Raw genomic sequence first — 55,937 nt, 5'->3', positions numbered from 1 at the left:
AGGTGCCGGCGGTGACCATGTCGTAGATCGGAATGCCGAGCTTCTCATGGGTGCGGATCGCCGCGTAGTTCTCGCCGCGCCGCCACCACTGGGCCATGGCGGTGATGATGGCGCCGTAGGGCGTCATGACGCTGGAATCGCGCGAATAGACCTGCATCGGCAGCTCCGGCGTCGGCTCGTGCCAGTGGATGTTGACGCCGAAATGCTCATAGGCGGCGGCCAGGTCCTTGTGCTGCGCCTGCGCGATCTGGACGTTGCAAGGCGCCTCGCGCAGATGTTTTCGCGACAGCGAGCTGGTCGAGAGATGGCGCAGGAAATTCGGCGAGCCGAGCAGCACGTCGGTCAGCACATCGGTCTCGTTGGCGAAGCCCCAGGCGGTCAGCGGCTTGGTGCCGCCGGCCGGGTTGCGGCGCTGCAGCGAAAACGGCTCGGCGACGATGCGGTCATGGACGGTCATGGGGTTCTCCTCGTGAAGGGGGCGGCTTGGTTAATCATGCGGCTTGGTTGCTTGGTATCCACCAATCCCGTCCGCGCGGGGTGGTGACATATTCCGGCCAGCGAAAGCCGATCGGCGGCTCGTAGTCGCAGAGCGGCGCGATCCAGTTCGAGCCGCCGATACCACCGCCGGTGCGGGCGACGAATTCGTCCATCGCCGCGTCGCGCGCGGCCTCGTCTTCCAACAGGCGAAGTGCCGCGAGCGCGATGGTCTTTGCGGCGCAGATGACCATCGGGTCGATGGTCGCGGAAATGCCGCCCAGCGCATTCATCGCCCAGGCCGGATAGGCGTGACCATTCTCCGAGCGCAGTGCCGGGCGGGCGACATAGACCCTTGCCGTCGGCGTATGCCACGACATGTCGGTGTAGTCGTCTGAAGTCGAATTGAGCTGAGATGGCGGCAGATCGAGGCGAAGCAGCGCCTCGGCCGCCTGCGGCGCAATCAGCTGCTCCAGCTCGGCGATGAACGGCTCGACGGTTGCCTCGCCGCCGGCATTGACCTGGATTTCTCGGGCGATCGCCTTGGCCGTCTCGTCCCAGCGCGGCGGCCCGACAGCCGCCAGCGCGTCGAAGGCAATGCCGGCCATGACATGATTGGCCAGCCCCGGCCGCGACTTCGACACCCAGTGCCGCTCATGGCGGCAGCCGCTCATCCTGGCGGCGGCCTCCGCATTGCGGTCGAGCATGGCGGTCACCTGCTCGGCCATCGCAACCGTCGGCACGCGGATCATATACTGGATCTCGGCCAGCCCGGCCGGCAGATTGTCGGCGGTCGCCTGCCCGGCGGTCAGGATCGCCTCGCTGATCGACCAGCCGCCCTGATGCGGCAGCATGGAATCGCGCAGCGCCTTGGACGCCATGTACATCATCATGAGCGCGTCATTGGCGCCGGGCGCCCTGACCGCCGAATGCGCCTGCGGGATGGGCGCTGCGTTGCCTGCCGCCCTCGCCCAGTGTTCCGGCTCGTCGCAGATGAAGCGGTAGATCATCGCATAGGCCGCCCCGCAATGCGTGTCCCAGCGCGCCGTGTTGCACAGCGGCAGCATGTAGAAGGGATGGAAGGAGATCATGCCCGCCTGCCCATCGTAATAGCCCTTCGCGGCATGGATCGGCTTCGATCCCCTCACCTTCTCCGCCGGCTCGCCGGTGAAGCGCAGCGTGCCTGATATGCCGTGGCGCTGCATTGCCGCCTTGGTCGCCAGCAGCCCGCCGAGGCTGGCAATGCCGAGGCCGGAATGCGGATCGGTGTGGCCGCCGGCCTGTTCGCCGAGGCCCGGACGCGGTCGCTTCACCGTCGCCGCATCCTGGCAATTGCCTGGCACCGCGTCGTACTCGGCATACATGCCGATCGTCGGGCCGGTCCCATTGGTCCAGTGGGCGCAGAAGGCGGTCGGCATGCCGCCCGAGCCTTCCTCGACCGAAAAGCCTTCGTGCTTCAACTGCTCCACATACCAGGCCGCCGACTGGTATTCGCGCCAGGCGGTCTCGCCGAAGTCGAAGATGGTCCGCGTCCACGCCGACAGCGACGGCTGGATGTCGTCCAGACAGGCAAGCGCGGTCGCTTGCGCCGAGGTCACCGGTTTCTCCATGGCGGAAAGAAAGCAGTGAAGCGCCCCGCCAAAAAGTGATATGTTTTCCCGGCTCATGCAAATTCGGTTCACCTCTTGCGAATTCCCTCCACTCAAGCGCTGCGCGCCCTCGACAGTTTTGCCCGCCATGGCAGCGTCTGGCGCGCCGCCGACGAACTGCATCTGACCCGCAGCGCAGTCAGCCATCAGCTTCGCCTGCTCGAACGCGATCTCGGCTTCGACCTGCTCGAGCGCATCGGCAAGGGCGTAGCGCTCACCCCGCGCGGCCAGCGCTATGCCAGCGATGTGCGCAAGGCGCTGACGGTGTTGGGTGACGCGGTGACGCGCCATGCCGGCACCGGCGTCGGCGGCTCGTTCAGTGTCAGTTGCACCCCTGGCTTCGCCTCGCTTTTCCTGTGCACTCACATAGGCGAATTCCGGCAGATGTATCCCGACGTCGCGCTGCGCATCCTGACGCCGCGCCGCCTCGATGACGTCAGCAATGCCGAGGCCGACGCTTTCATCGCCTTTGGCGTCGGCAACTGGCCGAACCGCGCGGTCGAGCTGTTGTGCGAAATCTCGTTCACGCCGCTGTGCAGCCCCACCCTGCTCAACAAGATCGGCGGCTTCTCCAAGCCGGCAGACGTGTTGCGCGCAAATCTCCTGCATCTCGGTGACACCGAGGACTGGGCGCGCTGGCTGGCGCTGTCCAAGGTCGAGAACCCCGACCCGGAAGGCGGCATCTTCTTTTCCGATATGAACCTGGTCTTTTCGGCGGCGATCGCCGGCCAGGGCATCGCCATGGGCGACGAGCTGACCAGCGGCCGGGCACTGAGCGAAGGCCGGCTGGTCCGCCCCTTCGACATAGCGATCAACTCCCCGCGCTCGTATTTTCTGGTTTCCGAGCACGCCAAGGCGGCGCATCCGGTGCTGGAGGCGTTTGGGAGATGGCTGAGGTCGAAGCTGTCCGAGAACCAGCGTTAATCTCCCCCCTCAGGGGGGAGATGGCCGCGAAGCGGCCAGAGGGGGTGGGTCCAACTGGGCTCGGCCTGCTGCTGCAGAGGAGGTTGGCACTTCAAGCGAAGCGACCCCCTCTGTCGCCTTCGGCGACATCTCCCCCTTGAGGGGGGAGATTGGCGCATAGATGAATCAAATTTGCCGATCAGGCGAAAACTATTCGGTTGCGGTGAGCCGCCGCCCTGCCTACGATTTCGCCTACGCTAAGGAAAGGGCAGGATGCAGCAACCCGGCCGGGCCGCAGAGATCAAGGCAATCGGGATCGGCAAGAGCTTCGGCTCGTTCCGTGCGCTGGACGATCTGACGCTCGATATCGGCCGTGGCGAGTTCCTCACCCTGCTCGGCCCCTCCGGTTCCGGCAAGACCACTTTCCTGATGATCCTTGCCGGCTTCATTCAGCCGACCGACGGTCGCCTTTACAGCGACGGCGTCGACATCACCGAGCGGCCGGCCGAGCAGCGCGCCGCCGGCATGGTGTTCCAGGGCTACGCGCTGTTCCCGCATATGTCGGTCGAGGCCAACATTGCCTTCCCACTCAAGGTGCGCAAGAAATCGGCGGCCGAGATCAAGCGCCGCGTCGGCGAAATGATCGAGCGCGTCGGGCTCAAGGGCCACGAGAAGAAACTGCCGTCGCAATTGTCCGGTGGCCAGCAGCAGCGGGTCGCGCTGGCGCGGGCGCTGGTGTTCGAGCCTGGTGTGCTTTTGCTCGACGAGCCGTTTTCGGCGCTCGACAAGGGCCTGCGCGGGCAGATGCAGGCCGAGATGAAGCGGCTGCACCAGGAGACCGGCACCACCTTCGTCTTCGTCACCCATGACCAGAGCGAGGCGCTGGCGTTGTCGTCGCGCGTCGCCATCTTCAACCATGGCAAATTGCTGCAGGTCGGCGCACCGGACGAGGTCTACGACCGGCCGGACAACCGCTTCGTCGCCGAGTTCCTGGGCGAGATCAACATGCTGCCGCTGAAGGGCGTGCGCCCGGCCGACAATGGCTCGACGGGCGTCTGCGAAGACCGCGCCATCAGCATGCGCTGCAAGGCCGAGAAGGTCCGTGGCGACGCCATCCTGGCGATCCGGCCCGAATACATGTCGATCGCGCCGGAAGCGGCAGCGGGCGAGAACGGCATTGCCGCGACCGCCGTCGCCTCGACTTATCTCGGTGCTGCAACGCGGCTCGATCTGACGACGCGCCAGGGCGCCAAGGTGACGGTGTCGGTGCCGAACGAGGTCGCCGCCTCCGCACTCAGCAAGGGCAATTCCGTCTGGCTGACATGGCCGGCGGAAAAGGGTTTCCTCCTTCCGGACGGAGGACAATGACGATCAGCGTGGCGAATTCGCCACGCTGACTTTCGGGAAATATCAACGACAAAAAAGGGGAACTGACATGACAAACCAAACCAAGAAAAATTCCATCGAGGCGCTATCCGCCAGGGCAGTGCGCGGCGAGATCTCGCGCCGGCAGTTCACGCAGCTGGCAGGGCTGGTGCTGGCCGGCACGCCGATGCTGCTGCGCTCGACCGGCGCCTTTGCCGCGGCGAAGGAACTGGTGCTGGTCAACTGGGGCGGCGACGCCATCACCGCCTATGATGCCGCTTACGGCCAGGCCTTCACCAAAGAGACCGGCATTGTCGTCAAGATGGATGGCTCCGGCCCGACCGAAGGCGCGATCGCGGCGCAGTTCAAGAGCGGCGCCCCGACCTGGGACCTGGTCGACGTCGACCCGTTCTCGGCGATCACGCTCGGCGCCCAAGGCATGCTCGAGCCGATCGACTATGCGATCGTCGACAAGAAGAAGATGCGAGAGGGCTTCGGCTGGGAATACGCCGCCTCGACCTATTTCTTCTCCTACGTCATCGCCTACGATGCCGAGAAATACGGCAGCCAGGCACCGACCGGCATGGCCGATTTCTTCGACGTGGCAAAATTCCCCGGCAAGCGCTCGCTCTACAAATGGGGCGTGTCGAGCTGGGAAGCGGCACTGCTTGCCGACGGCATCGCGCCGGCCTCGCTCTACCCGCTCGACCTCAAGCGCGCGCATGACAAGATCGCCGCCTTCAAGGAGAACGTCGTCGCCTATTGGGGTGGCGGCGCCGAAAGCCAGAGTGTGCTGCTCAATGGCGAGGCCTCGATGGCCATCGTCTGGTCGACCCGGGCTTCGCTGATCGAGCAGGATTCCGGCGGCAAGATCAAGTTCATCTGGGACCAGGGCCTGATCTCGCCCGGCGCGCTCGCCGTGCTCAAGGGCAATCCCGGCGGCAAGGACGCGGCGATGAAGTTCATCGCCAGCACCCAGGACCCGGAGAAGGAACTCATCATGTTCGAAAAGCTCGGCCAGGGTCCGGCCAACCCGGCCGCCGACGCGCTGATCCCCGCCGACAAGAAGCGCATCAACCCCGTCGATCCCGAGAACATGAAAAAGCAGATCCCGCTCGACATGGATTGGTACGCCAAGAACTACGGGGCGGCACTCGACGAATACACGAAGATCATCTCCGCCTGACGAGCCGGGATAACCGGATGAGAGCATACCTCTCCGACAGGATGGGCGCGGCGCTGTTGATGGCGCCGCTGCTCATCTTTCTTGTGCTGGCCTACGCCTGGCCATTCCTTGGCGTGGTTAAATGGAGCTTCACCCTGCCCACGCCGGGGCTGGGGCAGTACAATGCGCTGCTCACGGATCAGTTGGTGCAGTCGGTCTTCATCCGCACGCTGCGCATCGCGGCGATCGTGACGATCGTTTCGGTTGCCGCCGCCTACGCCATCACCGTTGTCTGGGTGCGCGGCACGCCGGTGCAGCGCGTCGTGGCCGAGTTCTGCATCCTGGTGCCGTTCTGGATCTCGGTGCTGACGCGCGCCTTCGGCTGGGTGGCGCTTTTGTCCAATCGCGGCCTGATCAACACCTGGCTGCAGGCGGTCGGCTTCATCTCGGAGCCGCTGGCGCTGGTGCGCAACGAGTTCGGCGTCATCGTCGGCATGACGCATTTCCTCATCCCCTTCGCCGTGTTTCCGCTGGCCTCATCGATGCGCAGCCTCGACGACCGTGTGCTGCTTGCTGCGCGCGGCCTCGGCTCCAGCCGCATGCGCACCTTCTGGTCGGTGTTCGTGCCGATGACCCGCTCCGGCATCATCGGCTCGGCGCTGATCGTTTTCGTCTTTTCCCTCGGCTTCTTCGTCACGCCGGCGATCCTCGGCGGCGGCCGCAGCGTGATGATCGCCGAGCTGATCTATCTCCGCATCTTCCAAAGCCCGGACTGGGGCCTGGGCGCCGCGATCAGCGTGGTGCTGGTGCTGTTCGTCGGCGCGCTGATGGCGCTGCTGTTCCGCTATATCAGACCAAAGCAATTGGTGTAGCGCGATGCCGACCTATCGCCCCGGTCCCGTCTCGCTGGTCCTCGCCGCTCTGGTCGCGCTGTTTCTGCTGTTGCCGTTGCTCGCCGTCATCCCGGTATCGCTGACGCCGAGCCGGATGCTGGCGATGCCGTCCGGCGAATTGTCGCTGCGCCATTACCGGGCGCTGATCGAGGATCCGCGCTGGATCAATTCGATCTTGCTCTCGATCAGGATCGGCGTCGTCAGCAGCGCCTTTTCCACGGTGCTGGCGCTCTGCTTCAGCCTCGGTGTCTGGATGTTCCAGCCGCGCTTCACCGCCGCTCTCGTCGGCTTCGTGCTGCTGCCGATGGTGGTGCCGCCGGTGGTCTCGGCGATCACGCTCTATTTCCTGCTGACCTCGATCTCGGGTTTCTCGTCGTTCTTCGGCTACGACACCTGGCTCGGTGTCGCCATGGCGCATGCGGTGATGACGGTGCCCTTTGCCACGGTGCTGATACTGGTATCGCTCAGCCAGCTCGACCGCCGCATCGATCTTGCCGCCCGCGGCCTCGGCGCGACCGTGTGGGAGCGCGCCACCCGTATCATCATGCCCAACATCAAGTTCGGCATCGTCACCGCGGCACTGCTCTCCTTCGTGCTGTCCTGGGAAGAGATCGGCGTCACCCTGTTCATCACCTCGGTTAACGCCATCACGCTGCCGCGCTTGATGTGGATGGGCCTGCGCGACAACATCGACCCGGCGATCGCCGCACTCTCGGTGATCCTGATCGTCATCACCGTGCTGGTGCTTGTGGCGCGCAGCGTCGTGGTCAGGCTGCGCGCGGCGCAGTGAGGGCGGCCTCACGCCGCGGTGACTGGCGCGAATGAAACCTTGCGCTACGATTTTCGTTATAGGTAGTTCAACACGTCGAAGGCTTCGCCATGAATCAAGGATGGTTTTCCAAGCCGGTTGCGGTTGCGGTCGGCATCGTGGGAGATATCCGCAACATTTCCAACGCACGGCAGGCTGTCGAATTGCTGGAAGCCCACTGGCGCGACGCCGGCAGCGCCAAACACGGCTTGGCACTGCGCACATGCCGCCGCGCCATGAGCGACGACCGCTGGACCGAAGCCGCCAGGGATGCGTTCGTCGAGGCCGCGCGGGAGGCGCATGTCCTGGTCGAGCGAGCCGTCGAACCCGAGGGCCGATCCCGGCAGCAGGGGCCGTGACCGATTTGTGAGCCTCGGTGGTTCGGCGGATTTTATTGCATCTCAGGCAGCATGGAGCCTTGGAATGGCGCTGACGTCGACCTCGCGCTCCGCGTGCCACGCATCGTAAGCGGCCTGCATCCTGAGCCAGATCGCGGCGCCGTCGCCGAACATCTTTCCAAGACGCGCCGCGACGGCCGGCGACACCGGCTTCTTTTCGCGGATAATATCGTAGAGCTGCTGGCGCGAGATTCCGAGCAGATTGGCGATTTCCACCTTGGTCTTTCCGGTTGCCGGGATAATGTCGTCGAGCAGCGCCCCAGGGTGGGATGGGCAGCGCTCCATCGGACGCATCGGCTCATACACGCTCATAATCGATTTCTCCAATCTAAGCCGTCTCAATGGTACTGTTCGAAATCGACGCGGGCGGCATCATTGGCGTCGAATTCGAATGTGATGCACCACGGCCCGTTGACATGCACCGTGTAGCGGGTCGGGTCGAAGCCCTTCAAAGCGTGGAAGTCGAAGCCGGGCAGGTCCATGTCATCAGGCCTTTCCGAGACTTCCAAACGGTCAAGCCGGACAAGGATGCGCTTATGCATCTTAGCGTCGATCTTCCCGGTCTTTCCGGTTTGAAAGAGGTCCGCCAGCGCCTTGTGCTTGAACGACTTGATCATACGACATGTAAGCATATTGCTTACGCGGGTCAAGCAGGTGTAAGCAAATAATTTACAGAATGGTCCGAGCCCATCGGAGGCAATAGCCACGCCCGCTGGACGCTGGGCCGGGCCAGCCGAATACCTGCGGACCTATGTCACGGCATCATCCGCTATCCCATGGCGTGGCGGATTCTCTTGGACAGGCGGCTCAAAAATGCCGGCCTCGACGATGCATCAAGCTTCCACGACAGGATCGCGGTCGCCATTTTCCGCGGCAACACACCGACCGACAGGAACCAGGCGGCAAGGATGGCGCGCCGCCGCAGGGATGCGGTCATTTCGAGGCTGGCGACGGCGCCGGCCGCCCCGAGCGCCAGCCGGGAATCGTCGGCCACAGGATGTCGGTCTCTGTCCGCGCAAAGCGACGCCAGCCGCTCTTCCAGGTGGACCGGATCGTGGCGGACAGCATCCGACGGCACGATGGTCAGGCCGATCCCGGAGGCCTGGTCCGACAGCGCCTGCATGCGGCGGAAATCGTGAGTTACCCGCCAGCGTGCCCGCTCGGCGAGCTTTTCACCGAAGACCGAATGGTTGGCGCCATGGATCCGGTAGGCGCCGAGGCATTCGTCGATCGATTGGACGTGCCCGTACATTGGCGCCAGCGTTGCCAGATAGCCGTCGGCGCCCTGGCGGAACTCCGGCTCCGGTATCGGCATGATCGATTCCAGGGTTGCGCGGTCGAAGGCCAATCCGCTGGTCACGGTCGTCTGGTAGCGGCCCTTGTGTAGCAGTTTCGGCATCACGTCGCCGCTGTCGAAGGGCAGTTCGGGCGGCGGAAAGACATCCTTGATGCGTTGCCCTTCGTCGACGATATGCAGTCTGGACTGCACCTGGGCGGTTGCCTCGTCCCAGGTTTCCACGATGGTGGAGACGGCGGTCGGATAAAGATAATCGTCGGCGTCGAGGAACAGGATGATCTTGCCCGAGCTCGCCGCAAAGCCGGTGTTGAACGCCGCCGCGTGTCCGCCATTTTGCGCTCGCGGGCATGCGAGGATCTCGTCGCGATACGATTCCATGATTGTAGTGGAATTGTCCTGCGATGCATCGTCGACGACGATGACCTCGACATCCGCGTAGTCCTGCTCGAGGGCGCTGTCGATGCTGCGTTTGAGGAACCGCGCATAGTTGTAGTTCGGGATGATGATGGATACCGGAATCCTGTTTTGGACAGACTGCATCGCGTTTGACCTCGCATCTTGCTTTGGTTCGGCAAAGGCCCTCATGGGCCCGCCCCTCTTCAAGCGCCCCTCTTGGCGCGCGACGAGTTCCCCGGGGAAAAGCTTGCGCTTTCCAAGAGGAGACGGGTCACGTTTCGCTTTGCGACTTCGTATTGAGGCCGCCATTGCCTTCGAGGGCTGCTGCCATGGTCAGGGGGTCGGCGGCAGCAAAAGCTCCGACGGTTCGGCCAAGGTGATGTCGCAACCGAGCCCGACGGAAATGTCTCGCCTCGCGATCAGGTCGGGAGCGAAGCGGACAGGTGCCATGAAGGCATGGCGGATACTGGCCTTCAAATGCGGCTGGAACAAGCCCCGCGTCGAAAACAGGGCCACTTCAGGTTGCGTTCAGGCGGCATGCCGCGACCGCCGGTGCTTTTGCCCCGGAGCCGGCGAACCGGCTCCGGGCTTATAGTCATGTGGCCTAAACAGTCAGGCGGCCTGCAAACCCGGCAGCGACAGGTCGACTTCCTCCGGCAAGTCGCCGGCCATGGCAGCGGCAAACTTCGTCTGGTCGAGTTCTCCCTCCCAGCGCGCTACCACGACCGTCGCCACCGCATTGCCGATGAAGTTGGTCAGCGCCCGGCATTCCGACATGAAGCGGTCGACGCCGAGGATCAGCGCCATGCCGGCGACCGGCACGGTTGGGACGACCGAGAGCGTCGCCGCCAGGGTAATGAAGCCGGCGCCGGTGATGCCGGCGGCACCCTTGGAGCTCAGCATGGCGACGGCGAGCAGCAGGATCTGGTCGCCGTAGGTGAGTGGCGTGTCGGTCGCCTGCGCGATGAACAGCGCCGCCAGCGTCATGTAGATGTTGGTGCCGTCGAGGTTGAAGGAATAGCCGGTCGGGATGACCAGGCCGACCACCGAGCGGTTGCAGCCGGCGCGCTCCATCTTGGCCATCAGGCCCGGCAGTGCCGCTTCCGAGGACGAGGTGCCGAGCACCAGCAGCAGCTCTTCCTTGATGTAGCGGATCAGCGCCAGGATCGAGAAGCCGTTGTAGCGGGCGACGGCGCCGAGCACCACCAGCACGAACAGCAGCGCGGTCAGGTAGAACGTGCCGATCAGCATGGCCAGATTGGCGATCGAGCCGATGCCGTATTTGCCGATGGTGAAGGCCATGGCGCCAAACGCGCCGATCGGCGCGGCCTTCATCAGGATGGCGACGAGGCGGAAGATCGGCGTGGTCAGCGCCTGCAGGAAATCGACGACCGGACGGCCGCGATCGCCGACCAGCGCCAGCGCGACACCGAACAGTACCGAAAAGAACAGCACCTGCAGGATGTCGCCCTGCGCGAAGGCGCCGGTGATGGTGTCGGGGATGATGTTCATCAGGAAGCCGACGATGGTTGTGTCGTGCGCCTTCTCGGCATAGGCCGTCACCTTGGTGGTATCGAGCGTGGCCGGATTGATGTGCATGCCGGCGCCGGGCTGGACGACATTGGAGACGACCAGGCCGGCGACCAGCGCCAGCGTCGAGAACACCAGGAAATAGATCATCGCCTTGCCGGCGACGCGGCCGACCTTCTGCAGGTCGGAAACGCCGGCGATGCCGGTCGCCACCGTCAGGAAGATCACCGGCGCGATCACCATCTTGACCAGCTTGATGAAGGCGTCGCCGAACGGCTTCATCGCCTCACCGGTTTCCGGATAGAAATGGCCGAGCAGCACGCCGGCGGCGATCGCCGCCAGCACCTGCACATAAAGATGCCGGTATAAGGGAAGTTTGCCGCGCGGCTCGGCGGCAGCGATTGCTGTCTGCATGACGTCCTCCATGGCGCCCCGATCGAAAGCTCGACTCCCCGGGGCAGTTGTTTGACCAGCAGCCTCGCGACTGCTGAATTCGTGTTTGCAACAGCCGTGCCAAATACGCACAAGAGTTCTTCGTCATTGATTTTGTTGAACATTCGCAAACGACTGCAGTGCCGGACGCATAGACAAGTGCGAATCTCCGCATAGTCGAATTGTGTTTTGTGCGAGTTCATGCACAAATGGGCGATGCTGCAACGCCCCGCCGGTGCCTTGTCTTCGACGCCCGAGCAACTCGCCAGGCGGGCGCGCCGAGCCTGGCTGCTGTTTGCGGCCGTCGCCCTGCTGATCGTCACGGCAGCGCTCTACGGCGCCGGCCTTTACGGCCGCACCGCCGAGGTCGGCACCCTGGCGGCGCAGGGGCGTACCGACGCCAATCTCAAGGTCGCGCTGCTGCGCGCCGTGCTCGAAAGCCCGCGCGCCCTACCCCTGCTTTTGTCCACAGACCAGCAAGTGCGTGATGCGCTGACGCAGAAAAACGCCGCGGCAATCGATGTGCTGAACCGCAAGCTCGAGGGGCTGGTCTCCGGCACCAAAGCGTCGGTGCTCTATGTTGTCGGCACCGACGGGCTGGCGATCGCCTCCAGCAACTGGCGCGAGCCGATCAGCTTCGTCGGCAATGACTACCGTTTTCGCGATTATTTCTCCGGCGCGATGCAGGCCGGAACCGCCGAATATTTTGCGCTCGGCAATGTCAGCAAGCGCCCCGGCCTCTACATTTCGCGTCGCGTCGGCGATGCAGGCGCACCGCTCGGCGTCGTCGTCGTCAAGATGGAGTTCGACCAGCTCGAAGCCAACTGGCGCGAGGCAAACCGCCCGGCCTATGTCAGCGACGAGAATGGCGTCGTACTGATCACCAGCGTGCCGTCCTGGCGCTTCATGACAACCGCGCCGCTGGCCGCACCTGAGCAAGCCGCGATCCGCGACAGCCAACAGTTCGGCGACGCGCCGCTTGTGCCGTTGCCGATCATGCACCCGCAGGCGCTCAGCCCGGATGTGTCCATCGTCCACGCGGTGACGCCGGGCGGCAGCGACGCAGAGTATCTCAGCCTTTCAACGCCGGTTCCTTCGACCCCATGGCGGCTCGACTATCTCGTCCCGGCTGAAGCGTCGATCGCCGCTGCCGTCCGCGAAATGCGTCTCCTTGCGCTCGGCGTCGTCGTCCCGCTGCTCGGCCTGGCCGCCTATCTGTTGTGGCGCCGGCAGTCGGCGCAGATGCGGATTGCCGCCGAACAGGCGGCGCGCACCGAGCTCGAACGCCGCGTCGTCGAACGCACCGAGGATCTGAGCCAAGCCCGCGACCGGCTGCAGGCCGAGATCACCGGCCACCGCAACACGGAGGCAAAACTCCAGGTGGTGCAGCAGGATCTGGTCCAGGCCAACCGCCTCGCCATCCTCGGCCAGGTCGCCGCCGGCGTCGCCCATGAGATCAACCAGCCGGTCGCCACCATCCGCGCCTATGCCGACAATGCCCGCACTTTCCTCGACCGCAAGCAGACCGGGCCGGCCGAGGAAAACCTCGGCGCCATCGCAGCCCTTACCGAACGCATCGGCTCAATCACCGAGGAGTTGAAGGCATTTGCCCGCAAGGGCCGCACCGCCGCCGAGCCTGTCGAATTACGTGGTGTCATCGAGGGCGCGGTCGTGCTCTTGAGGAGCCGCTTTGCCGGCCGGCTCGACGCATTGGCCATCGACCTGCCGCCGCCGAGCCTCAAGGTCATGGGCAATCGGGTGCGGCTCGAACAGGTGCTGATCAACCTCTTCCAGAACGCGCTGGAGGCGCTCGACGGCCGCGACGACGCTCATGTGCAGGTATCGGTCGAAGAGACCGCCGACGGCGTGACGGTCGCCGTGTCCGACAACGGACCGGGCATTCCGCCAGGGATCCTCAAATCGCTGTTCACGCCGTTCAACACCTCCAAGGAAAAAGGCCTTGGCCTTGGCCTCGTCATCTCGAAGGACATCGTTGCCGATTATGGCGGCCGCATCGAAGTTTCGAGCGACGACAGCGGCACCCGCTTCACCATTCATCTCCAGACAGCAGCGTAAGCCATTATGACGAACGACAATGCCGCGCCGGTGATCCTGATTGACGACGACCGCGATCTCCTCAAGGCCACCGCGCAGACGCTGGAGCTTGCCGGCTTCTCGGTCTCGGCCTTTGCGGTCGCGGCCGAGGCGCTGGCCGGGCTCGACGCCGGTTTTGCCGGCGTCGTGGTGTCCGATATCCGCATGCCTCAGATCGACGGCTTGCAGCTTTTCAACCGTGTCCTGCGGCTGGATGCGGACATTCCCGTCATCCTCGTCACCGGCCACGGCGACATCGCCATGGCCGTCAACGCGATCAAGGACGGCGCCTACGACTTCATCACAAAGCCCTTCGCCGCCGACCGGCTGGTGCAGAGCGTGCGTCGCGCGGCGGAAAAGCGCCGCCTGGTGATGGAGAACCGCGCCTTGCGCGAGGCGGCCGGAGAGGCGCAGGACGGCTTGCCGCTGATCGGCCAGACCCCGGCGATGGACAGGCTGCGCCGCACACTGCGTCAGATCGCCGACACCGATGTCGATGTGCTGGTGACCGGCGAGACCGGCTCCGGCAAGGAGGTGGTGGCAAGTCTTCTGCATCGCTGGAGCCGCCGCGCCAAGGGCAATTTCGTTGCGCTGAATTGCGGCACGCTGCCGGAGACGGTCATCGAGAGCGAGTTGTTCGGCCATGAGGCCGGCGCCTTCACCGGCGCGCAGAAGAAACGGATCGGCCGCATCGAGCATGCCAGCGGCGGCACGCTGTTCCTCGACGAGATCGAAAGCATGCCGGTCTCGACACAGGTGCAGATGCTGCGCGTGCTGGAGATGCGCGAGGTCACGCCGCTCGGCACCAATGAGGTGCGGCCAGTCGACCTGCGCGTCGTCGCCGCCGCCAAGGTCGATCTCGGCGATCCGTGCCAGCGCGGCGCTTTCCGTGAGGACCTTTACTACCGGCTCAACGTGGTGACGATCTCGATCCCGCCGCTGCGCGAGCGCCGCGAAGATGTCGCCCTGCTGTTCTTCTATTTCGCCGAGCGCGCCGCCGCCCGCTTCCACCGCCCAGTGCCGCCAGTTCCGGCCGTGGTCCATCGCCATCTCAGCGACCATGATTGGCCGGGCAATGTGCGCGAACTGGCGCATTTCGCCGAGCGGTTTGTGCTTGGATTGGAGGAAGGCGCCGAAGCACAACGCCCTGCCCCGACCCAGCCGAACACCGCAATGAAGCTGCCGGAGCGGCTGGAGCGCTACGAGGCCGACATCATCCGCGAGACGCTTGGCCGCAACGACGGCGACGTCAGGCGCACGATCGAAGCGTTGGGAATTCCGCGCAAGACCTTCTACGACAAGCTCCAGCGCCACGGCATCGTGCGCAGCGATTTTTCCAGGTAATCGCCGCCGGGCCTTGACCGGACGGCTCGGCTATTTGGCGTCGTGGAAGATGATGCCGACGGTGTGGCGCATGCCGGAGCGAAGCCGGCTGACGCCGTGCCTGAGATTGACGCGGTAATTGCCCTTGCTGCCCTGGACCGGTCGATTGTGGACCGCGAAGGCGACCGCATCGCCCTGGCGCAGCGGCACCACCTCGGCGCGGCTTTGCATGCGCGGACGTTGCTCGGTCAACACGAACTCGCCGCCGGTGAAATCCTTGCCGGGTTCGGACAACAGGATCGCCACCTGCAGCGGGAACGCCAGATCGCCATAGAGATCCTGATGCAGGCAATTGAAGTCGCCGGGAATGTATTGCAGCAGGAGCGGCGTCGGCCGCGTCTGGCCCTGCTCGTGGCATTGCTTGAGGAACGCGGCGTGTTCGTCGGGGTAGCGCTGCGCGATACCCATGCGCTCGTTCCAATCGTTGGCGACCGCAGCCAGGCGCGGATAGAGCGCGGTGCGCAAACCGCCGATCAGATGGGGCAAGGGATAGCGGAAATAGCGATACTCGCCCTTGCCGAAGCCATGCCGCGCCATGTGCACATGGCTGCGGAAATGGCTCTCGTCCGGATAGAGCCCGGCGATCTGCCGGCACTCCTGCGGCGTCAGCAGCTTTTCCATCACCGCGCAGCCATAGCCGCTCAGCTCATCGGTGAGCTTGCGCCAATCATAGGCGGCGACGCGCGCCTCCGCCGATTTCTCCGCCGCTTTCGCGCCTATCGAATGGATGGTCATGGCTTCGCCTCCTGTGGCTTCTCTGTCATTGAGATGGGTGAAACGACGCGCGCGGACCACCCGTTTCTTGCCGGGTGAACTCGTTAGCGATTGTCTCGGGGACTTCGTTGAATACAATGCAGCGGGGCTTGCCGCGATGGGGGGCGATTTGATCGGACGGGTTCGACAAAGGGACGGGGCAGTCCGGCAATTCCTCGTTTGCCTCGTCGTCATGCTGGTCTCGATGCTCCCGGCCTTGTCCGCCAGCAGCGACTGCGTCAGCGACGATGAGGTCGATCCGGCGGTGCGGATTCCCGCTTGTACGCGCATGATCGAGGATCCCACGGAGCCTGTGGCCAACCGCGCGACTGCCTACTACAAGCGCGGCGAGGCACGGGCGTCACAAGGCGACTACGACCGTGCGATCGCAGATTTGGGCCAGGCGATCGACCTCGATTCGAAATTCGCCGGCGCTTACTATGTCAGAGGCGCCACAATGGTCGAAGAGGGCGAGAATGATCGCGCCATCGCCGATTTTGGCCAGGTGATCAGCCTCGACCCGACAAACCCCGAGGCGTACAACAGCCGAGGTGTCGCCTGGGAGCACAAGGGCGACTACGACCGCGCCATTGCAGACTATGATCAGGCCATCAGCCTCGATCCGAAGCATTCCGATGCCCACAGCAACCGGGGCAACGCCTGGGCAGACAAGGGCAACTACGATCGTGCCATCGCCGACTACGACCAGGCAATCGGCCTCGATCCTAAAAATGCGGGGGCCTACAACAACCGTGGTGTTGCCTGGAAACAGAAGGGCGAATACGACCGAGCCATCGCCGACTACGAACAGGCGATCAGACTGAATGCGAAAGACGCCAAAGCCTACAGCAATCGTGGTGCTGTCTGGGTACTAAAAGGCGACTATGACCGCGCCATTGCAGACTATGATCGTGCGATCAGCCTCGACCCGAAACATGCCGACACGTATGGAGATCGTGGCATCGCTTGGGCACGCAAGGGCGACAATGACCGTGCCATTGCCGACTACGATCAGGCAATCGGCCTAGGTCTGAAAGAGGCCAGCACCTACTACAACAGAGGCCTGGCCTGGGCACGCAAGGGCGACTACGACCGCGCCATCGCGGATTATGACCAAGCGATCGGCCTCAATCCTCAGGACGCTAGTGCTTACAACAATCGAGGCGTTGCCTGGAAACACAAGGGCGATTACGACCGCGCCATCGCGGATTATGACCAAGCGATCGGCCTCGATTCCCAGGACGCCACCGCTTACAACAACCGTGGCATTGCCTGGAAGAAGAAGGGTGACGACGACCGCGCTGTCGCCGACTACACACAGGCAATCAGCCTCGACCCAAAAAACGTTGATGCCTGGTACAACCGGGGCCTCGTCTGGTCTGACAAGGGCGACTATGACGGCGCCATCGCCGACTTCAGCCAGGCGATCACGCTCGATCCTAAAGACCCAACTGCCTACGACAACAGAGGCAATGCCTGGGCACACAAGGGCGACGATGACCGTGCCATCGCCGACTACAGCCAGGCGATTATGCTCGATCCAGTACATGCCAAAGCCTTCAGGTACCGAGGCCGTATCTGGCACAAGAAGGGCGACGATGACCGCGCCCTTGCCGACTACGACAAGGCGATCAGCCTCGATCCGAAAGACGCCCGTGCTTACAATGGCCGGGGTGTTGTCTGGTCGGCAAAGGGCGACTACGCCCGCGCGACCGCCGACTACGATCGGGCAATCAGCCTCGATCCGAAATATGCCTATGCCTATTTTGGCCGCGGCATTCTCTCCTTCTATTCGAGCGCGCTGGCCAAGGCGCAAGCCGATTTCGAACACGCGGCCACGCTCAAGCCCGACGATGCCTATTTTGCGATCTGGCTGGAGGTGACCGAGCGGCGCAACGGTGCGGTGGGCCACCTGCAGGAAGCGACAGAAAAGCTCGATATGACCAAATGGCCGGCGCCAGCGGTTCGCATGCTGCTTGGAGAATTGACGCCGGCCGAGGTATCGGCGGCTGCCGACGACGCCGACCCAGCCAAGAAGCGTGGCAATTCGTGCGAGGCGAACCTGTTCATCGCCGAACTTGATCGGCTGCAACGCCATGACGACGAAGCCTTGCGGCTCTACCGGGTCGCCGCCAACGATTGCCCTGGGGACTATTACGAATACGCTGCGGCCAAGGCCGCTCTGCACGAGTTGGGCGCGGTTCCGTGAAGACAACTTCCGAGACTTTTGATGGCCGAGGAGCGAATTGACCGGACCGGTTAGAGAACGGCACAGGTTTTTCTGGCGCACGCTGGCTGGTCTCATCCTCCTGCTTGTCACGGGGCTTCCGGCGCTGGCTGCCAGCAGCGACTGCGTCAGCGATGACGAGGTCGAGGCAAGCACGCGGATCGCCGCCTGCACGCGCATGATCGAGGATGCGACAGAGCCCGTCGAAAACCGTGGTATTGCCTATTTCAAGCGCGGCAATACCCTAACGGAACGAGGCGACTATGACCGCGCCATTGCCGACTACAGCGCGTTCATCGGCATCGCCCCGACCGTCGCCAGCGGCTACTATAACCGGGGCATCAGCTGGGTCTTCAAGGGCGACTACGACAAGGGCATCGCCGATCTGGACAAGGCGATCAGCCTGGATCCGAAATATGGCGATGCCTACTACAACCGCGGCGTCGCCTGGACCTTCAAGGGCGAGAACGACCGGGCTTTGGCCGACTATGACAGGGCAATCAGCCTCAATCCCGGAGACGGCAGAAATTACCACAATCGCGGGCTGATATGGTCACGCAAAGGCGACGACGATCGCGCGATAGTCGACTTCGATCAGGCCATCAGGCTCAACCCGAATGACGTCGGTTCCCTGAATGGCCGCGCCGATGCGTTGACCAGCAAGGGCGAAGAGGAGCGCGCGCTGGCCGACTATGACAAGGTAATCAGCCTCGATCCGAAAAACGCGCATGCCTACTACCGGCGCGGCAACGCCCGGCTGACGGACGGCGATTTTAACGGCGCCATCACCGACTACGATAAGGTCGTCGCGATCGATCCGAAGGATGCTAGCGTCTACTACAACAGGGGCCTCGCCTGGTCGAACAAGGGCGACCATGACCAGGCGCTGGCCGACTTCGACATGTCCATCAGCCTCGATCCGACATTTGCACCAGCCTATTACAGCAGAGGCGTCACTTGGGCCAACCAGGGGGACCATGACCGCGCCATAGCCGATTATGGCAAGGCGATTGGCATCGATCCAAAACTCGCCGTCGCATACTACGCGCGAGGTGCGGCCCGATCCGACGCAGGTGACGCCGATGGCGGCATCGCCGACTATGGTCAGGCCATCGCGCTCGATCCGAAATATGTCGACGCCTACAACAACCGGGGAATAGCATGGTCGGCGAAGGGCGATTTCGACCGCGCCATCGCCGACTACGACCAGGCGATCAGACTCGATCCGAAACACGCCATCTCCTATTCAAACCGGGGTCTGGCCCGAGCAAACAAGGGCGACATCGATCGTGCCATCGCCGATTACAGCCAGGCGATCACCTTCGATCCGAACCTTGGCAATGCCTATTTCAACAGAGGCATCGCCTCGCTTGCAAGGGGCGATGCGGACAGTGCCATTGCCGATTACGCCCAGGCGATCAGGCTCGATCCGACAAATCCGAAAATCTACGTCAACCGTAGCGAGGCCTGGTCCAGGAAGGGGGAGGACGATCACGCCATTGAGGACTCCAACCGGGCCATCGGTCTCGATCCGAAAGGCGCGATGCCCTTCAACAACCGTGGCATGTCCTTGTGGCGAAAGGGCGAGGCCGACAAGGCCATCGCTGATTTTGACGAGGCGATCCGCCTCGATCCGAAATACGCCGCCGCATACGCCAATCGAGGTGCAGCCCTGGCGGACAGGGGCGATAGGGACCGTGCGCTGGCCGACCTCAACCAGGCGATCACCATCGACCCGGGTCGGACCGACGCCTATCTGCATCGGGGCATGATAGATACCGACAGGGGCGATTTCGACGAGGCGATGGCCAATCTCGACAAGGCGATCAGTCTTGACCCGAAAGATACCTATGCTTTCAGCGCTCGGGGTTTCGTGTGGTTCAAGAAAGGCGACAATGACCGCGCCATCGCCGACTACAACATAGCGATCGATCTCGATCCGAAGCGTGCCGAGACTTTCAACAACCGGGGGATGGCCTGGGCGCGCAAAGGCGACGTCAACCGCGCCTTCGAAGATTACGGACAAGCCATCAACCTCGATCCAAAATACTCAAGCGCCTATTACAATCGGGGCATAGCCTGGTTCGCCAAGGGGGACAATGACCGTGCCATGGCCGATTACGACCAGGCGATCAGCTCCGACCCCGGGAACATCGATGCCTACAACAACCGAGGACTGGTGTGGGCGGCAAAGGGCGAGTTCGACCGTGCCATCGCCGACTACGACCAGGCGATCGGCCTCAACGCGAAAAATACCTTTTCCTATTCCAATCGTGGAATCGCGCGTGCGGGAAGGAGCGACAATGACGGCGCCATTGCCGATTTCGACAAGGCCATCGGCCTCGATCCAAAAGATCCTTCTGCATTTTTCAACCGGGGCATAACGTGGGTTGCCAAGGGTGATGCCGAGAAGGCTATCGCCGATTTCGATAAGGCGATCAGCCTCGATCCGAAACTGACGCTCGCCTGCTACAGGCGCGGCGAGGCATGGCTGGAAAAAGGCGACAACGACCGGGCGATCGCCGACTACAGCCGGACCGTCACGCTCGACCCGACAAAGGCGATCGCCTACAACGACCGAGGTTTCGCCTGGAGCAGGAAAGGCGAATACGACCTTGCCATCGCCGACTACGACCGCGCCGTCAGCCTCGATCCGAGACTTGTCAAGAGCTACCAAAACCGAGGCATCGCCTGGACGGCAAAGGACCAATACGACCGCGCTATCGCCGACTATGGCAAAGCAATCAACCTCGATCCGAAAGACGCCCCTACCTATGCCGGCCGGGGCATCCTGTATCTCTATTCCGGCGCGATGGCGAACGCGCAGGCGGATTTCGAACAGGCGGCCGCTCTCACGCCCGACAATGCCTATTTTGCCATCTGGCTTGATATTGCCGCGCGGCGCAACGGCGCGGCGAGCCATTTGAAGGAAGCGAAAAGCAAGCTCGACATGACGAAGTGGCCGGCACCGCTGGTCAGCATGCTGCTGGGTGAAAAGACGCCCGCCGAAGCGCTTTCGGATGCTGGTGCTGTGGGCCTGGCCCAGAGAACCGGACAAGTCTGCGAAACGAATTTCTACACGGCCGAGCTTAGCCGGCTCCAGGGGCATAGCGAGGAAGCCTTACGGCTTTACCGGCTCGCCGCTAGCGATTGTCCCAGGGATTTTGTCGAATACCGAGCCGCCATGAGTGCGCTGCACGATCTGGGCGTGCCGCCATAACTCTGCAAACGACCGTCTCTTTTGCCGAGAAGATCGTTGGCGAACAAGGCGATAGAGACGCACCCTGCCCGACTGATCCAGGCCGGCCATCCGTCATGAGCCTTCGCCACTGCCGATTCCAGTCTCCGCCGCCCCGCGCTAGACTGGCAGCAACCGCAACCGGACTGCCCCTAGCATGATCGTCCAGACCTGCATCAATGGTGCGCGCAGCGCCGATTTCCACCCGCGACTGCCGCTTGATCCCGAAGCCATGGCGCGCAACGGTGCGACCTGCGTCGCCGCCGGTGCCGCCGAACTGCATGTTCATGCCCGCGGGCTGGACGGCCGCGAAAGTCTTGCGCCGGTGACGATGGACCAGACTGTGCTAGCGCTTCGTCGCGCCTGCCCTGGAACGCTGATCGGCGTGTCGACCGGCGCCTGGATCGAAAATGACGACGAGCGGACGCTGGCCGCGATCGCCGGCTGGAGCGAGCTGCCCGACTATGCCTCGGTCAATCTCAGCGAAGACGCCGCGCCCGCCGTGATGGAGCGTCTGCGCCAGCGCGGCATTGGCATCGAGGCCGGGCTCGCCTCGGTCGCCGATGCCGAGCTTCTGGTGAGCCTCGACCATGGCAACCGCGTGCTGCGCATCCTGATCGAAATCTCCGAGCAGGAGCCGGACGCTGCACTGGAGATCAGCGATGATATCGCCGCCGTGCTCGACGGCGCCGGGATGCGCCGGGCGATCCTGCTGCACGGCGCCGACGCCACGGTCTGGCCTTTCGTGCACCGGGCGGCGGTGCGTGGCTGGTCGACGCGTGTCGGACTGGAAGACGGCAAGGAGCTTCCTGATGGAACGGTAGCATCCGGTAACGCCGCGCTGACAGCGGCAGCCGTCGCTATCTTCGAGACCCGTCGTTAGCGCGGGGAAACGGCCAATCTTCTCCTCTTCACAGGAAGATGCCAAATTTTGGCAACGAGGCAGGCCAAAGTCGGCGAACTCAAGTGTGGCGGCACGCTAACGTCAGTAAAACTTATATAAAACTTTATGTATTAATGAAACCAGCAATTAATCAGCACATCAACGATCGCATGTGTTAATGCTCCCCCGCACCGGGGACCATTTTTTGATGAACATCATCCCAGAGAATGATCGCGCTGCGCCGCGTCGGGTTCAACAATATACATCGATACAGGTCCTGCGCGGGCTAGCAGCCCTCATGGTTGTTATCTATCATCTTCCGGCCGCACTGGGCATGCTCGATCTGCGTATTCCCGTTCTAAACAGTGGCGTCGATCTGTTTTTCGTCATCAGTGGTTTTGTCATGGTTCTCTCGACGGAGAACAGACGTCGCGATCACCGTGCTTTTTTGATGCAGAGGTTCACGCGCGTCGTTCCGTTCTATTGGGTCATGACCTTCCTCATGGTCGCCGCACTTTGGTTGTTTGCCGGTCGTGCAGTGTCTCTTGAGCAGATCAGCAATAGCCTGCTTTTCATACCCTATCTCGATACGGTCACAGGCTATGTCCAACCGGTGCTTGGGGTGGGTTGGACGCTCAATCTAGAAATCCTGTTTTACATTCTGTTCGCGGCGACTATGCGTTTTGGCAGGTTGACGCAAATGGCCGCGGTCGGCGTTGTCTTTGCAATCGCCGTGGCGGCGCGCATCATCTTCAAACCCGCCGCCGACACTGTGCTGTTTTTCTATACCACGCCAATCCTGTTTGAGTTCCTTGCCGGCATGGCTCTCGGCCACCTGGTCGGCAGACTGGCGCGTTTGCCTGCCGTCCCGGGTGTCTCGGCAATCGTGTTCGCCATCGTGTCCATGCTGGTGATGGTACTTGGCTTCAACTTGCCGCGAACCCTCGCTCAGGGAATCCCGGCGTTGATCCTTGTCGCGGGTTGCATCAGCCTGGAAAGCTACTTCCGGCTTTTTGCTCCTCGCGTGCTGGCAAGGTTGGGTGATGCTTCCTACTCTCTCTATCTGACCCATCCTATCGTGCTGCTTGCGACCGCTCCTGTCGTTGCAAGCGTCAGCGTATCACCATGGCTTGCAGGCATGGTTATTGTCGCAGCCTGCATTGCCGTCTCCCTGGCCAGCTACGGTTTTGTTGAAAAGCCGCTTTTGGCCATTTCGCGGATGAGCCTTTCCGCCCGTCAGGTGAAGGCATGAATTGCGGCTGCGCCCCGCAGAACGACGCTGTCCCGCCAACCTTAAACCGGCGGCGCTGAACCTTCAAAAGATCCGGAAACAAAAAACCCGCCTCGGGCGGACGGGTCGTTGGAGCCAATTGGCACCATACCCAAATTAGTAGCATAGCTGCCGGCACAAAGCAAGAACAAAATGTGGCGCCTGCGACGAAACTGCCGACAGGCACAGAACCATGGCGGATGACATGGCTCTTGCCGTTGTTAAAAATCTCTCATAAGGTATTTTCATATCCGAAAGAAAATCCAATCGTTTCTTTCCCTTTATGAAAGCGTGAGCGTTTGCGGGAACATCTCGATCAGACCGACCGGCGACTGGTCAAGCTGCTGTCGCAGGATGCGCAGCTTGGCGTCAACCGCCTTGCCGAGAAGATGGCGATCTCGGTGCCGACGGTGCGCATGCGGCTGCGCAATCTGCTCGACCGCAACCTGCTCAAGATCGTCGGGCTGCTCAACCTGACCGAACGCCCCGAGCTGATCTCGGCGATCGTCGGTATCAACGCGCAAGGGCGCGGCCGGGCGCGAGAACTGGCGCAGCGCATCTCGGAATTGCCTTTCGTGAATTCGGCCGCCGTCGTCACCGGGCGCTTCGACATCATCGTCGACGTAACCGTGGCCGGCGATGTCGCCGATCTCTACCGCGTCACCAGCGAGCTGATCCCCGGCGCCGGCGAGCCGGGCGAAGTCGTGCGCAGCGAGACCTTCGTCGTCATGGCGTCCTGCAACAAATGGGTCAGCCTGCCGGAAGGCTGCTGGTCGGACGATACGCGGAAGGAAATGGCATGAAGATCGCGGTTCTCGGCGGCCTCGGCCTGCAAGGCCGGGCGGCGATCGCTGACCTCGTTGCCAGCGACGGCGTCGAGCAAGTGGTCTGCGTCGACACTGCAACCGACGGCGCTGCGCGGCTTGGCGGCCTTACCGACCTTGCCCGGGTGCGTTTTGTCGTGCCGGAGGGCGCGATCGGTCCGGTGCTGGCCGATGTGATGAAGGACATCGACGCGGTCATCGACCTGTTGCCGCAGCCGCTGATGCGCGAGGCGGTGCAGGCGGCGATCGCGACGCGCACGCCGCTGGTCACCACCAATTACGGCAAGACCATCGCCGATCTGGCGCTAGAGGCCGAAAAGGCTGGCGTGTCGATCGTGACCGAATGCGGGCTCGACCCCGGCATCGACCTTGTGCTCTACGCGCGCGCCGCAAGCCAGTTCGACACCATCACCGCGATCGATTCCTACTGCGGCGGCATTCCCGAGCCGAAGGCGGTGGTCGAGCCGCTGCGCTACAAGGTGAGCTGGAATTTCGACATGGTTCTGGTCAGCCAGAACCGCGACAGCGTGCTGGTCGAGGACGGCAAACGGGTCGATGTGCCGGCCGCCCGCCAGCACGACAATCGTTTCATCCACGACATCGAGATCGCCGGGCTGGGCAGGCTGGAAGCCTTCCCCAATGGCGACGCGCCGCGTTATGCCGGCATGCTCGCCGCCGCCAAGGGGCTGCAGCGCTCCGGCCGCTATTCGCTGCGCTGGCCGGGCTGGTCGGCGTTCTGGGCGCCGCTGAAGCAGCTCGGCTTCCTGTCCGAGGACAAGGTGCCCGGCACCGGCGTCAGCCCACGCGAATTTCTCGGCCGGCTGCTTGGCCCGCAACTGCAATATGGCGCCGATGAGAAGGACCTTTGCGTCATGCGCAACGTCTTTGTCGGCAGCGAAGGCGGCCGCCGCAAGACGGTGACCTCGGAGCTGGTCATCGAACGCGACCTCGCCTCCGGCCTGTTCGGCATGAGCCTCGGCGTCGGCTATCCCGCCAGCATCGTGGCGCAGATGCTGGCACGGCGCGAGATCGCCGCGCCCGGCCTGCTCAATCCGCTGCTGCATGTGCCCGATGGCCGCTTCCTCGATGAACTGGCAAGGCGCGGCATCAAGGTCGCCGAAACGGTGAGCTGGGACTGAAGGATTTTCGAACGGTGGTCGCCGCCGGCAACGGCGCTGCCGCTCAAAAAGCACCTCGATGGGGTGAAACAACAAGTGGAACAACAAACGACAACAAGGAGGAATGCCCAAATGAAGATTGCCAAGCTTTTCATCGCCGGACTTGCGCTCGCCGGCCTCACCGCCGCCGCCAGTGCCGGAACCCTCGACGAGATCACCAAGCGCGGCGAGTTGCGCGTTGCGGTGCAGACGCAAGGACCGCCCTTCTCGCTGGTCGGCGCCGCCGGCGAGCGCACCGGCAGTTCGGTCGAACTCGCCGAACTGATGGCCAAGGAAATGGGCGTCAAGATCACCTTCCTCGACTTCGACTGGGATGGCCTGATCCCGGCGCTGCTGTCGGGCAAGGCCGATCTTCTGGTCGCCGACATGACGCCGACACTGGCGCGTGGCATGAAGGTCGCCTTCACCAAGCCTTACATGTACACGGGCAGCACCGTCTTCACCAAGGCTGGGACCGCCTTCAAATCCACCGAGGACTGCAAGGCCAAGGGCACCAAGATCGCGGTGCTGCTCGGCGCCACCGGCGAGAAGGAAGCCAAGGCCGCCTTCCCCGATGCCGACATCAAGAGCTACAAGGGCGGCGGCCCGCTGCTGCTCGACGCAGTCAACAACGGCCAGGCCGATTGCGGCGTCAACGACGTCTCGGCGGTCAAGGGCCAGTCGACCGCTTATCCGGCCGGCAGCTTCATCATCATGCCGGACATGCTGTCGAAGGAGCCGCTGGCCTTCGCCACGCGCTATGACGAGCAGGACCTGCTGACCTGGATGAACCTGTTCCTCGACCAGGTCAGCCTAGACGGCCGCCTGCAGAAGAACCTCGACTACTGGGTCAATTCCGACGCCTGGAAGAAGGATCACTGAGTAGAGGGAATAGTGAATAGTGAATAGTGAGTAGGGATCAGTAAGCGCTATTCGCTATTCGCTATTCGCTATTCGCTACTCACTACTCACCATTCACCATTCACCATTCACCGCCCCACCCATGCTCGAAAACTTCAGCTTCCGCACCATCGTCGAATATCTGCCCCTGTTCGGGCAGGGCCTCGTCACGACGGTGTGGCTGTCTGTCCTCTCCTTTGCCGGCGCGCTCGCCGTCGGCATCGTGCTCGCCGCAATGAACCTGCAGCGCGGCCGGCTGTTCCGCGTCCCGGCCAAGGCCTATATCGACGCGGTGCGCGCCACGCCGCTGCTGGCGCAGCTTTATTTCCTCTATTTCGGCCTGCCGCGGCTCGGCTTCGTCCTGCCCGAGTTCGTCGTCGGCATCCTGGCCCTGTCGCTGAACAGCGGCGCCTATGTCGCCGAGATCATCCGCGCCGGCATCCTGTCGATCCCGCGCGGCCAGGTCGAGGCCGGCGTCGCTTCGGGCATGACCTATGTCCAGCGCATGCGCCTAGTCATCCTGCCGCAGGCGTTCAAGGTGACGATCCCGCCGCTGCTCGGCCAGGCGATCGTGCTGGTCAAGGATTCCGCGCTGTTGTCGCTGATCTCGGTCGCCGAACTGACGCGCGCCGGACAATTGCTCGCCTCCGACCGCTTCATGCCGGCCGAAGGTTTCATCACCATCGCCGCCTTCTACCTGCTGCTCTATTACGGGCTGAAGGGGCTGGCGGCGCTCTCCGGGCGCTGGCTCGGCCTGGCGGGGGCACGGACATGATCTGGCAGCAGCTGCAAAGCATCGCCGGCAGCTATCCCCTCGCGCTGCGCGGCCTCGGCATGACCGTGGTGCTGTCGCTGATCAGCCTGGTGCTAGGCACGCTGCTCGGCTTCGGCCTCGGCATCCTGCGCACCGGCGGCAACCGGCTGATCAGCGGCGCGATCGGCGCCTGGGTCGACCTGATCCGCGGTACGCCGTTCCTGGTGCAGATCTTCCTGATCTTCTTCATCCTGCCGGAGCTCGGCATCGAGCTCGACGCCTTCACCGCCGGCATTATCGCGCTGACCAATCTGGCCGCCTGCTTCATCTGCGAGATCGTCGTCGCCGGCATCCGCTCGGTGCCGCATGGCCAGGTCGAGGCGGCGCTGGCGTCGGGCCTGTCGCGCTGGCAGCGCATGCGCCAGGTGGTGCTGCCGCAGGCGATGCGCATCGTGCTGCCGCCGCTGGTCGGGCAATATGTGCTGCTGATCAAGGATTCCTCGGTGGTCTCGGCGATCGGGCTCACCGACCTCACCCGCGTCGGCTGGCTGGTGGTGCAGCGTGTGCCGAACGGCCTGCTGGTCTTCTTCCTCGTCGGCCTCGGCTATTTCATCGTCTGCTACCCCCTGATCATGCTGGCCCGCCGGCTGGAGCAACGCATGGGCGCGGCGCATGGCGAGGTGCAGTTGTGACATCGAACCCCAAGGGTCCGGCAATATGACCAAAACCGGCATGATCGAATTTCGCGGCGTCAACAAATGGTTCGGCCAGCTCAACGTGCTCAGGGATATCACGCTGAGCGTCGAGCCGCGCGAAGTGGTCGTCGTCTGCGGCCCGAGCGGTTCGGGCAAGAGCACCTTGATCCGCTGCATCAACGGGCTGGAGACGATCCGCGACGGCGACCTTATGGTCGACGGCCAGCGCCTCGGCGACCCCGCCACCAACATGACGCGGCTGCGCACCGAGATCGGCTTCGTCTTCCAGTCGTTCAACCTCTACCCGCACAAGACGGCGCTCGAGAACGTCACCCTGGCGCCGATCCATGTCCGCAAGATCCCACGCACCGAGGCCGAAAAGGCCGGGCGCGAGCTGCTCGCCAAGGTCGGCCTCGCCGACAAGGTCGATGCCTATCCGGCGCAACTCTCAGGCGGCCAACAGCAGCGCGTGGCGATCGCGCGCTGCCTCGGCATGCGCCCCAAGATCATGCTGTTCGACGAGCCGACCTCGGCGCTCGATCCCGAGATGATCTCGGAAGTCCTCGACGTCATGGTCGCGGTGGCCGAGGAAGGCATGACCATGATGGTGGTGACGCACGAGATGGGCTTTGCCCGCAAGGTCGCCCAGCGCGTCGTGTTCATGGACGCCGGCGCCATCGTCGAAAGCGGCACCCCGGACGAGTTCTTCTCCAACCCCAAGACCGATCGCAGCCGCGCCTTTCTGAGCAAGATCCTGCGGCATTAGGGCTCAAACTCAATCAGTTGGCTGCCGCCGATGGCCCGAGATGGGTGGAAAGCGGCCCTTCGCTGGACGTTCCCTAATACGACAGATGCGCGCCGGGCTTCCTCTTAGGGCGGCCATTGCCGCACTTCCACCAGCCGCTTCCCTTATGCTGGCATCAAATCGATGACCCGCATGATCGCGACCGCACTGCTCGTGTTCTGGGTGCCTTCTGTCGTAGCGCCATTAGCGCAGGCCCAAACATCGCCCTTCTTGACTGTGAACTTTTGTTTGTTGTGAACGACCGAAAGTTCTCCCTCAGTCATGTGGCAGAGCATGTCGTTCTTCATCATGTTGTCAGTCGTCTTCGCTCCGGGCTGAATGACAACATCGCGCAGCTTCACCGTTGCATAGGCTGGTATGACCGACTTGCGCTCACCAAGCGCTACAACTCTGACGCCGGGTGAGACCTCCTTGCCCTCATCGGGGCCGTAAGTCTGGGCGGCTGCTGGTGTCCCCCAAGCGATCAGAGGCGTTGCGGCCAGTGTAAGGCCGAGTGCAATTGTGGATCTACGATTGACGGCTTCCATTGTTTCCTCCCTGTTCAAAAGTTGGTCGGAAAGGTAGGCCAACAATCAACGATGGGCCGTTGCGGCGAAGAGTCAACTGACCTTCCGAGTTAGTTCAGTCTCGCTCGCGGCTAGCGAGTTTCACAAACCACTCGGGTCGCCGAGACGGAGAGGGGGAATTGCGCTGACCATGTCATTGCGTGCGACCTTGTCCCGACATCAAAGACATTTCGTTCTTGCGAAGGCCCTCGCTGCCAAAGACCCCTCTCCGGCCGCTTTGCGGCCACCTCTCCCTCGCCCCGCCGCGAGGAACCCAGGCCTATTGCGCATCCGCGTGCGTGCTCAATTCGGCCCGCTTCTCATCCGAGACGACGGCGAGGTCGAGGACCTTCTGCAATTCGGCCGCGTGGCGAAATGACGGTTCGGCCTGGACGCCGTTGCGCACTGCATCGACGAAGCGCCGGTAGTTGGTCGCCACCGTTCCGGCATCCAGAACCTGCCATTTGGCGTTCTCGACGTCTTCGCCGATGCAGGTTTTCAGCTCCGAGCCGGTCAGATTGTGCACGACTTCGATGCCGCCCTTGTCGCCGTAGATGCGCAGGCGGAGTTCGTTCAAATGGCCGGTCGCCCAGCGGCTGGCATGGACGACGCCGAAGGCGCCATTGCTGAAATCCAGCGACATGGTGAAACTGTCATTGGCGTCGAGCCCGTACTCGCCGATCCGGTTGCCGGGCGCCTTGTCGAAGGATCTCAGCCGGCAGAACACATGGTCGATGTCGAGCGCCGCGCCATAGCTGGCGAAATCGAGGATATGGATGCCGACGTCGCCCAGCACGCCATTGGAGCCGTGGCCGCGCGACAGCCGCCACAGCCATTTCGGATCGGTGCGCCAGTCGCCCCAGAACTTGGACACCAGCCAGCTCTGCAGATAGGACGCCTCGACATGCCTGACCGTGCCGATCTCGCCGGCCAGCACCATGGCGCGCGCTCTCTGCAGCGGCGCGACATTGCGATAGGTCAGGTTGACCATGTTGATGATGCCGGCCCGCTCGGCGGCATCGGCCATTTCACTGGCCCTCTGGTAATTTTCGGCCAGCGGTTTCTCGCACAGCACCGGCTTGCCCGCCGCGATCAGCATCATGGTGGTCGGATGGTGGATGCGATCGGGCGTCACGTTCGCCACCGCGTCGAACTTGCCCCATGCCAGCGCCTCGTCCAGCGACGCGAACCGGTTGGGGATACCGTAGATGTCCGAAAACTTGTCGACACGCGTACGGTCGAGATCGACGGCGCCGATCAGTTCGACGCCCTCGATCTTGCCGAACTGCCTGGCATGCTCCTCCGCCATCCAGCCGGTACCGAGTATCAACAGACGCATGATTCTTTATCCTTAGGACAGGGCTTTATCTTCTTGTTTGATCATGGATTTCCCGAACCAACGGTTCGGGATCGTAGCCTAGCGAAAGCCGGCTTCGCCCGCGGAATGAAGTTTTCCGCCGCGCTCGACGATCGGCTCGAGCGCCTTTTCCACCGGCACGTTCGGCGCATCGAGAATGGCCGGATTGGAGCCTTGCGGGTTATGCGCCCATTTCACCGCATTGCGCAGCACCTTCTGGACATTGGCGTCGTGATAGGTCGGATAGGTCTCGTGGCCGGGCCTGAAATAGAAGATGTTGCCGGCGCCGCGGCGATAGGTCAGCCCCGACCGGAACACTTCGCCGCCCTGGAACCAGGAGATGAAGACGGTTTCGAGCGGTTCCGGCACGGCGAACTGCTCGCCATACATCTCCTCGTTCTCGAGCTCGAAATACTCGCCGATCCCGGCAGCAATCGGATGGTTGGGACTGGTCACCCAGAGCCGTTCGCGCTCGCCCGCCTCGCGCCATTTCAGCGTGCAGGGCGTGCCCATCAGCTTCTTGAAAATCTTCGAGAAATGGCCGGAATGGAGAACGATCAGCCCCATGCCCTCCCAGACGCGGCGCGCCACGCGCTCGACCACTTCGTCGGCGACGGTGCCATGGTCCTTGTGCCCCCACCACAGCAAGACATCGGTCTCGGCCAGACGGTCGGCCGGCAGCCCATGCTCCTTCTGCTCCAGCGTCGCCCACGACACCGAAATCTCCGGGTCGAGCTTCAGCGCATTGGCGATCGTCGCATGCATGCCCTCGGGATAGATGCCCGCGACCACCTCGTTGGTCCGCTCATGAATATTCTCGCCCCAGACGACAGCGCGTATTGTCATGATGTCCTCTTGATTGTTTGAAGCTGGAGCCGCCCCTACGGGTCAGTCATAATATCCTCGGCCGGGAATGAAAACCGTCTCGCGGCCGGCTGCTGACAATCTGTTGGAAATCGGGCGGGAAAGTCCACGCGGCAAAACCAGCGATGCCGGCGGGACAGCGCCCCCCTCTGTCCTGCCGGACATCTCCCCCACTTGTGGGGAGATTGGCTGTTATCCGCGATTTCGCCAATCGCCAGCGTTGCAGGATGACGGCAGACAAACGCGAAGTCCGATCTCCCCCCTTTTGGGGGAGATGTCCGGCAGGACAGAGGGGGGCGCGAAGGATCGCGACAAAACGGCTTTCGTAGTGCGTCGCCGCAACCGTCTAAGCGCCGCGGCCCTCTTGGGCGACGCGTGTCAGCGGCTTCGACAGCCGCGGCACCACGACGAGGCGCTTGATCTTGCCCTTCTTGTAGGCGGCGAGGAAGCGGGCATAGTCCTTGAAGACGACACAGCCATTGGATTCGGCGCGGCCGCCGCGCAGCATGTAGGTGTGGGCGAGCAGGCCGTCGCGGCCATATTTGTTGCTGCCGCTGGTAGGGGTGAGACGCAGTGCCTCGACGCCATGGAAGCGCGATTCCCGCAGCGTCAGATTGTAGGTGTCGGGCGGCGTCGGACCGACATTCTTCTTGTGAACGTAGCGCGGCTGGTCGACCATCGAACCGTATCCCGAATGTGCCTCCAGCCGCGAACCGTCGGGCATATAGACAGTCTTGGCCGAGATGTCGTAGACGGCGACGCCGCTGCCCATGCCGGGCGTGGTGAACAGGTTCCTGAAGGCCCCGCCGAGACTGCCGGAAGGCATGTCGGGCTTGGCATAGGCCAGCATGTCGCCGCCCTGCGTCTTCGACCGTTTGCCCGGCTTGCCCGACACCGCCGGCACTGCCGCTTGTGACGAATTGCGAGGCGACAGGCTGCCGGGTTGCGTCTCGGCCGGCGGAGCGTCGGCCGTCTGCACCTTGTTCGCCCTGGCTGCCTGGGTCTTGGATGCCTGGGCCTTGGATGCCTGGGGCGGCTCCGTTTTTGCTGCCTGGGCCTTTGAGGCCTGATCCTTGGGCGCCCGGTCTTTCGGCGCTTGGGCCTGCGGCGCCTCGGCCGGCTGATCGATGACCGCCCGCGGACGCAGCGTCGGCAGCGGAATGCTGTCGGGCATGTCGTCTTGCGGCGGCAGCGAGGCCAACTGGACCTCAGGTTCTTGCGGCTCTTGTGAAACTGCGGGCTCGCTTGCCGCGACGGCTGCCGGGAGCACGTCGATCATCTGCTCCGGCAATGTATTGGCCAACGCCAGCGCCAGGCGCGACGAACGTTCGATCTCCGCCACCGCCGGCCCGAAGCGCACCGATGCCGGGCCGTTCGGGTCGGGAATGCGTACCGGCTCGGCGAACCGGGCGCCGGCCGGCAGGCTTGCGAGCATGACGGGTGAGCCGGAGGAGGCACGGGCAAAGGCGGCGGCAAGCTTTTGCGGCGACAGCGCGGCTTTGGCCACCACGTCGTCGAAGCTTGGTTGCCGCGACGCATTGGCGACAAGCGGCACGCTATTGCGCTTGAGACGCGCCGATTTTCCCCGGTGAACGAAGTTCGATGCCGACCGCAGGCAGTTCGCATCGCATCCATGCTGCAGCAGCTGGGCCGACAGCGCTGCGTTTGCCGCGGCCCATGTCGGGGCCTGCGCCTTTGCAAGGCTGCGGCGAGGATCGGCGAGCGCGATGGTGCGCGGCGCGAGCAGGCTTTGCGGAAGACCGTTGGAAGCGGCGGTGAGCGAGGTTCCCATCGAATAGAGGCCGGCCAAGGTCGCCACCGACCATAAAGCAATGGCTGCGCCGACGGCCGGAACCGCGACCCAGCGCAGGCCGGGCCTCATCGAAGTCAATCCAGTTGCAGGACTGTCACCCCGGGTTTTCGCACTTACAAACGCCATTCAACCACTCTCAATCGGCCGATGCCGGCTAGCGGATTTCGCAGCCGTGACATTCACAGTTCGCCTGGTGCCCCCAGCACACTTCGCGTCTGTTGCCGATTGATTCAAAAGATGGACAAAGTTGGTTAACCAATCCCTCTACCGACCGCCGATTGGGCGACGGTCACACCGAAAAACGCCCTCCAAAACCTGCATAGTTGGCAAAACTGCCCTCCAATGACGACTTTGCTGCCCGTTTTTGTCGGCCGAGTCAAGAAAGCGAAATGACTAGACCTTGCTGGGCGGAGTCGGCCATGGCTGCGAAAGTGAAGCCACGCCGCCCAGAATCGCGCGGCCGGCAGCCGCCGCCATCAGGCCCCGGCGATCGGTCAAACTGGCGATTGTCGACTTGGCATTTGTCGACCTGCCACTCGGGCGAACGAACGGTCATCATCTCGGAATTCGCGATAGCGGCAAGACGTTTGCTGCATGGCAGCTGAATGTCGCGAAGTGCCGGAACGGGATATCCAACACCTAGACCACAGCCACCACTATGTGAGCCTGGATTTTGGCAGCAACCTCGCCGCTGCCATGCCTGTCTGCAATCGCGGCTGCGGCGTAGTCGGTTGCAGCGTCCAGTTTTCCCGCCTCTCTGGCCTCGATTTCGTTGCGAAGGAGAGTGCCCTGGCAATAAGCAACGGCCGGAAGGCGCGGCGAGGAGGCACGGCTTTGTTCGGCCCTCGTCTCGATCACCACACCGGAAAACCCTGCGTCCTCCAGCTCGCTACGGATCAGTGCCGTATCGTGGTAGCCATGCGGCGTGCGTGCCAGAAAGCGCGGCGGATCGTTCGGAAAAATCCTCGCCAGAGCATTCGTCACATCGTCCGCGAATACATTCTCTTCGATGCGATCCCATACGCTGAATAGAAAATGTCCTCCGGGTTTCAGGACTCGCCGGGCTTCGCGGTAGGCAGATGAGCGGTTGGGAAAGAACATCGCGCCGAACTGACAACAAACGAGATCGAAGGCCGCATTTTCGAACGGTAGCGCCAGAGCATCAGCCTGACGCCATTTGATGCGATCGTCGGGAGCTTGCCGCGAAGCGGCGTAGTCGAGCATCGGCTGGTTGAGGTCGGTTACGACATAGCTTGCATCGGGGGACAGCTTTGGCGCCAATGCGCGGGTGACAACCCCGGTGCCCGCGGCGGTTTCCAGAACGGCGCTTGGCGACAAGGACGCTGCTCGTTGTGCAAGATCAGCGGCGAACGGCTCGAAAATCAACGGCACCATATAGCGGTCGTAGTTTTCCGGAATCGAGCCAGCGAACACCTTGTCCGTTTCCAACATTGCTATCCCCCGTCGCCCGTTTGATGGCTCGCCAGCATAGCATGGAATTGTTCGGCCGCATTCGACCGGGAGGCGGTTCCCTCCCGGAAGCTCCCAAACGCCGTGCTGCAATTATCTGCATATGTGCTAATATATTGCAACCATGCGCATTGGTGCGTGGCCAATATAATGGGAGGATGCGATGAAAACCATAAATCGCAGGTCTGCAATCGCGCTCGGCGTGACGGCGGCCGCGGTAACGCCTTTGTTCACGCTGGCGGCAGCTGCAAAGGTCAAGAAATACGGCCCGAAGGAAGGCAAGGAAATAGCCCCCGGCGTCAGGGTGGTTGAGGTCGGCACCGGCAATTCCGATATCCCCGCCTACAAGAGCATCTCAATTGTCGATGTGGTCTTTCAGCCGGGAGCAGCTGCTCCTGCAATGGTGATGGACAACGACATGGTGTGCACCATTACCGCCGGTGAATTCACGATCAAGAAAGCCGACAAGCAATTCAAGCTCAAGGAAGGTGATATGTATACCTGCTCCAAGGGCAAGACCGACGAGGCAGCCAACACCAGCAAGGTGGTCGGCATCCACCGCATCGCCGTCTTGATACCTGCCTAGCACGTGCCAACGAAAACCGGCCCGCGTCCTCGTCCGGGACGCGGGCCTTTTGATGAGGTGCGTGCTTGTGGGCTGCTTCTCCCTCGGTCCGCTTTGCAAGTGTGCGTTTATATTAGAGATCACGCAAGTTTCTGGATGACTGCCGGCCGGTATGGGGGCCTACATTGGCGCTCTGCATTGGCAGATTGGCAATCCGGCAGCGCGCTGAGCGTTTGGATTCACGAAACGGCTCGGTGCTCCTCCCGAGCTGCCTCCCAGACCTCGCGCGCCGCGTCTGCATTCAGTGCCGCAATTCCCAGGCCAACGATCAGATCCGGCCATGCCGAGCGCCATAGGAAGGCGGTCACCAACCCGGCCAGTATGATCGCAATGTTGGCGACCGCATCGTTGCGGGCCGAGAGGAATGCCGCCCTGGTAAGACTGCCGCTGTGATGGCGGTAGCGCGCCAGCATGTAGGCGCATGACAGGTTGACCGCCAAGGCGCCCAACCCCGCCAGCGTCAGGGCCGTTGGCTGCGGCGGCACCGGCATGTTGAACTTTTCCCACGCGGTCCACAGCGTCGCCAGGCCCGGCACCAGCAGGATAAGCGCCAGCGCCATGCCAACGCGCGAGCGAGCACGCAGCGACCATCCCATGGCGAGCAGTATGAGGAGATTGACCGAGGCATCTTCCAGAAAATCGACGCTGTCGGCGAACAGCGATACCGAGCCGATCGCCAGCGCCACGGCGAATTCAATGCCGAAATAACCGAGGTTCAGCAGTGCGACGACAAGCACCACCCGGCGAAGGCCGTCCGACGTAATAGCTTGCTGCATTGCCTGTCCTGATGTGATGCCGTTGATGCTCTTACCAGCTGCTCTTCCAGCGCAACAGCCGCATGGCATTGGCTGTCACCAGGACCGTCGCCCCGGTGTCGGCGAGGATGGCGGGCCACAGGCCGGTGATGCCGGCGATCGTCGTCACCAGGAACACTGCCTTCAGCCCCAATGCCATGGTGATGTTCTGTTTGATGTTGGCCATGGTTGCTTGGGACAGCCTGATCATGGCGGCGACGTCGCCGACGCGTCCATGCAGCACTGCTGCGTCAGCCGTTTCAAGAGCCACATCGGTGCCGCCACCCATGGCGATGCCGAGATCGGCCGCCGCAAGTGCCGGCGCGTCGTTGATGCCATCTCCGACCTTGGCGACCCTGAGCCCCTGCCCGTTCAACTCGACAACGATGCGCTGCTTGTCCTCCGGCAACAATCCGGCGAGCACCTCGATGCCGAGTTGCTTGCCGATGGCTGCGGCGGTGCGCTTGTTGTCACCGGTCAACATGACTGTTTTGATACCAGCGTCACTCAGCGCCTTCAGCCCGGCGAACGCGTCCGGCCGGGGTTCGTCGCGCATGGCGATGAAGCCGGCAAGAGCGTCGTCGATGAGCAGCACCGACACCGATTTTCCTTCATCGTTCAGTGCCGTGATGCGTGCGGCCAGGTCGGCTGGCAGCGGCGCCTTTTCGCCGGCAGCGGCCGGCGAGCCCAGAAACAGGCTCTTGCCGCCGACGCGACCGACGACGCCCTTGCCGCCAATCGCCCTGGCCTCGGCAGCAGGTGGCACCGGAACCTTGTCAGCATTGGCCCTTTGCAGAATGGCCAGGGCCATCGGATGGCTGGAGCCGGTCTCGAGCGCTGCCGCCAGGGAAAGTACCTCGCGTTCACTGGCGCCGACTGCAACCACGTCGGTTACCTGCGGCTTGCCGAGCGTCAGCGTGCCGGTCTTGTCGAGCGCCACGGCAGTGATGGTGCCGAGCCCTTCCAGCACCGCGCCGCCCTTCATCAGCAGGCCGCGCCGGGCGCCCGCCGAAAGCGACGCCGCAATTGCCGCCGGCACAGAAATGACCAGCGCGCACGGACAGCCGATGAGCAGCAGCGCCAGACCTTTGTAAATCCATTCGTTCCAATCGCCGCCAACGAGCAGCGGTGGCGTGATCGCCACGAGCGCCGCGACGGCGACCACGCCGGTCATGTACCAGCGCGAGAAACGGTCGATGAAGCGCTCGGTGGGCGCCTTGCTTTCCTGCGCCTCCTCGACCAGCTTGACGACCCGTGCAATCGTGTTGTCGGCGGCGGCCGCCGTCACCTTGACGCGCAGCACGCCGTCGCCGTTGATAGTGCCGGCAAAAACCGTGTCGCCAACTACTTTACGAACCGGGACGCTTTCACCCGACACAGGCGATTCATCAATGGCGCTGTCACCCTCGGTGATCTCGCCATCAGCCGGAATCCGATCACCGGGCCGCACCAGAATGATGTCCCCTACGGACAGACTTTCGGCCGGCACCTCGCGGCTCGTCCCATCCACTTCGACTAGCGCCGTCTTGGGAACCAGTGTGGTGAGCGCCTGGATGCTAGAACGTGCCTTCCCAGCGGCCACCCCTTCCAGTAATTCGCCGATTAGGAACAGGAGGACCACCGTCGCCGCTTCCTCGCCGGCGCCGATGATTACGGCGCCGGCGGCCGCCACGGTCATCAGCATTTCGATTGTGAACGGAATGCCGGCGACTGCGGCCATGACCGCTCGGCGCGCGATCGGCACCAGGCCGAGCAGCATGGCGGCGATGAAGGCCCATGGGCCGGTCGCGGGCCAGGCGTCATGAACCGCGAAAGCCACCGCCAGTGCGACGCCGCTGGCGATGGTCAGGCGGCCCTTGGCGCTGTTCCACCATGGCCCCGACATCGGCGCATCATTGTTGCCATGCAATCCCGCTAATTTCTTGTCGTGACTGTGCGTTCTGTGGTCATGGTCGGCCAATTGATCGGAGGCCGGCGCTCCAGACTTGGCGGTCAGCGGAGCAACAGCGTAGCCGAGGCCGGTGACTTTCCTCGCGATCGCGTCAAGATTGCTTTCGGGAGTATGAATGACCGTCAGAGTGCCTACCGAAACGGATACGCTAACATCCTGCACACCAGGCATCCGCCGCACGAGGGTATCGATTTTGCTGGCACAGCTGGCGCAATCCATGCCTTCCACGCGGTAGCGGGTCTGTTGTTTGGTCGCAGCCATGGTGAACCTCTTGCGTCTTCGATCGCGACGCTACATCCTCTAGTGACTAGAGGAGCAAGCGAAAAAATGTCAGCAGGTGTGACCATCGGTGAAGCAGCCCGACGCAGCGGCGTGAAGGTTCCAACCATCCGCTACTATGAGCAGATCGATTTGCTTCCAGCGCCTGCCCGCAGCGAAGCCAATCGCCGGCATTATGAAGCGGCCGACTTGCGCCGGCTCGCCTTCATCAGGCACGCGCGCGAGCTTGGGTTCGAGATCGAGGCTATCAGGACGCTGCTGACGTTGCAGGATAATCCCAATCAGCCATGTGGAACCGCCGACGCCATCGCCCAAGCCCGTCTGGCCGAGGTCGTCCAGCGAATACGCAGCCTTACCGCATTGAAGATTGAGCTGGAGCTGATGGTTGAGGGCTGCCGGCAAGGGAAAGTCTGCGAATGCCGTGTTATCGAGGTGCTGTCAGACCACGATCAATGGGAGGGTCCTCACCATTGATTTGCCGGACCAGAACTCGCACCAGCGCCGATGTCGCGGCATGCGGAGCTTGCAAAAGCCGCACTTTGCAGTCAACCTGAGCGGATGATGGCACGCCTGTCGCCAAAACGCCTCCTGGTCATGCTGCTCGCGTTCCTCGTGACCGCCGGGTTCAGCCTGTCCGCCGCTCAGGCTGCCGTCATGTCGGCGAGGATGGCGATCGACAGCCGCATGATCATGGCCACAGATACCGGCACCACCGACGCCGATATGGCCAAGATGGCCGATGCCAAGGGCGGCGACTGCAACGCGTGCCTCAAGAACTCGGCCGACAATGACAAATCGATGCAATGTGCGCCGACCTGCGTCGCACCGGTTCTGGCGGTGCTGCCGGAAGCTCTCCCCATGACGGGACTGCTGCGGGCCGAGCTGCCGCCGGCGCTTCCCGCCGCGTTCCTGCACGGGCGAAGTCTACTGCCCGAGCCATTCCCTCCAAGACCCAGCGCTCTCGTCTGACGCCGTTTCTGCCGTTCCGCGGCTGATTGGCGGCGTTTGATCGCCCGGTTGCGCGTACTGCGCAACGGGCGCGGCAGCAATGCAATCGATGTCGCGATGTTCGCCGTCGGTTACCGCAAGGGTCACAAGGGTGAATTCCGTTTCAAGTCCGTTCATAACGCGCCGCAAATTCCTGTTTGCGGCGGCGAGCATTGCCGCCTCCGCAGCGATCCGCCCTGCACTGGCGCTGGCTACCGGCGAACACCGGATCAGGGTGGCGCCAGGCCAGGCACGGCTCACCGGCCCCGATGGTCCGCGCACTCCGGTATGGGCCTATGATGGCACGGTCCCAGGCCCGACACTGCGCTTGCGCCAGGGGCAGCCCGCTCGCATCATCGTCGAGAACGGACTGGACGAGGACACCACGGTTCACTGGCATGGCATCCGCTTGGCAAACGCCATGGATGGCGTGCCGGGATTGACCCAACCGCCGATCAGGCCGGGCGAAAATTTCGTGTACGAGTTCACCCCGCCCGATGCCGGCACCTTCTGGTACCATCCGCATGCCGACAGCCTCGTGCAGCTCGGCCGCGGGCTGGCCGGCGTACTCATCGTCGAGGAAGCCGAACCGGTCGCGGTCGACCGCGAGCTTCTATGGCTGCTGCAGGACTGGCGGCTCACCAAGGATGGGCAAATCGCTGCCGGCTTCGGCAACATGATGGATGCGGCGATGTCGGGCCGTGTCGGCAATGTCGTCACCGTCAACGGTGCACCGCCGGCCGACCTGACCGTGAAGGCCGGCGAGCGCGTCAGGTTGCGGCTGGCCAATGCGTCACTCGCTCGCATGATGGCTTTGCGTTTCGAAGGCCACCGTCCGATCATCGTCGCCATCGACGGCCAGCCCTGCGACCCGCATGAGCCGGAGGGCGGACGCTTGGTGCTTGCGCCCGCCATGCGCATTGATGTCGTACTCGACCTGCAGGGCGACCCAGGCAGCCGGCATGCGGTGATCGACGATTACTACGATGGCCTCGCCTACACCCTGACCACGCTCGCCTATGACGCCGGAGCGCTGCGCGACCATCCTCTCGATGCGCCGCTTCGCCTGCCGGCCAATCCGCTGCCGGCCCCCGACCTGGCCAAGGCCGAACGGCATGAAATCGTCCTGCAGGGTGGCATGATGGGCGGCGGCAAGCTGGCCGGCGTCGGCGGCATGATGGGCATGGCGATGCCCGGCATGAACGGCGCCGCCTGGGCAATCAACGGCATGTCGATGACCGGCGACGGCCACGCTGGAATGGCGCCGCAGTTCACGCTGTCGCGCGGCGCCACCTGCCGTCTCACCATCCGCAACGAAACCGCCTGGTGGCATCCCATGCACGTCCACGGCTTCAGCCTGTCGGTGCTTTCGCGCAACGGCTCGCCGGTACCGCACCGGCAATGGCAGGACACGGTGCTGCTCGCCCCCAAGGACACGATCGAATGCGCCTTCGTTGCCGACAATCCCGGTGACTGGATGCTGCACTGCCATGTCGCCGATCACCAGATGGCCGGCCTGATGACAGTGTTCCGCGTGACCTGAAAGCTTTATCCAACCAAGGAGAACTGCAATGAAACTGACCTACCGCCTAGCCGCACTGTCCCTGCTGATCGCAACGCCGCTGCCCGCCTTCGCCGCCACGATCAACGCCGTGATGTACAAGAACCCGCAATGCAGCTGCTGCGAATCCTATGCCAACTATCTCGAGCACAACGGCTTCAAGGTCGACATCAAGCCGGTCAACAATCTCTCTCAGATCAGCAGCGATGCCGGCGTGCCGGCCGACCTCGAAGGCTGCCACACGCTGATGGTCGACGGCTATGTCGTCGATGGCCTGGTGCCGGTCGAGATCGTCAAGAAGCTTTTGACCGAACGCCCGGCCATCACCGGCATAACGCTGGCCGGCATGCCGACGGGCGCTCCAGGCATGGGTGGTGAGAAGCAAGGCCCCTTTGTCGTCTACGCCTTCACCAAGGACGGCAAGGCACCCACCGTCTACGCGACCGAGTGAGGCTGTTGTGAGCAAACTGGCCATGGTCCTGATTGGCATGCTGCTGGCATTTTCGCTGCCGGTATCAGCCGCTGAGCCGCCGCAGAACTTTGTCGTTCACGAGGCGCCTGTCCCCGTGCCGGAAATCAGCTTCAAGGACGGCAATGGCAAGCCGAAAACGCTTGCGGATTTCCACGGCAAGGTCGTGCTGCTCAACGTCTGGGCGACATGGTGCGCGCCCTGCCGCAAGGAGATGCCGACGCTCGATCGGCTGCAGGCCAAACTCGGCGGTCCGGATTTCGAGGTCGTCGCGCTGTCCATGGACCGTGCCGGTCCTGAGATTGTGAAGAAGTTCTTTGCCGAGATCGGCATCAAGCACCTCGCCCTCAACATCGATGCCTCGGGCAAGGCCATGTTCGCCATCGGCTCCGTCGGTCTTCCGGCAACCCTGCTGATCAATCGCGATGGCAAGGAGATCGGCCGGCTGATTGGGCCGGCCGAATGGGACGCGCCCGACATGGTCGACTTCATCCGCAGCCGCATCGCCGCCGAGTGAGAAAGGAACAGATATGTCCGGGTTGAAGGCTCGCTGCGTCGCAACGGCTTTGAACGAGTGGAGGTGTTTGCTGCTGGGCGTAATTGCCATTGCGGCGCTGGCCGTGGGCTTTTCGTATCAGGCCCAAGCCCACTCACTCGACGAAATCGACGCCATGCTTGAGGGCGACGAGAAATATTTCCAGACGATCGACAAGCCGGCACCTGATTTCACGCTGCGCACCGCCGATGGGCGTGTCGTGCGAACGGCAGACCTGCGCGGCAAGGTGGTCGTCCTCCACTTCATCTACACATCGTGCCCGGATGTGTGCCCCCTGCACGCCGAGAAGATCGCCGAAGTCCAGAAAATGGTGAACGGCACGCCGATGAAGGGCCAGGTCACCTTTGTGACCATCACCACCGACCCTGCCAGGGACACGCCGGACGTGCTCAGCAAATACGGGCCGGCGCACGGGCTCGACCCCGTCAATTGGCTGTTCCTGACCACGACGGCGGATCAGCCGGAAGATGCGACCCGCAGACTGGCGGAGGCCTTCGGCCACAAGTTCACGCTGACGGATGATGGTTATCAGATGCACGGCACCGTCACCCATGTGATCGACAAGGAGGGCCGCTGGCGGGCGAATTTCCATGGCCTGAATTTCGCTGCGGTCAATCTCGTCACCTTCGTCAATGCGCTCACCAACAATGTCGAGCGCCCGCACCATGAGCCGGAAACGGGATGGTGGGCGAAGATCAAGGGCATATTCTGAGGCACCATTCACATGCCGGCGGTCCGGCGAAACAGAGGGAAGGAGAACCCTGTGATCCACAAGTCCAATCCATTGCCCGGAGCCATCGGCAAAATGGCCCGTGCCTTCGTCCTGGCCGGTGCGACGGTCTGGCTCGCGCTCGGTCTCCACGACCAGGCGATCGCCGCCGTCGAGATGTCCCAGGACCAGTTCGACCAGCGCATCCACGACTATATCCTCGCGCATCCCGAGGTCGTCATGGAGGCGCTGCAGAGCCTCGATGCCCGCCAGCGCGAGGCTGCGGCAAAAGAGGCGAAAGCCGCCCTGGTGGCGAAGGCCGACGATATCTTCCGGGACCCGGCGAGCCCAGTCGGCGGCAACGCCGAAGGCGACGTCACCATGGTCGAGTTCTTTGACTACAACTGCCCCTATTGCCGGCAGGTTGCGCCGATCATGGCGCAAGCCGTGGCCGACGATCCGCAGCTCAAGATCGTCTACAAGGAATTCCCGATCCTCAGCACGGATTCCGTATTTGCTTCCAAGGCGGCTCTCGCCGCAATGCGCCAGGGCAAATACATGGCATTCCACAAGGCCTTGTATGCGGTGAAGACGCGGGTGACCGAAGCGGTCGTGCTGAAGGTGGCTGCCGACGTCGGGCTCGACGTGGCTAAACTGAAGACCGACATGCAGCGGCCCGATATCCAGGCGTCGATCGACCGGAATACGCAACTGGCCCAGGCGCTGAAGATCAGCGGAACGCCAAGCTTCGTCGTTGGCGAGCAGATTTTCCCCGGCGCGACCGACCTCGCAACGATGAAGAAACTGATCGAGCAGGCGAGGAAAAGCAAATGAGCCGGATATGCTATCCAACCCGCCGGACGGTTGTTCTGGGCAGCGCCTTTGGCGTCGCTGCGGTCGTCGGCTTGCTCAAGGGGCCGGATTTGGCGATCGCCGCGGAGGATTCCGATCTGGTGCGCCGTTTCAAATATCTCAGCCAGAACGGCAACAGCACGTGTTCGGCCAAGTTCACGGAGTCGATTGCGACCATGCCGGCGATGTCGCGGATCACGGGCTCGTGCTGCAGCCCTATGGAGACGAAGCGCTATGCCGAGCAGGTGAGCGGCCTGGCCAGGTACCGCGAGATCGCGATGATTCCAAGCGATCCGTACGATATTCCGGCCGGCATCGCACAGAAGATGATGCCCTACTACGATGTGAAACTCTCCGGCGACGAGCAGCAGGCCTATGACTATGCGATGGCTAATTCCAACGAGAAAGGCCCTTGCTGCTGCCAATGCTGGCGCTGGAAAGTGTATGGCGGATTGGCGAAGTTCCTGATCCGCGAGCACGGTTTCACCGGCAAGCAGGTCGTCGACGTCTGGGATCTCTCGGACGGCTGCGGCGGAGGTATGTGAGACGGCAAGGACAGGACACTTCCGGTTAGCGGGACAAGGCGACGGGCGGCCGATCGGTTTCCTGGTCGTCTTGACCGAATTCCACGGCGAGCTAATTGCCTTCGCAGTCGCCGATGCTTACCGACGAAGGCGGGCCTTCACTGACCGTAAAGGTGATTGCAATGATGAATGGTCCAATGGGTACGTGGATGATGGGCGGCATGGCGCTCGTCTGGGTCCTGGTGTTCGTCGCCCTCTTGCTCGCGATTGCAGCGCTGGTCAAATACCTGCGAACCTGAAGCCCGTAGGGCGCCTACGACCATACGGTAGCAAATTCCCAACAGAAGGGCCCATGTTGCCGCCGGTTGCCGCCGTGGCATGTAAGGCGACCAGGGCAGCACGACGCCCCACCCCTCGTCAGGCAAAGCCGGGAACCGGCTTGGTCTTGCCGCTCAGTTGCGCGCCCAGTGTCAGTGCCTGCGGGAAATTCCGGACGATCGCCGCCATCACGGTAGCGCTGCCCGGGCGAAGGGCAATTCCGGCGAGGGCCGCGGCAGCGTAGACCCGTGTCGAGAACAGTCTTTTCCAGGCCGCCTCATAGCGTCTGGCGGCGGCCTCGCGCCCTGCCCGGCCACTTGGCGCGGATGCGAGTTCGCAGGCCAGCAGCCAGCCGGACTGCAGCGCCATCGAGATGCCCTCGGCGATGACAGGATGAGACTCTCCGGCTGCGTTGCCGACGCGGAAGATGTCCCCTTCGTAGCAGGAGCGAATTCCCGGCCGGATCGGACCTGCGGCAAGCCACGGACCGTCGAGAAGCGCCGGTTCCAGGGCGTCTCTCACGCCCCGGCATGAGTCCACGAGATGGCGGGAGACCGCATCGGCGGCCGACACATGGCTCCGGTGTTTGGGGCCATGTTGTTTGCGTAACCGCGCGAGCATATCGCGGCGGATGCAGCACGAGATCGACAACCGGCCATGATCCGCCGAGACCATGCCGCCATAGCCGCCGGGGAAGGCCAGCAGAGGCATTAAATCCGGCACGAGCGACGACCCGGTGAAATGCGCCTTGAAGCCGAGCAGGTCCGACGGGCGATTGGCCTTTGCGGGCTGGCTGGGCAGTGGTCCCGGGTCCCAGGAGCCGTGTGCGGCGACAATCACCGGCGCACGCAACATCGCCGTTTCGTCCCCGGCTTGAATTCGCACCCTTTGCATCTCGCCATCCCGCTCGATAGCGACGGCGCGGCAGGGCTGAAAGATTTCGACACCCGCCGAGCGTGCCGCCAGCAAAAGCAGGGAATCGAGAATGTCCCGGCCGAGCGCCCGGCCGAAGCCATCTTTTGCACGTGGCCCAGCTCCTGCACGTGGCATTGCCGCCTCGACGCAGGTCTCGCCGGAAAACAAGCCGACGCGGCGGATTTCGGGGCCGGCATTGGCACGCCAGGCGTCGCCGATCTCCAGCCGGTCGAGAAGCGCAAGATTGCTTGCCGAGATATATTCGCCGCAGACCTTGCGGCGCGGGAACTCGGTCTTTTCCACAATTGCCACCGCCCATCCGCGCCGGGCCAGCGTGAGCGCGACGGAGGTGCCCGCCGGGCCGGCACCGATGACGATCGCGTCATGAGTCGACAATCGCGTCATGAGTCGCTGCCGGCACTGGCGCCGACGAAGATATGGGAGAAGAGGCCGGCGCGCCGCTCCTCGACCGGCTTGCCGCTGGCCGCAAGCCAGAGGCCGGAAAGCTCGCTACCGCGAAAGCCGGCACGCACGCTTTGCGCCGCGTCGTTCCGTGTGACGTCGTTGGCGCCGATTGCCGGGAGAAGATGGGTCGCGGTCAGCGCCAGTTTCGCCCGCAACGGCTCTGTCGCCAGGAGCAACGGGGCTTTCGGCCTAATCAGCGAAAACAGATGCATGAGCTGTGCATCATCGAGGTGATGCAGGAACAGATTGACGGTGACGGCGTCGAACCGTGCGCCCTCGATCTTTTCTGCCCAGTCGAAGACATCGGCGGTGACGCCTTCGGCCTTCCATCCCAACCTGTCAAAATCACCGCGCAATTGCGCAGTGACGAGGTCGACGCGGTCGAGCATTACCAGTTCGACCCCAGGCCAATGCCTGGCCATGCGCCGCGCCACCGCGAGCATGAAGGAGCCATCGCCGGCGCCGATCTCCAGGATGCGGCGTGGCGATTTTGGCACAAACCTCTTCAGCAACGACGTCATGATCGGCACCTGAAACATCAGCATGTTGATGCGCCGAAGGTCGCGACGCGCGGTCAGCGCTCGCGGATCGTCGGCCGCAAGTCCGTCGAGGATTTCCGGCGCAAGCTGCCGATGCTCCAGGCCGCTCATGACACCGTTCGAAAGAGCATGGTTTCGGCCGTCAATCCCGGCCCGAACGACATGCCGCAGCCGAGCAGGCCGGGTGGCGCCTTCAGCATCTCTTTCATCACGAACATGACGGTCGCAGACGACATGTTCCCATACCGGCGCAACACCTCGCGCGATGGTTCCAGCGCGGTGGGTTCCAGTTTCAAGGCCCTTTCGACGGCGTCGAGAACCGAACGTCCACCCGGGTGCACGGCCCATAGGTCGATCGCCTCGGTCGGCCGGCTGCCGAGGATGGCGGCCTGGTTGTTCCGCAACGCTTCATGAATCGCCGCCGGCACCTGGCCGGAAAGAACCATTTCGAAGCCGTGATCGCGAATATTCCAGCGCATCAGATCCCGCCGCTCCCTCGCCACTAGACAGTGAAAGCTGTCGAGCTCGATGCCGGCTGGCTCGGCGGTGACGAGCGTGGCCGCACAGCCATCGCCCCAGAGGCAGAACGACAGCAGCTTTTCCAACTCGGTGGTTTGGCGCAGATGCATCGTGCAGAGTTCGATATTGACCAGCAGGACCTTGGCTTGCGGGTCCGAGCGGACGATGTGGTGCGCCAGCTTGAGACCGTTGATCGCCGCGTAGCAACCCATGAAGCCGATCATCGTGCGTTCAACCGTATCCGGCAGCCCGCAACGCGCAACCAGCTCGAGGTCGATGCCCGGCGCCGAAAAACCGGTGCAGGTGGTGACGATGAGATGGGTGATGCGGGAAGCGTCGTCGCCAAGCTGCAATCCGTCGATGCCCTTTTGCGCCAGAACAGGTGCGGCATCGTCGAACATAGCCATTCTCATGGCGGTTCCGGGAAAGGCGCCCCGGATGAAGGTCCCGGCCAGGTCGGCAGACGGTCCTTCAGGGTCGGACGCCGGCGCAAAGCAGGAATAGCGGTGCTCGATGCCGGCAAGATCGGCCATGCGTTCGAAGAGTCTCCGGCGATTGGCCGCGAGCATGGAGGCCGCGAAACGCAGGTAGAATTGATGAACCTCGTGCTCCGGCACCGCCGTCGCGATCCGGTTGATATACGCTTTGACCGGCATATTCTGTCTCCTCGGCGTATGCACGGTGTAGCGTGCCGCCGGAGGGTCCTTGCTCATCGGCACCCGGTGTCGGACGCCGGGTTTTGAGCGCTGTTCGATAAACGTTTTCGAAAACTGATTTCTTCCCGAAGGTTCAGTATGGCTGTTGGCAGGCAAACGGTTGGAGCCGACGGGCGGTTGCATCGGGCATCCAAAATCGCCACATCATGTTGACCTTCCATCTACTGGAAGGTCTATTTCCCCCACAAAGGAGATTTTCCACCATGAACATCGGCGTCGCATCCGAGAAATCCGGCCTGCCGGCCAAGACGATCCGTTACTATGAGGATATTGGGCTCTTGCATCCGGCCCGGACAGACAATGGCTATCGCGATTACTCGACGGCCGATATCCACCGGCTGCGGTTCCTGCAGCGCTCGCGAAGCCTGGGGTTTTCGGTCGACGAATGCCGCCAGCTGCTGTCGCTGTACCAAGACAGGGAACGTGACAGCGCCGACGTGAAGGCGATCGCGAAAGCCAAACTGGTGGAGATCGACAGGAAGATCGCCGAACTGGTCGGATTGCGCGGCTTGCTCCACCATCTGGTCAGTCACTGCCACGGTGACGAGCGGCCGGATTGCCCGATCATCGACGAGTTGGCGGGACAAGGCGTGGCCCAGTGAGGCTCGCAGCCGCTGTAACGGTGCTGTCGCTTGCCTGCGTCTCTGTCGTGCTCGCTGCCGCCCATTCGAGCCGTGATGCGGTCATCGAGGCTCGCCAGGCCTCGATGAAGGAAATGGCCGCGGCGGCAAAGGCGATCGCCGGGATGTTCGACGGCAAGCAGGCCTATGACGCCGCGGCTTTCAAGGCGGCGGCCGAGACAATCCGCGCCCGCACCGGCCCTGCCTTGATTGCCGAATTCCCCAGTGCGACGTTGGGTGCACCTTCAGGCGCCAAGCCGGATATCGACCCCGCCCGCGCGGAGTTCGAAGGGCTGGCTCGCCACATCGGAACGCTGGCCGGCGCCCTGGCTTCCGACGCCGAGCGGGCACCACCGCATATCACCGACGACATGAGAATGGGTTCCGGCCTGGCGATGGGCGGCGGCAGCCTGCTTGGCAAGCGGCCGGGGCTAGGGGAAGCCGATCCTGCCAAATTGCCGGCGGAGCACCTCCTGCATCTCATCTTGCAGGATTGCTCGAGCTGCCACTCGAAGTTCCGGCAAAAGGTCGAGTGATAGCGTCAGCTCCGCTGCAGCTGAGCCGAAATAAAATTGCGCCAGCCGCCGAAATGCGAAATCTCCTCTGCATTGGTAAGGCCGGCACTTTCGACGAGGAAGCCTTTCGGCGAAGTTCCGTCGTCGAGCAGAAGCGTCCCGATGCCGAGCGGCGGCGGGATCGCGGCAACAAAGCGGCCGAAGGCTTGCGGCGACAGCCGCCAGACTTCAACCTCGATCGCTGCCCCCTTGCCATTGCAGATCCGCTCGAGCCCCGGCCGCGGCACCGACTGGCCGGCGAGCGCGTAAAGCCGATAGAGCGGCGCCGTTCTCGCAGCCCGGGCGAAAATCGCGCCGAGCTGCTGCAACTGGCCGTTCAGCGCCATCCCCGATAGATGCGCGCCGACCACGGCCAGTTCGATCGTGCCTTCGTCCACGTCCACGCGAGGATCGCCACGCTGCGGCAGCGGCCAGCCTGTAGCGCCCAGCGCAAGGCCGCTTGCCGCATGGATATCGCGAGCAAGCGAGGCCGTCAGGTGGTCCTTGCCCGCCGCGGCAAGCAAGGTGACGCTCATCGGCAGACCGTCGCTGCGGGTTCCGCTCGGCACGGCGATGCCGCACATGTCGAGCAGGTTGACGAAATTGGTGTAGGTGCCGAGCCGGCTGTTGGTGACGATGGGGTTAGCCAACACCGCTTCAACCGTGTAATGCGTCGGCGCGGTCGGCACACAGAATAGGTCGACCGAGGCGATGACCGGCGCAAGCCTGGCCTTGTAGGCCTGCAAGGCATAGAGCCCGTTGAAGGCGTCCGCTGCGGAAAGCTTTCGCGCGCCGCCGATGATCTGCCGCGTCACCGGATGCATGGCGGCCTCGTTGGCTTCCATGAAGTCCCTGATCGCGGCATAACGCTCGGCCACCCAGGCGCCTTCGTAAAGCAGGTTGGCGGTGGCGTAGAAATCGTCGAAGGGGATTTCGACCAGCCTGCAGCCCAGCCTCTCCAGCGAGGCAAGGGCGGCCTCGAAACCCGCCTGCATCGCCTCGTCGCCGAAGAAGGTCCAGTCGGCCCTGGCCGGCACGCCGACCGTCAGCACCGGCGGGCACGCGGTAAGCGGTTGGATGCCGAGGTCACGCGAATAGGGATCGGCGCCGTCCTTTGCCGCCGCGACCTTGAACACGTGGTAGGCGTCGTCGACGGTGAGCGCGAAGACCGAGACGCAATCGAGCGTGCGGCAGGCCGGCACGACGCCGGCGGCTGATAGCGAGCCGACGCTCGGCTTCAGCCCGACGATGTTGTTGAGGCCGGCGGGTATGCGCCCCGAACCGGCGGTGTCGGTGCCGAGCGCGAACGAGACGATGCCGCGCGCCGTCGCCACGGCCGAGCCGCACGAGGAACCGCCCGGCACCAGTTTCGGGTCGATCGCATTCCTCGGGATCGGATAGGGCGTGCGCACACCGACCAGGCCGGTAGCAAACTGGTCGAGATTGGTCTTGCCGACGACCAGCGCGCCAGCGGCCTTGAGCCGCGCCACGACGGTGGCGTCTTTCGCCGGCAAGTAGGCATATTCCGCGCAAGCCGCCGTCGTCGGCATGCCGGCAACATCGATGTTGTCCTTGACCGCGAATGGCACGCCCCACAGCGGCTTTGCCACCGGATCGAATGGGCCGAGCCTTTCCGCTTCGGCAAGCATCTCCGCTCTGCTCGCCAGATGGATGAAGATGCCCGGGTCGTCGGCCGCCGCGAGCCGCGCATGGACCGCATCGATCATCTCGCCGATGCTGACGCCGGCCCGATAGGCAGCGTGCAGGCTCGCTATGTCGAAACGTATGTCGCTCATTTGGCCTCGTCCAGAATGACTACCGGCAGGTTCCACTGGATAAGCACGACGCAGCCATCCTTCGTCCACACCGAATGCTCGGTTCCGACTAGGTTTAGGATCACGCTGCCTGAGGCATGATCGCCATTCTCGTCGCTCTGGGTGCCTTCCAGCACGACGATCGTTTCCAGTCCGGCATGGCGGTGACGCGGCACCGCGGCGCCGGGCCGGTAGTTCAGGATCGCGACCGACGGTTCCATCGGCCTACCCTTGAGCAGCCAATGCACCGTGATGCCTTCGCGGAAATGCTCGAATGGGAGATCACGCCATCCACCATTGAGGAGGCCGGCAAAGGCAAGGTTAGGCATTGGAAATTCCCTCGAGCACCTGGTCCGTCGTCGCCGTCCAGCCGACGATGGCGCCCTGAGCCCTGATCATGGCAAGGGTAGCCGCCTTGAACTCGGCGAAGTAGCTCTCAGTGGCATCCTCCGCCAGCAGGCATTCATATCCGCGGTCGTTGGCCTCGCGCATCGTGGTCTGCACGCAGACCTCCGTCGTTACCCCGGCAAAGACGAGTTGCTGTGCGCCAAGCCGCTTCAGGTCGTCGCCGAAGCTGGTGGCATAGAACGCGCCCTTGCCCGGCTTTTCGATGACGATTTCGCCTGGCAATGGGGCAAGTTCATCGAGGATCGCCGTTCCCGGCTCGCCGACGATCAGCACGCGACCCATTGGACCGACATCGCCGATCCGGATCGACGGATTGCCGCGATTGCGCTTGGCCGGCGGCAGATCCGAAAGATCTGCCTTGTGGCACTCCATCGTGTGGATCACCGGCAGGCCGGCCGCGCGAAATCCGTCGATCAGCCTTTTCACTGTCGGCACGATCGCCGTGACCCGGCTGACGTCGTTGCCGAGGCTGGCGCCGAAGCCGCCGGGTTCGGCGAAATCACGCTGCATGTCGATGACGACCAGCGCCATCGCCTCAGGCCTGAAGGCAAACGGAAACGGCAGCGCCTCGATCTCCGCCATCAGTGATGTCCCGCCATGTGCTCGCCGATCGTCTGCACGCTCGCCTGCGCGATCGGCGTCTCGTAGACCAGCGCGCCGTCGGACATGACAAAGATGCGGTCGGAGAGCTCGAGCAGCTCATCGAGGTCCTCCGACATCAGAAGCACCGCCGCCCCGGCATTGCGTGCCTTCATGATGCGGGCGCGGATTTCGGCGACGGCGGAGAAGTCGAGGCCGAAGCAGGGATTCGACACGATGAGCAAGTCGACGTCGCCGGTCAGTTCCCGCGCCAGCACCGCGCGCTGCACATTGCCGCCCGACAGCGACGAAATCGGCGAAGCGAGCGAGGCCGTCTTGACCTTGAACTGTTCGACCAGATGGGCCGCATAGTCCCTGATCGCGCTCGTCCTGATCCAGTTGATCGGCTTGCCGGCCTCGTTGAGGTCGAAGGTCCGGAAGGCCATGTTTTCCGCCACCGTCATCTTCGGCGCGCAGGCATTGCGCAACGGCTCCTCCGGAATGAAGCGGACATTGAGCGTGCGCGCCTCGCTGCGGCTGGCGCCATAGGGCGAGCCTTTCACCAGAACGTCGCCGCCATTGCGCGCCCGCTGTCCGGCAAGGACTTCGAGAAACTCCTTCTGGCCGTTGCCGGAGATGCCGGCGACGCCGACGATCTCACCGGACTTCACATCGAGCTCGCCGATGTCGATGGTTTTCAAGCCGGTGCGGTCGGGCGCCTTCAGCGACTTTACCGTCAGCACCTGCTTGGCGCCGGCCGGCACCGGAGCGCGGCTGTCGAGTGCTGCAATCGGTTGGTCGCCGATCATCATCGCCGCCATCTTTTTGTGCGAAAGCTCCGAGACTTTGCCGGTTCCGGTCAGCCTGCCCTTGCGCAGCACGGTGATGTCGTCAGCAAAGGCCGTCACCTCGTGGAATTTATGCGAGATCATCAGCACGGTTAGGTCGCCGGTCCTGGTCATGTCGCGCACCAGGCCAAGCACTTCCTGCGCCTCGCCGGGAGTGAGCACCGAAGTCGGCTCGTCGAGCACCAGGAAACTGCGGCCGAGATAGAGCTGCTTGATGATTTCGAGCTTCTGCTTCTCGCCGGCCGCAAGTTCCGCCACCTTGACGTCGAGCGGCAGCTTGAACGGCATACGCTGCATGAATTGCGCAAGTGCGGCGCGCTCCTTGCGCCAGTCGATGACGCCGGGCACCTTCTCGCGCGAAATGACCAGGTTTTCCGCGCCGGTCAGCGACGGGACGAGCGTGAAATGCTGGTAGACCATGCCGAGCCCCAATGCCGAGGCATCCTTCGGACTGGCGATCGCGACCTCGCGGCTATCAACCAGCATGTCGCCGGCGGTCGGATGGTAAAAACCCATCATGCATTTGACCAGCGTCGACTTGCCGGCGCCGTTTTCGCCGAGCAGCGCATGGAACGATCCCGCCGGCACCTTGATCGAGACGTCGTCCAGCGCGATGAAGGCGCCGAAGCGCATGGTCATGCCGATGGTCTCGACGCCGACGGGTTTCTTGGCTCCGCTCAAGATCGCCCCCTCACGGCAGTTGCGCGACGAAGGATGCCGAGTTCGACACCGCGCCGAACACGCCGCCCTGCATCTTGATCATCTTGATCGCGGCAAGATGGTTGCCGTAGTCGGTTGCGCCGCAGCAATCCTCCAGCATGACGCATTCGAAGCCGCGATCATTGGCCTCGCGCATCGTCGTGTGGACGCAGACATCGGTGGTGATGCCGGTCAGCACGATGTTTTCGATGCCGCGCTGGCGCAGGATCAGTTCCAGGTCGGTGGCGCAGAACGAGCCCTTGCCCGGCTTGTCGATGATCGGTTCGCCCGCCGCCGGATAGAGGTCGGGGATGATGTCCCAGCCGGGTTCGCCGCGCACCAGGATGCGACCGCAAGGTCCGGGGTCGCCGATGCCGGCATTGATGCGGCGCGAGCGCCAGCGCTTGTTGGCCGGCAGGTCGGCGAGATCGGGCCGGTGGCCCTCGCGCGTGTGGATGATGGTGTAGCCCTTGGCACGCATGGCTGCGAGCACCGACTTGATCGGCCCGATCGGCGCCCGCATCAGCGAAAGATCGTAGCCCATATGATCGACATAGCCGCCCGGCCCACAGAAATCGGTCTGCATGTCGATGATGATCAGCGCCGTATTGTCGGGCCGTAGCTCGCCATTATAGGGCCATGGATAGGGATCGGCATCGATGTAGCGCTGGGTGATCTCGGCTCTGGCGTTCATCGGGAAAACTCCAGTCATTTGGTAATCGACAATTCGCCCGGCGCGCCGGCAAGCGAGCGGCTCGGGGACGAGGTGGCGATCATGATGATGAGCGTGAGGATGTAAGGTGCGGCGTAAAAGAGATAGTAGCCCTGCGTCACCCCGACCGATTGCAGTGCCGGGCCTAGCGCGCCGGCACCGCCGAACAACAGAGCCGCGGCAAAGCAGCCGAGCGGGTTCCAGCGCGCGAAGATGACCAGCGCCACCGCCATGAGCCCCTGCCCCGATGAGATGCGTTCGGTCCAGCTGCCGGGATAATAGAGCGACAGATAGGCGCCGCCGATGCCGGCGAGCGCACCGCCGACGCCTGTCGCAAGCAGGCGCACGGTGTTCGGATTGAGGCCCATGGCGCGCGCCGCATCGGAGCTGTCGCCGACGACTCGCACGATCAGCCCGGCGCGGGTGTTGCGGAAAGCCCACCACAGGAACACGGCAAGTGCCGCCCCGATGAGGAACAGCACATTGACGTTGAGCGCTGCCTGCACCTGCGGAATGTTCGACCAGCCACCGAAGGCGATGGCCGGCAGGTCTGGCGCCGAGGGCTGGATGAACGGCTTGCCGAAGAAGAAGGCGAGACCCGAGCCGAACAGCATCAGCGCGATACCGATGGCGATGTCGTTAACGCCACGGAATTTGCAGATCCAGCCATGGAACAGGCCGAAGCAAAGACCGGCACCGGCGGCGGCCAGCAGGCCGAGCCATGGCGAGCCGGTCATCACAGCGACGGCATAGGCGGTCATTGCGCCGAAGACCAGCGTGCCTTCGAGGCCGAGATTGATGCGGCCGGAACGTTCGGTAATGGCTTCGCCGAGCGAGACGAAGATGAACGGCGTCGAAACGCGGATGGCGCCGCCGAGAATGGCGAGCGGCACGCCCCACAGGCCGATCTCGGTCGCGTCCATCAGGAGCCCCTCTTCCACAGATCGGGATTGAAGACCTTGAAGCGGCCGTAAAAGGTTTCGCTGAACAGGATGACCACGAAGAGCATGCCTTGCAGCACCAGCACTGTGGCGTCGGGCAGATCCATGCGGCGCTGGATCAGCCCGCCCGAAGCGCCGATGCCGCCGAGCAGGAAAGCGACCGGGATGATGGCGAGCGGATTGTGGCGGGCGAGGAAGGCGACGAGGATGCCGGTATAGCCGTAACCGGCGGCGAGCGAGGCGTTGGCGCTGCCTTGCACGGCGCCGACCTCCAGCATGCCGGCCAGCCCGGCAAAGCCGCCGGCCAGCCCGGTGAAGCCGACGATCAGCGGCCCGACGGCAAGCCCTTGCACCTGGGCCGCCCTGACATTGCCGCCGGCGATGCGGGCGGCAAACCCCCAACGCGTCTTTTCGATCAGCAGCCAGGACAGGACGCAGGCGAGAATACCGACGACGAGGCCCCAGTGCACGTCCATGCCGGGAATGTTGCCGATTCGGTAGGCATCCGCCAGCGGCTCGGTCGAGGGTTTGTTGAGCGAGGCCGGATCGCGCAGCGGCCCTTCGACAAGATGGTTCATCAGCGCGATGGCGATATAGGCCATCAGCAGGCTGGAGATGGTTTCGTTGACGGCGCGGTAGTGGCGGAGTGCGCCGACGGCACCGATCCAGATGCCGCCGGCGACCACGCCCGCCGCGCCCATCAGCAGGATGACCAGAAAAGCCGGCGCGCCATTCGCCGCGACGCCGATGGCGGCGGCGGCAACGCCGCCCAGCACGATGGCGCCTTCGCCGCCGATCACGACGAGCCCGAGCCGTGCCGGCAGCGCCACGCAGAGCGCTGCCAGTAAAAGCGGTGCTGCCCGCGACAGCGAGTTCTGGATCGAGAACCACGAGCCGAAGCCGCCGCGCCACATCGTCTCGTAGAGTTGCACCGGCGATTTGCCGACCAGCGCGATGAACACGCTGAACAGCGCCATGCCGACGATCAGCGCCGCGAGCGGTATGACGAAGGCTTCCGCGCGCCGCGCCGCCCATTCGAGCGCCGCCGGATAATTCCTGGCGCCAAACAGCGCCGGTGCGCCCGCAGTGCTGACCGTGTCTGCCATGGCCCCGTCTCCGATCCGGTTCAGGCGGTCGAACCGACGACGCCCTCGACCAGGTAGTCCATGCTTTCGAGTTCGAGCGCGGTCTCGACGAAGGCCTGGCCCTCGGTCGCGACGACGACGCCCTTGTTGCTCTTCAGCGGACCCTTGATGACCGAAAATCCGCCTTTCATCATTTCGGCCAGCGTGCCGTCGAACTGCTTGCGGGCGGCCTCGCCGACGGCGGGGCCGAGCGGGCTCATCTTGACGAAGCCGTCGGCCAGGCCGCCGCGCGTGAAATTGGGCAGCGGCGTGCCGGCCACCAGATCGTCGACGAACATCTTGTAGACCTTGGCCCAGTTCCATTCCGCGCCGGTCAGGTATTTTTCCGGCGCCAGCGGGCTCTGGTTGGCATGATAGCCGCAGACGAAGGCGCCACGCCCGGCCGCCGTCTCGACCACCACCTTGGGGCTGTCGACATGGCAGGTGATGACGTCGGCACCCTGGTCGACCAGCGCATTGGTGGCCTCCGCCTCCTTGACCCCCAGCGACCACTCGC

General features: G+C 63.4%; 55 protein-coding genes (2 of these 55 only partly in view). 29 read left to right on the top strand and 26 right to left on the bottom strand.

Translation table 11 applies throughout. The annotated features are described in order from the left end of the window. Together NKH70_RS10410 and NKH70_RS10405 are read right to left on the bottom strand one after the other, a co-directional pair. A protein-coding gene (locus NKH70_RS10410) for a dimethylarginine dimethylaminohydrolase family protein (RefSeq protein WP_353025206.1) crosses the window boundary here: on the bottom strand, positions 1–457 show its 5' end (the start). Its footprint begins 476 nt before the window's first position; only the first 457 of its 933 coding nucleotides appear in the window; the start codon lies at positions 455–457; its stop codon lies beyond the left edge, outside the window. Positions 458–491: 34 nt separating this feature from the next. Then, entirely contained in the window at positions 492–2,084 is a 1,593-nt protein-coding gene (locus tag NKH70_RS10405; protein ID WP_352913984.1) for a zinc-binding metallopeptidase family protein, read from the bottom strand. Between the two features lie 75 nt (positions 2,085–2,159). Here NKH70_RS10405 and NKH70_RS10400 point away from each other — a divergent pair, with 75 nt between their 5' ends. From NKH70_RS10400 to NKH70_RS10375, 6 genes are all read left to right on the top strand, one after another. Continuing rightward, a complete protein-coding gene (locus NKH70_RS10400) occupies positions 2,160–3,047 on the top strand; it encodes a LysR substrate-binding domain-containing protein (RefSeq protein WP_254819437.1) in 888 nt (295 codons plus the stop codon). A 252-nt stretch (positions 3,048–3,299) separates the two neighbouring features. Continuing rightward, positions 3,300–4,394 carry an ABC transporter ATP-binding protein gene (locus tag NKH70_RS10395; protein WP_352489941.1) on the top strand — a complete coding sequence of 365 codons (1,095 nt, stop codon included), beginning with the start codon at positions 3,300–3,302 and terminating at the stop codon, positions 4,392–4,394. 67 nt (positions 4,395–4,461) lie between these two features. Beyond that, on the top strand, positions 4,462–5,577 hold the full coding sequence (locus NKH70_RS10390) for an ABC transporter substrate-binding protein (RefSeq protein ID WP_352913934.1): 1,116 nt from the start codon (positions 4,462–4,464) through the stop codon (positions 5,575–5,577). A gap of 17 nt (positions 5,578–5,594) precedes the next feature. Beyond that, positions 5,595–6,428 carry an ABC transporter permease gene (locus NKH70_RS10385; RefSeq protein WP_352913933.1) on the top strand — a complete coding sequence of 278 codons (834 nt, stop codon included), beginning with the start codon at positions 5,595–5,597 and terminating at the stop codon, positions 6,426–6,428. A 4-nt stretch (positions 6,429–6,432) separates the two neighbouring features. Next, positions 6,433–7,239, top strand: coding sequence for an ABC transporter permease (locus NKH70_RS10380; protein WP_352913931.1), 807 nt, complete (start codon positions 6,433–6,435; stop codon positions 7,237–7,239). Between the two features lie 89 nt (positions 7,240–7,328). Next, positions 7,329–7,616, top strand: coding sequence for a DUF982 domain-containing protein (locus NKH70_RS10375; RefSeq protein ID WP_352718200.1), 288 nt, complete (start codon positions 7,329–7,331; stop codon positions 7,614–7,616). 42 nt (positions 7,617–7,658) lie between these two features. On the opposite strand, the gene NKH70_RS10370 is transcribed toward NKH70_RS10375, so the two are convergent. The 5 genes from NKH70_RS10370 to NKH70_RS10350 form a co-directional block, all read right to left on the bottom strand. Then, a complete protein-coding gene (locus tag NKH70_RS10370) occupies positions 7,659–7,967 on the bottom strand; it encodes a HigA family addiction module antitoxin (protein WP_352455430.1) in 309 nt (102 codons plus the stop codon). Between the two features lie 26 nt (positions 7,968–7,993). Continuing rightward, positions 7,994–8,272, bottom strand: coding sequence for a type II toxin-antitoxin system RelE/ParE family toxin (locus NKH70_RS10365; protein WP_352913927.1), 279 nt, complete (start codon positions 8,270–8,272; stop codon positions 7,994–7,996). 152 nt (positions 8,273–8,424) lie between these two features. Next, positions 8,425–9,492, bottom strand: coding sequence for a glycosyltransferase family 2 protein (locus NKH70_RS10360; protein WP_352913926.1), 1,068 nt, complete (start codon positions 9,490–9,492; stop codon positions 8,425–8,427). Positions 9,493–9,681: 189 nt separating this feature from the next. Further along, complete coding sequence (locus NKH70_RS10355) at positions 9,682–9,864, bottom strand: hypothetical protein (protein WP_352913923.1); 183 nt, start codon at positions 9,862–9,864, stop codon at positions 9,682–9,684. A 96-nt stretch (positions 9,865–9,960) separates the two neighbouring features. Then, positions 9,961–11,292 carry a dicarboxylate/amino acid:cation symporter gene (locus tag NKH70_RS10350; RefSeq protein ID WP_352913921.1) on the bottom strand — a complete coding sequence of 444 codons (1,332 nt, stop codon included), beginning with the start codon at positions 11,290–11,292 and terminating at the stop codon, positions 9,961–9,963. Between the two features lie 234 nt (positions 11,293–11,526). Between NKH70_RS10350 and NKH70_RS10345 the strand changes: the two genes are divergently transcribed. Together NKH70_RS10345 and NKH70_RS10340 are read left to right on the top strand one after the other, a co-directional pair. Further along, entirely contained in the window at positions 11,527–13,386 is a 1,860-nt protein-coding gene (locus NKH70_RS10345; protein WP_353025203.1) for a sensor histidine kinase, read from the top strand. Positions 13,387–13,392: 6 nt separating this feature from the next. Beyond that, complete coding sequence (locus NKH70_RS10340) at positions 13,393–14,748, top strand: sigma-54-dependent transcriptional regulator (RefSeq protein WP_353025202.1); 1,356 nt, start codon at positions 13,393–13,395, stop codon at positions 14,746–14,748. Between the two features lie 30 nt (positions 14,749–14,778). Here NKH70_RS10340 and NKH70_RS10335 read toward each other — a convergent pair whose 3' ends face one another. Beyond that, entirely contained in the window at positions 14,779–15,522 is a 744-nt protein-coding gene (locus NKH70_RS10335) for a 2OG-Fe(II) oxygenase (RefSeq protein WP_352913915.1), read from the bottom strand. A gap of 136 nt (positions 15,523–15,658) precedes the next feature. On the opposite strand from NKH70_RS10335, the gene NKH70_RS10330 reads away from it, so the two are divergent. The 10 genes from NKH70_RS10330 (at position 15,659) to NKH70_RS10285 (ending at position 28,254) form a co-directional block, all read left to right on the top strand. Further along, positions 15,659–17,749 carry a tetratricopeptide repeat protein gene (locus tag NKH70_RS10330; protein WP_352913912.1) on the top strand — a complete coding sequence of 697 codons (2,091 nt, stop codon included), beginning with the start codon at positions 15,659–15,661 and terminating at the stop codon, positions 17,747–17,749. A gap of 37 nt (positions 17,750–17,786) precedes the next feature. After that, positions 17,787–20,987 carry a tetratricopeptide repeat protein gene (locus NKH70_RS10325; RefSeq protein WP_353025201.1) on the top strand — a complete coding sequence of 1,067 codons (3,201 nt, stop codon included), beginning with the start codon at positions 17,787–17,789 and terminating at the stop codon, positions 20,985–20,987. Between the two features lie 175 nt (positions 20,988–21,162). Next, positions 21,163–21,888, top strand: coding sequence for a 3-keto-5-aminohexanoate cleavage protein (locus NKH70_RS10320; protein WP_352913908.1), 726 nt, complete (start codon positions 21,163–21,165; stop codon positions 21,886–21,888). A 208-nt stretch (positions 21,889–22,096) separates the two neighbouring features. Further along, positions 22,097–23,140: an acyltransferase family protein gene (locus NKH70_RS10315; protein WP_352913906.1), complete on the top strand. Its 1,044-nt coding sequence runs from the start codon at positions 22,097–22,099 to the stop codon at positions 23,138–23,140. A gap of 317 nt (positions 23,141–23,457) precedes the next feature. Next, positions 23,458–23,961: an Lrp/AsnC family transcriptional regulator gene (locus NKH70_RS10310; RefSeq protein ID WP_352467630.1), complete on the top strand. Its 504-nt coding sequence runs from the start codon at positions 23,458–23,460 to the stop codon at positions 23,959–23,961. Then, positions 23,958–25,121, top strand: coding sequence for a saccharopine dehydrogenase family protein (locus NKH70_RS10305; RefSeq protein WP_353025198.1), 1,164 nt, complete (start codon positions 23,958–23,960; stop codon positions 25,119–25,121). Before NKH70_RS10310 ends, NKH70_RS10305 begins: the two co-directional genes overlap by 4 nt. Positions 25,122–25,232: 111 nt before the next feature. Then, complete coding sequence (locus NKH70_RS10300) at positions 25,233–26,021, top strand: ABC transporter substrate-binding protein (RefSeq protein WP_023720608.1); 789 nt, start codon at positions 25,233–25,235, stop codon at positions 26,019–26,021. Between the two features lie 121 nt (positions 26,022–26,142). Continuing rightward, a complete protein-coding gene (locus NKH70_RS10295) occupies positions 26,143–26,814 on the top strand; it encodes an amino acid ABC transporter permease (protein ID WP_352451492.1) in 672 nt (223 codons plus the stop codon). Further along, complete coding sequence (locus NKH70_RS10290; protein ID WP_352913901.1) at positions 26,811–27,485, top strand: amino acid ABC transporter permease; 675 nt, start codon at positions 26,811–26,813, stop codon at positions 27,483–27,485. Before NKH70_RS10295 ends, NKH70_RS10290 begins: the two co-directional genes overlap by 4 nt. Positions 27,486–27,510: 25 nt before the next feature. Then, a complete protein-coding gene (locus tag NKH70_RS10285; RefSeq protein ID WP_352913899.1) occupies positions 27,511–28,254 on the top strand; it encodes an amino acid ABC transporter ATP-binding protein in 744 nt (247 codons plus the stop codon). A 143-nt stretch (positions 28,255–28,397) separates the two neighbouring features. On the opposite strand, the gene NKH70_RS10280 is transcribed toward NKH70_RS10285, so the two are convergent. The 5 genes from NKH70_RS10280 to NKH70_RS10260 form a co-directional block, all read right to left on the bottom strand. Then, positions 28,398–28,820, bottom strand: a complete 423-nt coding sequence (locus NKH70_RS10280) for a hypothetical protein (RefSeq protein ID WP_352475654.1) — start codon at positions 28,818–28,820, stop codon at positions 28,398–28,400. Between the two features lie 298 nt (positions 28,821–29,118). Further along, positions 29,119–30,177: a Gfo/Idh/MocA family protein gene (locus NKH70_RS10275; protein ID WP_352977325.1), complete on the bottom strand. Its 1,059-nt coding sequence runs from the start codon at positions 30,175–30,177 to the stop codon at positions 29,119–29,121. Between the two features lie 78 nt (positions 30,178–30,255). Next, positions 30,256–31,041 carry a ThuA domain-containing protein gene (locus NKH70_RS10270; protein ID WP_352913894.1) on the bottom strand — a complete coding sequence of 262 codons (786 nt, stop codon included), beginning with the start codon at positions 31,039–31,041 and terminating at the stop codon, positions 30,256–30,258. A gap of 364 nt (positions 31,042–31,405) precedes the next feature. Further along, complete coding sequence (locus NKH70_RS35795; RefSeq protein ID WP_502908345.1) at positions 31,406–31,783, bottom strand: DUF2778 domain-containing protein; 378 nt, start codon at positions 31,781–31,783, stop codon at positions 31,406–31,408. Between the two features lie 1,728 nt (positions 31,784–33,511). Then, a complete protein-coding gene (locus NKH70_RS10260; RefSeq protein ID WP_352718167.1) occupies positions 33,512–34,324 on the bottom strand; it encodes a class I SAM-dependent methyltransferase in 813 nt (270 codons plus the stop codon). A gap of 181 nt (positions 34,325–34,505) precedes the next feature. Between NKH70_RS10260 and NKH70_RS10255 the strand changes: the two genes are divergently transcribed. Further along, complete coding sequence (locus NKH70_RS10255; RefSeq protein WP_292658873.1) at positions 34,506–34,928, top strand: hypothetical protein; 423 nt, start codon at positions 34,506–34,508, stop codon at positions 34,926–34,928. Between the two features lie 218 nt (positions 34,929–35,146). Here NKH70_RS10255 and NKH70_RS10250 read toward each other — a convergent pair whose 3' ends face one another. Both NKH70_RS10250 and NKH70_RS10245 read right to left on the bottom strand, forming a co-directional pair. Next, the gene (locus tag NKH70_RS10250; RefSeq protein ID WP_023720625.1) at positions 35,147–35,743 is read right to left on the bottom strand and encodes a cation efflux transmembrane domain-containing protein; all 597 of its coding nucleotides are present in this window, start codon (positions 35,741–35,743) and stop codon (positions 35,147–35,149) included. 31 nt (positions 35,744–35,774) lie between these two features. Further along, a complete protein-coding gene (locus NKH70_RS10245; RefSeq protein WP_353025196.1) occupies positions 35,775–37,973 on the bottom strand; it encodes a heavy metal translocating P-type ATPase in 2,199 nt (732 codons plus the stop codon). A gap of 66 nt (positions 37,974–38,039) precedes the next feature. Between NKH70_RS10245 and NKH70_RS10240 the strand changes: the two genes are divergently transcribed. The 8 genes from NKH70_RS10240 (at position 38,040) to NKH70_RS10205 (ending at position 43,670) form a co-directional block, all read left to right on the top strand. After that, positions 38,040–38,465, top strand: a complete 426-nt coding sequence (locus tag NKH70_RS10240; protein WP_352718284.1) for a MerR family transcriptional regulator — start codon at positions 38,040–38,042, stop codon at positions 38,463–38,465. Between the two features lie 87 nt (positions 38,466–38,552). Next, entirely contained in the window at positions 38,553–38,960 is a 408-nt protein-coding gene (locus NKH70_RS10235) for a hypothetical protein (RefSeq protein ID WP_352718161.1), read from the top strand. Positions 38,961–39,090: 130 nt separating this feature from the next. Beyond that, positions 39,091–40,521, top strand: a complete 1,431-nt coding sequence (locus NKH70_RS10230) for a multicopper oxidase family protein (protein ID WP_353025195.1) — start codon at positions 39,091–39,093, stop codon at positions 40,519–40,521. A 28-nt stretch (positions 40,522–40,549) separates the two neighbouring features. Beyond that, positions 40,550–40,990, top strand: a complete 441-nt coding sequence (locus NKH70_RS10225) for a DUF411 domain-containing protein (protein ID WP_023720628.1) — start codon at positions 40,550–40,552, stop codon at positions 40,988–40,990. Between the two features lie 7 nt (positions 40,991–40,997). Next, positions 40,998–41,525 (top strand): TlpA family protein disulfide reductase, encoded by a 528-nt coding sequence (locus tag NKH70_RS10220; RefSeq protein ID WP_352718156.1) that lies wholly within the window; start codon positions 40,998–41,000, stop codon positions 41,523–41,525. 13 nt (positions 41,526–41,538) lie between these two features. Continuing rightward, positions 41,539–42,276 carry an SCO family protein gene (locus tag NKH70_RS10215; protein ID WP_353025194.1) on the top strand — a complete coding sequence of 246 codons (738 nt, stop codon included), beginning with the start codon at positions 41,539–41,541 and terminating at the stop codon, positions 42,274–42,276. A gap of 51 nt (positions 42,277–42,327) precedes the next feature. Beyond that, complete coding sequence (locus tag NKH70_RS10210) at positions 42,328–43,107, top strand: DsbA family protein (protein WP_352913870.1); 780 nt, start codon at positions 42,328–42,330, stop codon at positions 43,105–43,107. Further along, entirely contained in the window at positions 43,104–43,670 is a 567-nt protein-coding gene (locus NKH70_RS10205) for a hypothetical protein (RefSeq protein ID WP_352718150.1), read from the top strand. The genes NKH70_RS10210 and NKH70_RS10205 overlap by 4 nt, the downstream gene beginning before the upstream one ends. A gap of 396 nt (positions 43,671–44,066) precedes the next feature. Here NKH70_RS10205 and NKH70_RS10200 read toward each other — a convergent pair whose 3' ends face one another. Genes NKH70_RS10200 through NKH70_RS10190 form a run of 3 tightly spaced genes read right to left on the bottom strand, consistent with a single transcriptional unit; the run spans position 44,067 to position 47,061 of the window. Further along, positions 44,067–45,287, bottom strand: coding sequence for an NAD(P)/FAD-dependent oxidoreductase (locus NKH70_RS10200; protein WP_352913866.1), 1,221 nt, complete (start codon positions 45,285–45,287; stop codon positions 44,067–44,069). Continuing rightward, the gene (locus NKH70_RS10195; RefSeq protein WP_352913863.1) at positions 45,284–45,997 is read right to left on the bottom strand and encodes a methyltransferase domain-containing protein; all 714 of its coding nucleotides are present in this window, start codon (positions 45,995–45,997) and stop codon (positions 45,284–45,286) included. The genes NKH70_RS10200 and NKH70_RS10195 overlap by 4 nt, the downstream gene beginning before the upstream one ends. Beyond that, a complete protein-coding gene (locus NKH70_RS10190; RefSeq protein WP_352913860.1) occupies positions 45,994–47,061 on the bottom strand; it encodes a type III polyketide synthase in 1,068 nt (355 codons plus the stop codon). The genes NKH70_RS10195 and NKH70_RS10190 overlap by 4 nt, the downstream gene beginning before the upstream one ends. 263 nt (positions 47,062–47,324) lie before the next feature. On the opposite strand from NKH70_RS10190, the gene cueR reads away from it, so the two are divergent. Together cueR and NKH70_RS10180 are read left to right on the top strand one after the other, a co-directional pair. Then, the gene (cueR, locus tag NKH70_RS10185; RefSeq protein ID WP_254819466.1) at positions 47,325–47,723 is read left to right on the top strand and encodes a Cu(I)-responsive transcriptional regulator; all 399 of its coding nucleotides are present in this window, start codon (positions 47,325–47,327) and stop codon (positions 47,721–47,723) included. Further along, positions 47,720–48,277, top strand: coding sequence for a cytochrome c (locus tag NKH70_RS10180; protein ID WP_353025192.1), 558 nt, complete (start codon positions 47,720–47,722; stop codon positions 48,275–48,277). The genes cueR and NKH70_RS10180 overlap by 4 nt, the downstream gene beginning before the upstream one ends. A gap of 5 nt (positions 48,278–48,282) precedes the next feature. On the opposite strand, the gene atzF is transcribed toward NKH70_RS10180, so the two are convergent. The 8 genes in view from atzF to NKH70_RS10140 are tightly spaced (at most 52 nt apart) and all read right to left on the bottom strand, a layout consistent with a single transcriptional unit that may run on beyond the window. Next, on the bottom strand, positions 48,283–50,091 hold the full coding sequence (gene atzF, locus NKH70_RS10175; protein WP_352977320.1) for an allophanate hydrolase: 1,809 nt from the start codon (positions 50,089–50,091) through the stop codon (positions 48,283–48,285). Then, entirely contained in the window at positions 50,088–50,438 is a 351-nt protein-coding gene (locus tag NKH70_RS10170) for a cupin domain-containing protein (protein WP_352977319.1), read from the bottom strand. Before NKH70_RS10170 ends, atzF begins: the two co-directional genes overlap by 4 nt. Further along, positions 50,431–51,099: a cysteine hydrolase family protein gene (locus NKH70_RS10165; protein ID WP_352977318.1), complete on the bottom strand. Its 669-nt coding sequence runs from the start codon at positions 51,097–51,099 to the stop codon at positions 50,431–50,433. The genes NKH70_RS10170 and NKH70_RS10165 overlap by 8 nt, the downstream gene beginning before the upstream one ends. After that, positions 51,099–52,583 (bottom strand): ABC transporter ATP-binding protein, encoded by a 1,485-nt coding sequence (locus NKH70_RS10160; RefSeq protein ID WP_352977363.1) that lies wholly within the window; start codon positions 52,581–52,583, stop codon positions 51,099–51,101. Before NKH70_RS10160 ends, NKH70_RS10165 begins: the two co-directional genes overlap by 1 nt. Before the next feature lie 52 nt (positions 52,584–52,635). Continuing rightward, positions 52,636–53,337, bottom strand: coding sequence for a biuret amidohydrolase (gene biuH, locus NKH70_RS10155; protein ID WP_352977317.1), 702 nt, complete (start codon positions 53,335–53,337; stop codon positions 52,636–52,638). A gap of 14 nt (positions 53,338–53,351) precedes the next feature. Then, complete coding sequence (locus NKH70_RS10150; protein ID WP_352977316.1) at positions 53,352–54,278, bottom strand: ABC transporter permease; 927 nt, start codon at positions 54,276–54,278, stop codon at positions 53,352–53,354. Beyond that, a complete protein-coding gene (locus NKH70_RS10145) occupies positions 54,278–55,402 on the bottom strand; it encodes an ABC transporter permease (protein ID WP_352718128.1) in 1,125 nt (374 codons plus the stop codon). Before NKH70_RS10145 ends, NKH70_RS10150 begins: the two co-directional genes overlap by 1 nt. Before the next feature lie 20 nt (positions 55,403–55,422). After that, a protein-coding gene (locus NKH70_RS10140) for a BMP family ABC transporter substrate-binding protein (protein ID WP_353025190.1) crosses the window boundary here: on the bottom strand, positions 55,423–55,937 show its final stretch. 613 nt of this gene lie beyond the right edge of the window; only the last 515 of its 1,128 coding nucleotides appear in the window; its start codon lies beyond the right edge, outside the window; its stop codon occupies positions 55,423–55,425.

It is taken from the genome of Mesorhizobium sp. M0991, assembly GCF_040318915.1.
Lineage (GTDB): Bacteria > Pseudomonadota > Alphaproteobacteria > Rhizobiales > Rhizobiaceae > Mesorhizobium.
Note: the sequence above shows the minus strand (reverse complement) of the source record. Positions and strands in the feature narration are given on the sequence as shown.

Excerpts from the sequence above, each read along its gene's own strand:
- NKH70_RS10250 (WP_023720625.1), bottom strand. The coding sequence starts at position 35,743 with ATGCAGCAAGCTATTACGTCGGACGGCCTTCGCCGGGTGGTGCTTGTC.
- NKH70_RS10280 (WP_352475654.1), bottom strand. The coding sequence starts at position 28,820 with ATGGAAGCCGTCAATCGTAGATCCACAATTGCACTCGGCCTTACACTG.
- NKH70_RS35795 (WP_502908345.1), bottom strand. The coding sequence starts at position 31,783 with ATGCCCGACGGTTCGCGGCTGGAGGCACATTCGGGATACGGTTCGATG.
- NKH70_RS10150 (WP_352977316.1), bottom strand. The coding sequence starts at position 54,278 with ATGGACGCGACCGAGATCGGCCTGTGGGGCGTGCCGCTCGCCATTCTC.
- NKH70_RS10330 (WP_352913912.1), top strand. The coding sequence starts at position 15,659 with ATGGGGGGCGATTTGATCGGACGGGTTCGACAAAGGGACGGGGCAGTC.
- cueR (WP_254819466.1), top strand. The coding sequence starts at position 47,325 with ATGAACATCGGCGTCGCATCCGAGAAATCCGGCCTGCCGGCCAAGACG.
- NKH70_RS10345 (WP_353025203.1), top strand. The coding sequence starts at position 11,527 with ATGCTGCAACGCCCCGCCGGTGCCTTGTCTTCGACGCCCGAGCAACTC.
- NKH70_RS10365 (WP_352913927.1), bottom strand. The coding sequence starts at position 8,272 with ATGATCAAGTCGTTCAAGCACAAGGCGCTGGCGGACCTCTTTCAAACC.
- NKH70_RS10225 (WP_023720628.1), top strand. The coding sequence starts at position 40,550 with ATGAAACTGACCTACCGCCTAGCCGCACTGTCCCTGCTGATCGCAACG.
- NKH70_RS10270 (WP_352913894.1), bottom strand. The coding sequence starts at position 31,041 with ATGACAATACGCGCTGTCGTCTGGGGCGAGAATATTCATGAGCGGACC.
- NKH70_RS10285 (WP_352913899.1), top strand. The coding sequence starts at position 27,511 with ATGACCAAAACCGGCATGATCGAATTTCGCGGCGTCAACAAATGGTTC.
- NKH70_RS10375 (WP_352718200.1), top strand. The coding sequence starts at position 7,329 with ATGAATCAAGGATGGTTTTCCAAGCCGGTTGCGGTTGCGGTCGGCATC.
- NKH70_RS10235 (WP_352718161.1), top strand. The coding sequence starts at position 38,553 with ATGGCACGCCTGTCGCCAAAACGCCTCCTGGTCATGCTGCTCGCGTTC.
- NKH70_RS10255 (WP_292658873.1), top strand. The coding sequence starts at position 34,506 with ATGAAAACCATAAATCGCAGGTCTGCAATCGCGCTCGGCGTGACGGCG.
- NKH70_RS10300 (WP_023720608.1), top strand. The coding sequence starts at position 25,233 with ATGAAGATTGCCAAGCTTTTCATCGCCGGACTTGCGCTCGCCGGCCTC.
- NKH70_RS10295 (WP_352451492.1), top strand. The coding sequence starts at position 26,143 with ATGCTCGAAAACTTCAGCTTCCGCACCATCGTCGAATATCTGCCCCTG.
- NKH70_RS10205 (WP_352718150.1), top strand. The coding sequence starts at position 43,104 with ATGAGCCGGATATGCTATCCAACCCGCCGGACGGTTGTTCTGGGCAGC.
- NKH70_RS10395 (WP_352489941.1), top strand. The coding sequence starts at position 3,300 with ATGCAGCAACCCGGCCGGGCCGCAGAGATCAAGGCAATCGGGATCGGC.
- NKH70_RS10370 (WP_352455430.1), bottom strand. The coding sequence starts at position 7,967 with ATGAGCGTGTATGAGCCGATGCGTCCGATGGAGCGCTGCCCATCCCAC.
- NKH70_RS10320 (WP_352913908.1), top strand. The coding sequence starts at position 21,163 with ATGATCGTCCAGACCTGCATCAATGGTGCGCGCAGCGCCGATTTCCAC.
- NKH70_RS10335 (WP_352913915.1), bottom strand. The coding sequence starts at position 15,522 with ATGACCATCCATTCGATAGGCGCGAAAGCGGCGGAGAAATCGGCGGAG.
- NKH70_RS10350 (WP_352913921.1), bottom strand. The coding sequence starts at position 11,292 with ATGCAGACAGCAATCGCTGCCGCCGAGCCGCGCGGCAAACTTCCCTTA.
- NKH70_RS10240 (WP_352718284.1), top strand. The coding sequence starts at position 38,040 with ATGTCAGCAGGTGTGACCATCGGTGAAGCAGCCCGACGCAGCGGCGTG.
- NKH70_RS10215 (WP_353025194.1), top strand. The coding sequence starts at position 41,539 with ATGTCCGGGTTGAAGGCTCGCTGCGTCGCAACGGCTTTGAACGAGTGG.
- NKH70_RS10245 (WP_353025196.1), bottom strand. The coding sequence starts at position 37,973 with ATGGCTGCGACCAAACAACAGACCCGCTACCGCGTGGAAGGCATGGAT.
- NKH70_RS10405 (WP_352913984.1), bottom strand. The coding sequence starts at position 2,084 with ATGGAGAAACCGGTGACCTCGGCGCAAGCGACCGCGCTTGCCTGTCTG.
- NKH70_RS10275 (WP_352977325.1), bottom strand. The coding sequence starts at position 30,177 with ATGCGTCTGTTGATACTCGGTACCGGCTGGATGGCGGAGGAGCATGCC.
- NKH70_RS10160 (WP_352977363.1), bottom strand. The coding sequence starts at position 52,583 with ATGACCATGCGCTTCGGCGCCTTCATCGCGCTGGACGACGTCTCGATC.
- atzF (WP_352977320.1), bottom strand. The coding sequence starts at position 50,091 with ATGAGCGACATACGTTTCGACATAGCGAGCCTGCACGCTGCCTATCGG.
- NKH70_RS10170 (WP_352977319.1), bottom strand. The coding sequence starts at position 50,438 with ATGCCTAACCTTGCCTTTGCCGGCCTCCTCAATGGTGGATGGCGTGAT.
- NKH70_RS10165 (WP_352977318.1), bottom strand. The coding sequence starts at position 51,099 with ATGGCGGAGATCGAGGCGCTGCCGTTTCCGTTTGCCTTCAGGCCTGAG.
- biuH (WP_352977317.1), bottom strand. The coding sequence starts at position 53,337 with ATGAACGCCAGAGCCGAGATCACCCAGCGCTACATCGATGCCGATCCC.
- NKH70_RS10315 (WP_352913906.1), top strand. The coding sequence starts at position 22,097 with ATGAACATCATCCCAGAGAATGATCGCGCTGCGCCGCGTCGGGTTCAA.
- NKH70_RS10190 (WP_352913860.1), bottom strand. The coding sequence starts at position 47,061 with ATGCCGGTCAAAGCGTATATCAACCGGATCGCGACGGCGGTGCCGGAG.
- NKH70_RS10385 (WP_352913933.1), top strand. The coding sequence starts at position 5,595 with ATGAGAGCATACCTCTCCGACAGGATGGGCGCGGCGCTGTTGATGGCG.
- NKH70_RS10390 (WP_352913934.1), top strand. The coding sequence starts at position 4,462 with ATGACAAACCAAACCAAGAAAAATTCCATCGAGGCGCTATCCGCCAGG.
- NKH70_RS10290 (WP_352913901.1), top strand. The coding sequence starts at position 26,811 with ATGATCTGGCAGCAGCTGCAAAGCATCGCCGGCAGCTATCCCCTCGCG.
- NKH70_RS10200 (WP_352913866.1), bottom strand. The coding sequence starts at position 45,287 with ATGACGCGATTGTCGACTCATGACGCGATCGTCATCGGTGCCGGCCCG.
- NKH70_RS10260 (WP_352718167.1), bottom strand. The coding sequence starts at position 34,324 with ATGTTGGAAACGGACAAGGTGTTCGCTGGCTCGATTCCGGAAAACTAC.
- NKH70_RS10340 (WP_353025202.1), top strand. The coding sequence starts at position 13,393 with ATGACGAACGACAATGCCGCGCCGGTGATCCTGATTGACGACGACCGC.
- NKH70_RS10145 (WP_352718128.1), bottom strand. The coding sequence starts at position 55,402 with ATGGCAGACACGGTCAGCACTGCGGGCGCACCGGCGCTGTTTGGCGCC.
- NKH70_RS10195 (WP_352913863.1), bottom strand. The coding sequence starts at position 45,997 with ATGAGCGGCCTGGAGCATCGGCAGCTTGCGCCGGAAATCCTCGACGGA.
- NKH70_RS10380 (WP_352913931.1), top strand. The coding sequence starts at position 6,433 with ATGCCGACCTATCGCCCCGGTCCCGTCTCGCTGGTCCTCGCCGCTCTG.
- NKH70_RS10360 (WP_352913926.1), bottom strand. The coding sequence starts at position 9,492 with ATGCAGTCTGTCCAAAACAGGATTCCGGTATCCATCATCATCCCGAAC.
- NKH70_RS10305 (WP_353025198.1), top strand. The coding sequence starts at position 23,958 with ATGAAGATCGCGGTTCTCGGCGGCCTCGGCCTGCAAGGCCGGGCGGCG.